The 57,671-nt window shown below is 45.6% G+C and carries 60 protein-coding genes and 2 tRNA genes (1 of these 62 running past the window's edge); 45 read left to right on the top strand and 17 right to left on the bottom strand.

Going from position 1 to position 57,671, the window contains the following annotated elements:
* Positions 1–93 precede the first annotated feature (93 nt).
* A complete protein-coding gene (locus HP548_RS24795; RefSeq protein ID WP_053784205.1) occupies positions 94–282 on the bottom strand; it encodes a DUF6199 family natural product biosynthesis protein in 189 nt (62 codons plus the stop codon).
* Between the two features lie 298 nt (positions 283–580).
* Between HP548_RS24795 and HP548_RS24790 the strand changes: the two genes are divergently transcribed.
* Together HP548_RS24790 and HP548_RS24785 are read left to right on the top strand one after the other, a co-directional pair.
* On the top strand, positions 581–1,729 hold the full coding sequence (locus HP548_RS24790; protein WP_163755264.1) for a sensor histidine kinase: 1,149 nt from the start codon (positions 581–583) through the stop codon (positions 1,727–1,729).
* Between the two features lie 107 nt (positions 1,730–1,836).
* Positions 1,837–2,319: a NucA/NucB deoxyribonuclease domain-containing protein gene (locus tag HP548_RS24785; protein WP_083678812.1), complete on the top strand. Its 483-nt coding sequence runs from the start codon at positions 1,837–1,839 to the stop codon at positions 2,317–2,319.
* A 177-nt stretch (positions 2,320–2,496) separates the two neighbouring features.
* Here the strand turns inward: HP548_RS24785 and HP548_RS24780 are convergent, their stop codons facing one another.
* Complete coding sequence (locus HP548_RS24780) at positions 2,497–2,733, bottom strand: hypothetical protein (protein ID WP_099858489.1); 237 nt, start codon at positions 2,731–2,733, stop codon at positions 2,497–2,499.
* A gap of 208 nt (positions 2,734–2,941) precedes the next feature.
* Between HP548_RS24780 and HP548_RS24775 the strand changes: the two genes are divergently transcribed.
* The 3 genes from HP548_RS24775 (at position 2,942) to HP548_RS24765 (ending at position 6,916) form a co-directional block, all read left to right on the top strand.
* Positions 2,942–3,391, top strand: a complete 450-nt coding sequence (locus tag HP548_RS24775; protein ID WP_163755261.1) for a general stress protein — start codon at positions 2,942–2,944, stop codon at positions 3,389–3,391.
* Between the two features lie 237 nt (positions 3,392–3,628).
* Positions 3,629–3,714 (top strand) — tRNA-Leu (locus HP548_RS24770).
* 280 nt (positions 3,715–3,994) lie between these two features.
* A complete protein-coding gene (locus tag HP548_RS24765) occupies positions 3,995–6,916 on the top strand; it encodes an insulinase family protein (protein ID WP_175383140.1) in 2,922 nt (973 codons plus the stop codon).
* A gap of 155 nt (positions 6,917–7,071) precedes the next feature.
* Here the strand turns inward: HP548_RS24765 and HP548_RS24760 are convergent, their stop codons facing one another.
* On the bottom strand, positions 7,072–7,779 hold the full coding sequence (locus HP548_RS24760; RefSeq protein WP_175383139.1) for a helix-turn-helix domain-containing protein: 708 nt from the start codon (positions 7,777–7,779) through the stop codon (positions 7,072–7,074).
* 247 nt (positions 7,780–8,026) lie between these two features.
* Between HP548_RS24760 and HP548_RS24755 the strand changes: the two genes are divergently transcribed.
* The 5 genes from HP548_RS24755 (at position 8,027) to HP548_RS33120 (ending at position 11,720) form a co-directional block, all read left to right on the top strand.
* Positions 8,027–9,247 (top strand): MalY/PatB family protein, encoded by a 1,221-nt coding sequence (locus tag HP548_RS24755; protein WP_175383417.1) that lies wholly within the window; start codon positions 8,027–8,029, stop codon positions 9,245–9,247.
* Positions 9,248–9,479: 232 nt separating this feature from the next.
* Positions 9,480–10,148: a uracil-DNA glycosylase gene (gene ung / locus HP548_RS24750; RefSeq protein WP_076288306.1), complete on the top strand. Its 669-nt coding sequence runs from the start codon at positions 9,480–9,482 to the stop codon at positions 10,146–10,148.
* Between the two features lie 14 nt (positions 10,149–10,162).
* The gene (locus HP548_RS24745) at positions 10,163–10,588 is read left to right on the top strand and encodes a hypothetical protein (RefSeq protein WP_125477324.1); all 426 of its coding nucleotides are present in this window, start codon (positions 10,163–10,165) and stop codon (positions 10,586–10,588) included.
* A gap of 317 nt (positions 10,589–10,905) precedes the next feature.
* Positions 10,906–11,490, top strand: coding sequence for an LOG family protein (locus HP548_RS24740; RefSeq protein ID WP_076288178.1), 585 nt, complete (start codon positions 10,906–10,908; stop codon positions 11,488–11,490).
* Between the two features lie 98 nt (positions 11,491–11,588).
* Entirely contained in the window at positions 11,589–11,720 is a 132-nt protein-coding gene (locus HP548_RS33120) for a YjcZ family sporulation protein (RefSeq protein ID WP_211754062.1), read from the top strand.
* A gap of 172 nt (positions 11,721–11,892) precedes the next feature.
* On the opposite strand, the gene HP548_RS24735 is transcribed toward HP548_RS33120, so the two are convergent.
* On the bottom strand, positions 11,893–12,087 hold the full coding sequence (locus HP548_RS24735) for a hypothetical protein (RefSeq protein WP_143764574.1): 195 nt from the start codon (positions 12,085–12,087) through the stop codon (positions 11,893–11,895).
* Between the two features lie 357 nt (positions 12,088–12,444).
* Here HP548_RS24735 and HP548_RS24730 point away from each other — a divergent pair, with 357 nt between their 5' ends.
* From HP548_RS24730 to HP548_RS24715, 4 genes are all read left to right on the top strand, one after another.
* Positions 12,445–13,182 (top strand): glycerophosphodiester phosphodiesterase, encoded by a 738-nt coding sequence (locus HP548_RS24730; RefSeq protein WP_175383138.1) that lies wholly within the window; start codon positions 12,445–12,447, stop codon positions 13,180–13,182.
* A gap of 239 nt (positions 13,183–13,421) precedes the next feature.
* A complete protein-coding gene (locus tag HP548_RS24725) occupies positions 13,422–14,477 on the top strand; it encodes a FecCD family ABC transporter permease (protein ID WP_063565538.1) in 1,056 nt (351 codons plus the stop codon).
* 2 nt (positions 14,478–14,479) lie between these two features.
* The gene (locus HP548_RS24720; RefSeq protein ID WP_024631187.1) at positions 14,480–15,511 is read left to right on the top strand and encodes a FecCD family ABC transporter permease; all 1,032 of its coding nucleotides are present in this window, start codon (positions 14,480–14,482) and stop codon (positions 15,509–15,511) included.
* A gap of 44 nt (positions 15,512–15,555) precedes the next feature.
* The gene (locus HP548_RS24715) at positions 15,556–17,271 is read left to right on the top strand and encodes an ABC transporter ATP-binding protein (protein WP_099858494.1); all 1,716 of its coding nucleotides are present in this window, start codon (positions 15,556–15,558) and stop codon (positions 17,269–17,271) included.
* 171 nt (positions 17,272–17,442) lie between these two features.
* Here the strand turns inward: HP548_RS24715 and HP548_RS24710 are convergent, their stop codons facing one another.
* The gene (locus HP548_RS24710) at positions 17,443–19,236 is read right to left on the bottom strand and encodes a helix-turn-helix domain-containing protein (RefSeq protein ID WP_175383137.1); all 1,794 of its coding nucleotides are present in this window, start codon (positions 19,234–19,236) and stop codon (positions 17,443–17,445) included.
* Between the two features lie 215 nt (positions 19,237–19,451).
* Complete coding sequence (locus tag HP548_RS24705; RefSeq protein WP_175383136.1) at positions 19,452–20,447, bottom strand: ABC transporter substrate-binding protein; 996 nt, start codon at positions 20,445–20,447, stop codon at positions 19,452–19,454.
* 166 nt (positions 20,448–20,613) lie between these two features.
* On the opposite strand from HP548_RS24705, the gene HP548_RS24700 reads away from it, so the two are divergent.
* The 4 genes from HP548_RS24700 to HP548_RS24685 all read left to right on the top strand — a co-directional run bounded on the left by HP548_RS24700 (position 20,614) and on the right by HP548_RS24685 (position 23,233).
* A complete protein-coding gene (locus tag HP548_RS24700) occupies positions 20,614–20,934 on the top strand; it encodes a hypothetical protein (RefSeq protein ID WP_175383135.1) in 321 nt (106 codons plus the stop codon).
* A 103-nt stretch (positions 20,935–21,037) separates the two neighbouring features.
* On the top strand, positions 21,038–21,616 hold the full coding sequence (locus tag HP548_RS24695) for a DUF3221 domain-containing protein (protein ID WP_175383134.1): 579 nt from the start codon (positions 21,038–21,040) through the stop codon (positions 21,614–21,616).
* Positions 21,617–21,651: 35 nt separating this feature from the next.
* Entirely contained in the window at positions 21,652–22,044 is a 393-nt protein-coding gene (locus tag HP548_RS24690; protein ID WP_343054939.1) for a DUF5071 domain-containing protein, read from the top strand.
* A 169-nt stretch (positions 22,045–22,213) separates the two neighbouring features.
* Complete coding sequence (locus tag HP548_RS24685) at positions 22,214–23,233, top strand: VanZ family protein (RefSeq protein ID WP_246318204.1); 1,020 nt, start codon at positions 22,214–22,216, stop codon at positions 23,231–23,233.
* A gap of 111 nt (positions 23,234–23,344) precedes the next feature.
* On the opposite strand, the gene HP548_RS24680 is transcribed toward HP548_RS24685, so the two are convergent.
* Entirely contained in the window at positions 23,345–24,247 is a 903-nt protein-coding gene (locus HP548_RS24680) for a manganese catalase family protein (RefSeq protein ID WP_076288188.1), read from the bottom strand.
* A gap of 229 nt (positions 24,248–24,476) precedes the next feature.
* Between HP548_RS24680 and HP548_RS24675 the strand changes: the two genes are divergently transcribed.
* From HP548_RS24675 to HP548_RS24660, 4 genes are all read left to right on the top strand, one after another.
* Positions 24,477–24,773, top strand: coding sequence for a hypothetical protein (locus tag HP548_RS24675; protein WP_175383132.1), 297 nt, complete (start codon positions 24,477–24,479; stop codon positions 24,771–24,773).
* Between the two features lie 54 nt (positions 24,774–24,827).
* Entirely contained in the window at positions 24,828–25,148 is a 321-nt protein-coding gene (locus tag HP548_RS24670; protein WP_076288190.1) for a DUF3889 domain-containing protein, read from the top strand.
* Between the two features lie 168 nt (positions 25,149–25,316).
* Positions 25,317–25,529 carry a hypothetical protein gene (locus HP548_RS24665; RefSeq protein WP_076288191.1) on the top strand — a complete coding sequence of 71 codons (213 nt, stop codon included), beginning with the start codon at positions 25,317–25,319 and terminating at the stop codon, positions 25,527–25,529.
* Positions 25,523–25,804, top strand: coding sequence for a hypothetical protein (locus HP548_RS24660; protein ID WP_076288192.1), 282 nt, complete (start codon positions 25,523–25,525; stop codon positions 25,802–25,804). The genes HP548_RS24665 and HP548_RS24660 overlap by 7 nt, the downstream gene beginning before the upstream one ends.
* 61 nt (positions 25,805–25,865) lie before the next feature.
* On the opposite strand, the gene HP548_RS24655 is transcribed toward HP548_RS24660, so the two are convergent.
* From HP548_RS24655 to HP548_RS24645, 3 genes are all read right to left on the bottom strand, one after another.
* On the bottom strand, positions 25,866–26,102 hold the full coding sequence (locus HP548_RS24655; protein WP_076288193.1) for a DUF3892 domain-containing protein: 237 nt from the start codon (positions 26,100–26,102) through the stop codon (positions 25,866–25,868).
* A gap of 110 nt (positions 26,103–26,212) precedes the next feature.
* A complete protein-coding gene (locus HP548_RS24650; RefSeq protein ID WP_076288307.1) occupies positions 26,213–26,656 on the bottom strand; it encodes a GNAT family N-acetyltransferase in 444 nt (147 codons plus the stop codon).
* A gap of 236 nt (positions 26,657–26,892) precedes the next feature.
* Entirely contained in the window at positions 26,893–27,147 is a 255-nt protein-coding gene (locus tag HP548_RS24645) for a hypothetical protein (protein ID WP_175383131.1), read from the bottom strand.
* A gap of 144 nt (positions 27,148–27,291) precedes the next feature.
* Here HP548_RS24645 and HP548_RS24640 point away from each other — a divergent pair.
* Positions 27,292–27,364 (top strand) — tRNA-Val (locus tag HP548_RS24640).
* A gap of 135 nt (positions 27,365–27,499) precedes the next feature.
* Here the strand turns inward: HP548_RS24640 and HP548_RS24635 are convergent.
* Positions 27,500–27,835 (bottom strand): winged helix-turn-helix transcriptional regulator, encoded by a 336-nt coding sequence (locus HP548_RS24635; protein WP_076288195.1) that lies wholly within the window; start codon positions 27,833–27,835, stop codon positions 27,500–27,502.
* Positions 27,836–27,962: 127 nt separating this feature from the next.
* On the opposite strand from HP548_RS24635, the gene HP548_RS24630 reads away from it, so the two are divergent.
* The 9 genes from HP548_RS24630 (at position 27,963) to HP548_RS24590 (ending at position 33,909) form a co-directional block, all read left to right on the top strand.
* On the top strand, positions 27,963–29,159 hold the full coding sequence (locus HP548_RS24630; RefSeq protein ID WP_175383130.1) for an NADH-dependent flavin oxidoreductase: 1,197 nt from the start codon (positions 27,963–27,965) through the stop codon (positions 29,157–29,159).
* A gap of 225 nt (positions 29,160–29,384) precedes the next feature.
* Positions 29,385–29,804: an organic hydroperoxide resistance protein gene (locus HP548_RS24625; RefSeq protein ID WP_064636540.1), complete on the top strand. Its 420-nt coding sequence runs from the start codon at positions 29,385–29,387 to the stop codon at positions 29,802–29,804.
* 237 nt (positions 29,805–30,041) lie between these two features.
* On the top strand, positions 30,042–30,602 hold the full coding sequence (locus HP548_RS24620) for a YdhK family protein (RefSeq protein ID WP_175383129.1): 561 nt from the start codon (positions 30,042–30,044) through the stop codon (positions 30,600–30,602).
* A gap of 89 nt (positions 30,603–30,691) precedes the next feature.
* Positions 30,692–30,868: a hypothetical protein gene (locus HP548_RS24615; RefSeq protein WP_175383128.1), complete on the top strand. Its 177-nt coding sequence runs from the start codon at positions 30,692–30,694 to the stop codon at positions 30,866–30,868.
* 183 nt (positions 30,869–31,051) lie between these two features.
* Positions 31,052–31,666, top strand: a complete 615-nt coding sequence (locus HP548_RS24610) for a TetR/AcrR family transcriptional regulator (protein WP_175383127.1) — start codon at positions 31,052–31,054, stop codon at positions 31,664–31,666.
* 6 nt (positions 31,667–31,672) lie between these two features.
* Positions 31,673–32,413, top strand: coding sequence for an SDR family oxidoreductase (locus HP548_RS24605; RefSeq protein ID WP_175383126.1), 741 nt, complete (start codon positions 31,673–31,675; stop codon positions 32,411–32,413).
* A gap of 100 nt (positions 32,414–32,513) precedes the next feature.
* Complete coding sequence (locus HP548_RS24600; RefSeq protein ID WP_072735367.1) at positions 32,514–32,711, top strand: hypothetical protein; 198 nt, start codon at positions 32,514–32,516, stop codon at positions 32,709–32,711.
* A gap of 228 nt (positions 32,712–32,939) precedes the next feature.
* Positions 32,940–33,494 carry a copper amine oxidase gene (locus tag HP548_RS24595; RefSeq protein WP_076288201.1) on the top strand — a complete coding sequence of 185 codons (555 nt, stop codon included), beginning with the start codon at positions 32,940–32,942 and terminating at the stop codon, positions 33,492–33,494.
* A 97-nt stretch (positions 33,495–33,591) separates the two neighbouring features.
* Complete coding sequence (locus HP548_RS24590; protein WP_063565566.1) at positions 33,592–33,909, top strand: DUF1292 domain-containing protein; 318 nt, start codon at positions 33,592–33,594, stop codon at positions 33,907–33,909.
* Positions 33,910–34,147: 238 nt separating this feature from the next.
* Here HP548_RS24590 and HP548_RS24585 read toward each other — a convergent pair whose 3' ends face one another.
* Positions 34,148–35,623 (bottom strand): aminotransferase class I/II-fold pyridoxal phosphate-dependent enzyme, encoded by a 1,476-nt coding sequence (locus HP548_RS24585; RefSeq protein ID WP_063565751.1) that lies wholly within the window; start codon positions 35,621–35,623, stop codon positions 34,148–34,150.
* 294 nt (positions 35,624–35,917) lie between these two features.
* On the opposite strand from HP548_RS24585, the gene HP548_RS24580 reads away from it, so the two are divergent.
* From HP548_RS24580 to HP548_RS24560, 4 genes are all read left to right on the top strand, one after another.
* Complete coding sequence (locus tag HP548_RS24580; RefSeq protein ID WP_175383125.1) at positions 35,918–37,210, top strand: MFS transporter; 1,293 nt, start codon at positions 35,918–35,920, stop codon at positions 37,208–37,210.
* Positions 37,211–37,732: 522 nt separating this feature from the next.
* Positions 37,733–38,332, top strand: a complete 600-nt coding sequence (locus HP548_RS24570; RefSeq protein WP_113053909.1) for a hypothetical protein — start codon at positions 37,733–37,735, stop codon at positions 38,330–38,332.
* Between the two features lie 170 nt (positions 38,333–38,502).
* A complete protein-coding gene (gene gndA / locus HP548_RS24565) occupies positions 38,503–39,912 on the top strand; it encodes an NADP-dependent phosphogluconate dehydrogenase (RefSeq protein ID WP_064636561.1) in 1,410 nt (469 codons plus the stop codon).
* Between the two features lie 390 nt (positions 39,913–40,302).
* Entirely contained in the window at positions 40,303–40,812 is a 510-nt protein-coding gene (locus HP548_RS24560; protein WP_246318202.1) for a shikimate kinase, read from the top strand.
* Between the two features lie 286 nt (positions 40,813–41,098).
* Here HP548_RS24560 and HP548_RS24555 read toward each other — a convergent pair whose 3' ends face one another.
* Positions 41,099–41,404, bottom strand: coding sequence for a rhodanese-like domain-containing protein (locus HP548_RS24555; protein WP_076288204.1), 306 nt, complete (start codon positions 41,402–41,404; stop codon positions 41,099–41,101).
* Positions 41,405–41,568: 164 nt separating this feature from the next.
* Here HP548_RS24555 and aroA point away from each other — a divergent pair, with 164 nt between their 5' ends.
* The 4 genes from aroA (at position 41,569) to ptsP (ending at position 47,125) form a co-directional block, all read left to right on the top strand.
* Positions 41,569–42,864, top strand: a complete 1,296-nt coding sequence (gene aroA / locus HP548_RS24550) for a 3-phosphoshikimate 1-carboxyvinyltransferase (protein WP_175383123.1) — start codon at positions 41,569–41,571, stop codon at positions 42,862–42,864.
* Between the two features lie 36 nt (positions 42,865–42,900).
* Positions 42,901–43,335: a CoA-binding protein gene (locus tag HP548_RS24545; protein ID WP_053784277.1), complete on the top strand. Its 435-nt coding sequence runs from the start codon at positions 42,901–42,903 to the stop codon at positions 43,333–43,335.
* 152 nt (positions 43,336–43,487) lie between these two features.
* On the top strand, positions 43,488–45,368 hold the full coding sequence (locus tag HP548_RS24540; RefSeq protein WP_063565571.1) for a glucose PTS transporter subunit IIA: 1,881 nt from the start codon (positions 43,488–43,490) through the stop codon (positions 45,366–45,368).
* Positions 45,365–47,125 carry a phosphoenolpyruvate--protein phosphotransferase gene (ptsP, locus tag HP548_RS24535; protein WP_076288206.1) on the top strand — a complete coding sequence of 587 codons (1,761 nt, stop codon included), beginning with the start codon at positions 45,365–45,367 and terminating at the stop codon, positions 47,123–47,125. The genes HP548_RS24540 and ptsP overlap by 4 nt, the downstream gene beginning before the upstream one ends.
* Positions 47,126–47,239: 114 nt before the next feature.
* Here ptsP and HP548_RS24530 read toward each other — a convergent pair whose 3' ends face one another.
* The gene (locus tag HP548_RS24530; RefSeq protein ID WP_076288207.1) at positions 47,240–47,767 is read right to left on the bottom strand and encodes a type 1 glutamine amidotransferase domain-containing protein; all 528 of its coding nucleotides are present in this window, start codon (positions 47,765–47,767) and stop codon (positions 47,240–47,242) included.
* A 271-nt stretch (positions 47,768–48,038) separates the two neighbouring features.
* Between HP548_RS24530 and HP548_RS24525 the strand changes: the two genes are divergently transcribed.
* The 4 genes from HP548_RS24525 to HP548_RS24510 all read left to right on the top strand — a co-directional run bounded on the left by HP548_RS24525 (position 48,039) and on the right by HP548_RS24510 (position 50,931).
* The gene (locus tag HP548_RS24525) at positions 48,039–48,452 is read left to right on the top strand and encodes a hypothetical protein (protein ID WP_083678798.1); all 414 of its coding nucleotides are present in this window, start codon (positions 48,039–48,041) and stop codon (positions 48,450–48,452) included.
* A 122-nt stretch (positions 48,453–48,574) separates the two neighbouring features.
* On the top strand, positions 48,575–48,922 hold the full coding sequence (ytxJ, locus tag HP548_RS24520; RefSeq protein WP_076288209.1) for a bacillithiol system redox-active protein YtxJ: 348 nt from the start codon (positions 48,575–48,577) through the stop codon (positions 48,920–48,922).
* 92 nt (positions 48,923–49,014) lie between these two features.
* Positions 49,015–50,028: a catabolite control protein A gene (ccpA, locus tag HP548_RS24515; protein WP_024631149.1), complete on the top strand. Its 1,014-nt coding sequence runs from the start codon at positions 49,015–49,017 to the stop codon at positions 50,026–50,028.
* Positions 50,029–50,235: 207 nt separating this feature from the next.
* The gene (locus HP548_RS24510; RefSeq protein WP_099858263.1) at positions 50,236–50,931 is read left to right on the top strand and encodes a 5'-methylthioadenosine/adenosylhomocysteine nucleosidase; all 696 of its coding nucleotides are present in this window, start codon (positions 50,236–50,238) and stop codon (positions 50,929–50,931) included.
* 150 nt (positions 50,932–51,081) lie between these two features.
* Here HP548_RS24510 and HP548_RS24505 read toward each other — a convergent pair whose 3' ends face one another.
* The gene (locus HP548_RS24505) at positions 51,082–51,714 is read right to left on the bottom strand and encodes a GNAT family N-acetyltransferase (RefSeq protein ID WP_076288211.1); all 633 of its coding nucleotides are present in this window, start codon (positions 51,712–51,714) and stop codon (positions 51,082–51,084) included.
* A 272-nt stretch (positions 51,715–51,986) separates the two neighbouring features.
* Between HP548_RS24505 and acsA the strand changes: the two genes are divergently transcribed.
* Entirely contained in the window at positions 51,987–53,711 is a 1,725-nt protein-coding gene (gene acsA / locus HP548_RS24500; RefSeq protein WP_175383122.1) for an acetate--CoA ligase, read from the top strand.
* A gap of 172 nt (positions 53,712–53,883) precedes the next feature.
* On the opposite strand, the gene HP548_RS24495 is transcribed toward acsA, so the two are convergent.
* Both HP548_RS24495 and rpsD read right to left on the bottom strand, forming a co-directional pair.
* Complete coding sequence (locus HP548_RS24495; RefSeq protein WP_175383121.1) at positions 53,884–57,000, bottom strand: transglycosylase domain-containing protein; 3,117 nt, start codon at positions 56,998–57,000, stop codon at positions 53,884–53,886.
* Positions 57,001–57,357: 357 nt separating this feature from the next.
* Positions 57,358–57,671, bottom strand: partial view of a 30S ribosomal protein S4 gene (rpsD, locus tag HP548_RS24490; protein WP_076288214.1) — the 3' portion only. The gene runs 286 nt beyond the window's last position; 314 of the gene's 600 nt are visible here — the last part of the coding sequence; its start codon lies off the right edge, out of view; it ends in the stop codon at positions 57,358–57,360.

Genomic DNA, 57,671 nt, shown 5'->3' with positions numbered 1-57,671 from the left:
ACGCACCACAAACAAAGTTGTCATTTTCCCGTCATTGAAACAGCAAAAAAAGCAGCTGTCCCAAGGGACAGCTGCCATTCTGGTTTCTATAATTCAAGCCACAACGAGCGTAAAAGCGATAAGCAGCATCAACAGACTGGTCATTCTGGTCATCGCCATATAAGGTCTGCTGGGCTCAGCTTCTCCCCGGGAAATCCAGCCATAACGCAAGTACCAGCCAAATTTCGGGAAGCACAGATTAATGATACAAAGTGTCATGAATATAAAAAAGAGGGTTCGCATACCCGATCTTCCTTCCTCATTTACATGACCGGATTAAAATTAACGTTTACGTCTTGTGAAAAAGAAAACAAGCAAAATAATAATAATGACGATTAATAAAAATTTCATAAGTGGCCCTCCTGATGACATGATAAGTATTTGTGAATGTATTTATCAGATATTACCCAAGGAACACATGACTTGAATAACTATGTTACAATTAATTATATTGTTTTTATATAATCACATACCATCGGGTTGTCGATAACTGAATAAGGAGTATGAATACAACAAAGTTTGGTGAGATGAAGGAGGAAGCATGACTAAATACAATCAACTCGCTATACAATGGGAATTTATTATCTCTAAAATTAAATCTTCCGTGACCGTAGTCGATGCCACCTTGCCTGATTTTCCGCTAATGTATGTAAATGAATATTTTAGTGAATTAACCGGATATAGTGCAGAAGAGTCGATTGGACAGAATTGTCGGTTCCTGCAAGGGCCGGATACGGACCCGGAAACCGTACAGCATATCCGCGAAGCGTTGAATAAGCAGCAGTCAATCAAGACGGAGATTCTGAACTATACGAAGCATGGACAGAAATTCTGGAATGAACTGAATATTGATCCTATTTTCGATGATTCAGGGGAATGTTTGTTTTTTGTAGGGATTCAATACGATATTTCAGAGCGGAAATATGCTGAGCAGCAGTTGCGGATGGCAGCTTCGCTGACAGAAATGAACAGTAGGGGACAGCTGGAGTTCATTGGGAAGTTGAACCATGAACTTCGCACACCGCTGAACGGGATTATGGGCATGATCGAACTTGTCGGCATGGGTGACAACAGTGAGGAGCAGAAAGAGTACCTGGAGCTTGCGCGTCAGTCAGGGGAGGCTCTTCTGAACATTGTCAACAATAGTCTTGATATGGCCAAGCTGGGCAGAGGGAAAATGAGAGTGGAACAAATTGAATTTCAGCCGCTGAAGCTGATTCAACAGATTATTAAAACGCATGAACCTGCGGCGCAGAATAAACAAATTCGTTTGCTCTGTCATGCGGATCTGACTACTCCTGATGTACTCACGGGTGATCCTCTGCGTCTCCGACAAGTGTTGGATAACCTGCTCAGTAACGCCATTAAATTCACGGAACAAGGTGAAGTGCAATTACAGATGGATGTTGAGGAGCGGCGAGGAGATACCGTTATTCTGGTATTCACTGTACAAGACACCGGAATTGGTATTGCGGACAATAAAATCAATCAATTGTTTGAAGCATTCACGCAGACAGACATCTCTCATGCACGCAAATTTGGCGGCAGCGGACTTGGACTCACCATCTGCAAAGAGTTGCTCGAATTGATGGACGGTCAAATTTCGGTGGAGAGTATCGAGGGAAAAGGAACGAAGTTTGAGGTAACCTTGCCTTTACTTCGACAACAGGCGATTCCTAACGTGGGATAGTCTATGCAGAACAGCCGTGAAGTGTCGGCTGTTTTTTTATGTTTTTTATATTGTTTAGCGAACTGGCGTTCTGGTATAATGCAAGTGTCGAATGGGGGAGAAACAGCATGAGTAAAAGACGCAGAAGCAGAAAGAGCAAGGGCAGGCAACGATTTAAAAAACAGATATTGACGCTGGTGGCCATGTTAATGGTAGCTCTCTATGCATGGGTTGGGGGAGAATGGTCTCTGGACATACCGTCCCAATTTGGGGGAAGCAAGGGGAGTGTAGATCATACTATCACATTCCCGGCCGAGCGCTATCCCGAAACGGCCAATCATATCAAGACAGCAATCAAGGCAGGACATTCGGATGTATGCACCATTGATCGCAGTGGAGCTGAAGGTAATCGGGATTTATCTCTCAAAGGTGTTCCGGTCAAGAAGGGGAAAGATCGGGATGAATGGCCTATGGCGATGTGTGCAGAAGGCGGAGCGGGTGCGGATATCCAATATATTAGTCCCAAAGATAATCGTGGTGCAGGCTCATGGGTGGGAAACCAACTAAGTACATATCCGGATGGAACTCGAGTAAAGTTTGTGGTGAAATAACGACACGCTGTGAATGTGAAAGTAATCGATACAGATATGCCCTGGGGCTTTGAAAGAGTGTGGCATACCGTAAAAGGCAAAATAAAACCAGACGTTGATGCGTCTGGTTTTATTTTATGAATGACGAAATAAACACGTCTAGTTCACGTATAAATACATGAAGTACTTGTTCTCTGTTTACAGATCAGCCGTACACAACTGCATTCCACTTAAATGATGAGAGCGGATAGTTAACAAACGAGTGACTTGTTCCACTTCGTCGAATGGAATCCACAGGCTTCCGTGGACGGTCCGTAAGGAAAGAATGGAAGCATCGGCTGTACGTTCCGGAAATCCAGTTACCGTTTGCCCACTTGTATTACGGACAATAATTTGTTGTTTGCGCCGAATGGCAATTTCTACCTCTTTTTTCATATGTCATTGCTCCTGGTTATGGAATAGTAATTCGATATGTCAATAATTTCAATGGTTAATTTGTCTTCTTTATCTAGTCTATCAGAACTAGGTATAGATTTCCAGATCAGAAATTATATTTTACATAGGTGTAAGGACTTATTACATGTTTTCCGTTTTTGAAGAAGCAGCCAGGGGTTATATAAGGGTAAAAGGAGGGGGACGCATAATGACACAATTGCTGATCGGACTTGTACGCACGGAGCACGAAGCCATTATCATGCTGAATAAATTGAAAGAGGAAGGCATAGCAGATAAATATTTGGGCGCGGTAGCCAAAGAACAGGTCAATCTCGAAATGGTAAGTGAGAAAACTGGTTTGCCGCTACCTCTGAAGGGTGCAGGAACAGATGGAGCATTAGGCGTGCTTAAAGGGGTACTGGCTGGTCTGGGCAAGCGGATGGATCAGACGATGTCTATTGGAAAAGCGGTACGCAAACTTGCAGGCAACGAGATTGGAAGTGAGACGGATGATCTGGTGCTTACCTTAACCGAAGCAGGTGTCTCCGAAGAGGATGCTAATTACTATGAAGATTGGCTGGTACAGGGGCATATCCTGGTAGTTGTGGAATGCAGCGAGGAAGAGGCGGCCCGAATTGCACCTATTCTTCTTTTTTAGTTTAATTTAAGCCTGATTTTAGGTTTCTTTAATGTTAGGGGGGTATTCTTATTTCACACCTCCCTTAATATAGATGGTTTAAAGAAAGTTCGGGACCGCAACTCGAACTTTCTAGGCACTGCTCGCTAACGCTGGCAGTGCCTGTTTCATTTTTTTTGGATTATTTTATGTTAAGGTATTGCAAAGCTATAAATTTCATGGTAAGATATTTCTTGTCGCCAAGAAATACATACCCATGCCGGGGTGGCGGAATTGGCAGACGCACAGGACTTAAAATCCTGCGGTAGGTGACTACCGTACCGGTTCGATCCCGGTCCTCGGCATCCTAAGAAAAGATCGCATGACACTTGTTAAACAAGTTGTTCATGCGATCTTTTTTTGTTTGAAAATTTTAATTTTTATCACTTTCTGCTGTACCATTCAGTTCATAAACATTAAAAAACGATAATACATATCAGATGACGCCTATGGGGCTGCCCATTATGAATTCCCAGGATCGATGGTGTATACTATCCGTAGGCATAAATTACCTTTAACTTTGAACTTGAATAACTCAAGGTTGCATAACAAACTAAACAATTTAATGGACGGAGGACTCGACCCATGTTGAAACAGCTTAAGCCCTATAAGGTGCTACAGGAACGTAGAATCGAAGAGTTGAAGTCAGATGCGTATCTCCTGGAACATCAGAAATCCGGAGCCAAAATTGTACTCTTATCCAATCAGGATGATAATAAAGTGTTCAGTATCGGTTTCCGTACTCCTCCGGAAGACAATACAGGTGTAGCTCACATTCTAGAGCATTCCGTACTTTGTGGCTCCAAGAAATTTCCGGCTAAGGATTCCTTTGTTGAATTGCTGAAGGGTTCTCTTAATACATTTCTGAATGCGATGACATATCCAGATAAAACGATTTATCCGATTGCAAGCCGGAATGATCATGACTTCCATAACCTGATGGATATTTATCTGGATGCGGTACTCCACACAAATATTTATGATAATGAAAAAATATTTCTGCAGGAGGGTTGGAATTACAACCTGACCTCAGCTGAAGATGAGCTAACCTATAACGGCGTTGTATATAACGAGATGAAGGGTGCGTTTTCTTCCCCGGAACGGATTGTGCGCAGAGAAGTCCTGAATTCACTTTTCCCGGATACTACATATTCCTGTGAATCAGGCGGATTTCCCGATGCCATTCCCGATCTGACGTATCAAGGCTTGCTGGATTTCCACTCCAGATACTATCATCCGTCCAATAGCTTCATTTATTTGTATGGGGATATGGATATGGAAGAGAAATTGCAGTGGTTAGATGAAAACTATCTGAGTGAGTATGATCGAATTGAGATTGATTCTGCCATTCAGCTCCAGCCTGCATTCGGACAAAGAGTGGACGCAGTTAAGACATATTCTGCCGGAAGTACCGAATCAGAAGTGGATAACAGCTTTTTGACCTATAATGCGGTTATTGGAACAAGTCTGGACAAGGAATTAAACATCTCGTTTCAAATTTTGCTGTATGCACTGCTTAACGCTCCAGGAGCGGTTTTAAAGCAGGCTTTGCTGGATAAGGGCATTGCAAAAGATGTGTATGGTACGTATGATGACAGCCTGTATCAGCCCGTGTTTACCGTTGGATTGAAGAAGAGTAATCTGGCAAGCAAAGAAGATTTTCTGGGGACGGTAAAAGAGGTGCTTGAGCGTGTGGTGAAGGAAGGTTTTGATCCAAAAGCGGTGCTCGCAGGTATCAATTCCTATGAGTTCAACCACCGCGAAGCGGATTATGGAAGAATGCCCAAAGGATTAATCTACGGTTTCTCCTCATTGCAAAGCTGGCTGTATGATGTCGATGCGCCATTTACTCATTTGGAAGCAAATGACGTATTCGCCGAGCTCAGAACGAAGATGACCGAGGGTTACTTTGAGAAGTTGATTGATACGTATTTATTGAAAAATACACATACTTCTTTCGTTGCTGTCACGCCGGATAAAGGATTGAACGCACGCAAAGAGGAAGCACTGAAAGCACATCTGAAATCAGTTCAGGCGGGACTGAGTCAGGAAGAGATTCAGCAGCTCATTCAGAGAACCGAGGCTCTCGCCGAGTACCAGAATGCACCGTCAACCAAGGAACAACAGCAGGTGATTCCGACGTTGTCGATAGAGGATATTGAACCGAAAGCATCCACGCTGTATCAGACGGTAAATCAGGTCGAAGGTACAACGGTACTGCACCATAACATCTATACGAATGGAATCGGTTATCTGAGACTGTTGTTCGATATTAAGGAAGTCCCACGGCGTTTGCTGCCGTATGTTGGATTGCTGAAAAGTGTGCTCGGTTACGTCGACACTCAGAATTTCTCATTTAATGAATTGTCGAATGAAATTCACATTCATTCCGGGGGCATTCATAGTGGCATCGGCACGTATGCAAACGCGCATGAACACCGTGATTTCAAGGCTACGTATGAATTCAACGCCAAAGTACTGTATGACAAACTTGGATTTGCTTTTGACATGATCAAAGAAATTGTGTTTACGTCCAAATTTGATGATTCGAAGCGTTTATATGAAATTATTGCCCAGTTGAAAGGCAACTTGCAGCGCAATCTGATCAGCGGAGGGCATTCAGCGGGAATTGGCCGTTCTACCTCTAAACATTCGGCTGTCGCAAACTTCAGGGAAGCGGTTAGCGGCATCGCTTTTTACCAGTGGCTTGAGGAGCTTCAAGCGAACTTTGAGGCAAGAAAAGAAGAACTGTCGATCAGCCTTCAATCGTTGACTAGCTTTATTTTCAGACCGGAAAACTTGCTTGTAAGTTACACTGCAGATGATCAGGGGTATGCGGGCTTGGAGAAACAGGTATCCGATTTGAAAGCGAAGCTGTTCACCCAGGACGTTGCCAAAGAAAAAGAGGCATTTACACCTGTGCATCACAAAGAAGGATTCAGATCTCCATCTGAAGTCCAATATGTCGTTCAAACAGGTAATTATATCGATAAAGGGTATTCGTACACCGGCTCGCTGCGTGTCTTGCAGGGGATTCTATCTCTGGATTACTTGTGGAACAATATCAGAGCCAAAGGCGGAGCATACGGCTGCATGTCAGGTTTCAGACGTAACGGAGACAGTTATGTAGCATCGTACCGCGACCCGAATCTCGAAAAAACATACAAGGTATATGAAGAGATGCCGCAATACCTGAAGGATTTCAAAGCAGATACACGGGAAATGACGAGATATATCATTGGCGCCATCCAGGACCTCGATACACCAAGAACGCCTTATGGCGAAGGATCATTCTCTCTGGAATGTTACCTGTCTAATGTCACCGAAGCCGATCTTCAGAAAGAACGGGATGAAGTGCTAAGCACAACAGAAAGTGACATTGTAGGTTTTGCGGAAGTGGTATCCGCCATATTAGAACAGCAGCAGCGCTGTGTTATCGGTAATGAAAACAAGATTGAAGACCAGAAGCAATTATTTGACGAAACTCTTGATTTGATCAAGAACTAATCGAATAATGCATCAAAGTCGAAGTGTGAAGTAATAAACATCTGATCCCAAAGGGCGCTTTTATGAGCTGTAATAGCTTATAACTGTCGCCCTTTTCTTGTTATACAGGCGGTTCTCTTCTAATCCACTCTGATGGATCAGCATCTGTTGAAAATTTAGGTGACGGCGAGCATATTATAGATCTTTAACGTGCGCAGATCTTCCTTAGACATTTTCAGTTCGTTATATAAGTCCTGATTCTCAGGCAGGGGTGTTCGAGAGAATAACATTTTCAAAGCGATGGGCATAAAGGGACGGAAGGAAACGCCTGCCATCAACCCCCACTTTTTCTCGGATTCCTGAAAAGATGCCAGGATGTTAATATACAGATTCTCCAGCGGTGTAGCCTGATTTTTTAGAATGAGCGTGGTGAGTGTGTCGTAATGCTCGGTGTGGCCCCAATACATATTTTCGCATTCCTGATAATTCTCAAAATTCTTGACGTTCATATACATCACGGTTCGATAACGATTCGCGTCCGACTGTGCCATCATGTCAATGACACAACGGATGAGGCTGTTATTGCGCCCGTCATAAAAATACGAATAAAACCGTGTGGAATTTTTGAAAAAGCTGGACGGTACGGTATTCATGAGGGGAGAGGCTTGCTTGGGCTCGATATACAGCAGCTGCTCCACCTGAATGTTCAATGAATCAGCAATTTGATGCAGCGTGACCACATCAAGTGTAATATCACCGCTCTCATATTTGGACAGAGTAGCTTTACTTTTGTGAATCTGATCCGCCAGCTGCTGAACCGTTAATCCTTTCCATTTGCGAAAATTACGGATTTTCTTGCCCACTTCTTTGTTGATGGTGTTCATATCGGATCTCCTTCTTTTAAGTTTCTTAAGAATATGAGAAAAGGTGAAACCCCTTGGTAAAATCAATCTATACGAAAAATATAACACTTTTTTCATGAAAATACCTATTCAGAAGAAACATTAAGATCAATTTGTTTCTTCTGAATAGATTGTATTATGTTTGATGTAACTTCTAAGCCATGAAATAATGTGACTACCAGAACCTCATCCCAGGATGGAGAACAGAGAGAAAGAGGCGCAGAAGGCTATGAAATATGATTTTGATGAGATTATTGATCGCACAGGAACCAATGCCATGAATACGGATGGTTTCCGTCAATATATTTTTAATGCAACAGAAGATATGAAATTTCCCTTTAAGGATGAAGAGTTTATTCGCATGTGGATTGCAGATATGGAGTTTGCCACACCTCCCGAAATACGGGAAGCAGTTAAAGAACGTTTGGACCGGAAAATTATGGGGTACTCCCAGGTGTTCGATCCGGCATACTACGAAGCTGTCTCCAACTGGATGAACAGATACTACGACTGGTCTTTTCCCAAGGAGTATCTGGAGACATCACATGGGATCATTCCTGCTCTATATGAATTAGTTGAATATATTTGCAAACCGAATGAAAAGGTGTTGATTGTGACACCCTCCTATGGTTATTTTAAATCGGCTGCAGAGCATAATCATCTTGAACTAGTTTGCTCAGATTTGATCAACGAGCAGGGACATTATTCAATAGACTTTGCAGATTTTGAAGCCAAAGCCAGTGATGAACAAGTCACGTTATGTATTTTTTGCAATCCGCATAATCCGTCTGGACGCGTATGGTCAACAGAAGAGTTACAACGTGTGGGTGAGATCTGTCTGAACCATAACGTGTGGGTAATATCGGATGAAATTCACTGTGATTTGCTGCGTACAGGTAAGAAGCATACACCTCTTGCCAAGCTGTTCCCGGATACGGATCGAATCATTACCTGTATGTCTCCAAGCAAAACGTTCAACATGGCGGGCCTAATGTTCTCCAACGTGATTATTGCAAATGAAGGACTTCGAACGATCTGGCAGAAACGGCATTATGGATTCAAAAATCCGTTGAGCATTGCAGCGACTCAAGCCGCTTACGAACATGGCGACGAATGGCTGAAGCAGTTGAAAACGTATCTCGATGACAATTTTGCCGTTGTGGATCAATATGTGAAGCGTTATCTGCCACAGGCAGTCTTTCATATTCCGGATGCTACGTATCTGGCATGGATTGATATTACGGCATACATCCCCTCAAATGTAAACCTGCCTTTATTTTTCGCTGAACAAGCGGGGGTATTACTTGAAGATGGGCATATGTTTGTAGCTAATGGAGGCGGGTGTATCCGTCTAAACTTGGCATGTCCGCGTTCGGTTCTTGAAGAGGGACTTAGAAGAATAAGCACTCTATTGGTCAATAAAGATGAAGGCGTACCCGTTCAAGTCTGAAAAGTACAGAATCAAAGCCCATCAATTTGCAGCGTTAGCTATTCCATTGTCACTCTGAGATAACGTTAGTTATACAGGTAACCTATCCCCTGATGTACACTTCTGGTCTGCTGTCCCCGGTTATGTTAAAATGGTGGATAGTCTATGAGTCGTAGGATGCGGCTCACGCAGGTGGCAGTTCGTTATGTGGACTGCACGGATATGTATTCATCAGGGAAAGGAGCCTTTACATATGTTTGAAAATGATTGGGACACGGTACTTCAGGAAGAGACTGAAGCCGAGTATTTCAACAACATTCGTTATGCACTCGCCGCCGAGTACAAAACACAGACCATTTTTCCACCCAAGGAAGATTTGTTCTCGGCTCTTAAACTGACCCCGTATCATAAGGTCAAGGCCGTTATAATCGGTCAGGACCCTTATCACGGAGCAGGTCAAGCTCAAGGATTAAGTTTCTCGGTCAGACCGGGGGTGCGCATTCCTCCTTCTTTGAAAAATATATATAAGGAGCTTCACGCGGATCTGGGTCTGCCGATTCCGAATCACGGATCGCTGGTTCATTGGGCAGAGCAGGGCGTGCTGCTGCTTAATGCGGTTCTGACGGTACGGGAAGGACAGCCAAACTCCCATCAGGGACTGGGATGGCAGACGTTTACAGACGCTGTTATCCGGGCATTGAATGAACGTTCAGAACCGATGGTATTTATGCTTTGGGGCAGTCATGCCCAGAAGAAAGGGGCATTCATTAACCGGGATAAACACCTGGTGTTGGAGTCTACGCATCCAAGTCCGCTTGCAGCACATCGTGGTTTCCTGGGCAGTCGTCCTTTTTCCAAAGCCAATGAATTTTTGACCTCCAAAGGTATTGAACCGATTGATTGGACGATACCGGAAAACTAGACAAACGGGGGGCGATGGCATTGCGACATTGGGTAGGACGGAAAGTAGCCGTATATCGTGCAACCGGCATACGAGAGCCACTGAAAGGAACGCTGGTCGAGTGGGATGAAGAAGCGGATTGTGTACGAATCGGACCCAAGCGGATCAAGGTATCGTTCGACAATATCGCAATGATCCGGCCTCTGCCTGAAGAGAGCCTTCCCTTGAAAAAAGCGCGATCCGAGGTGCATAAGGTTGGATATGTGATGAAAAAGGCCGTGCAATTTGAAAATGCCATCTATTTCAAATCACAGGTTATGATTTGGCGTCGGGCCAAAATTGTAGCATTATCCACAACGATTATACGTCATGATGATGATCAGGTTGAGCTTGCAGACGGCCGGATACTTCGCAAGGACAAGCATATGTTTGTGGTACGCTCACGGCGTGGAATACGATAAGTCCATTGATATTTAATATTCATTTCATGCAAAGATCATATGGATTTAATGTTCGACCTTTATAGTAAACATTAACAACCCCTTCTAAATGATGTGTACTAATTATGGGAGCCCGGCCGGCTGCAAACGGTCGGGTGTTTTTTTGTCTATTGGTTCTGTTAACCTGTTGTACATACCCATAACATTCATGTTATATATTATTAAAATAGATAAATTGAACTAAACATTTACACGAGAACGTAGAGCGTGTCATCGAAGTGGCAAGTGTAAATATTCTTAAGTTCAATCTAAAAGATCATGAGAAGGAGTGAAACCCATTGAAACGTATATGTGTTTTTGCAGGCTCCAACCCGGGAAATCACCCCGATTACACACAGCAGGCTATTAAATTGGGTAAACAGATCGCCGATAATGGGTACGCACTCGTCTATGGCGGTTCATGTATGGGATTAATGGGTGCAGTCGCGGATGCTGCTCTGGAGCAAGGTGGAGAAGTAATTGGTGTCATGCCAACTGGATTGTTCCGAGGAGAGGTCGTACATGGAGGTCTTACGCAGCTGATTGAAGTGGGAACGATGCATGAACGCAAGGCAACGATGGCTGAACTATCCGACGGATTTGTGGCTCTTCCTGGTGGTATGGGTACATTTGAAGAACTATTTGAGGTTCTTTGCTGGGCACAAATTGGCATTCATCGTAAACCCGTCGGTTTGTTAAATGTAAACGGATATTATGAGCCGTTGATGAAAATGGTTGAGCACAGCGTGCATGAAGGATTCTCCAATACTTCACATCTCAGTCTATGGAGTCTTGAATCTGATCCGGCTGAACTGTTGAACCGGATGTCCTCCTATATTCCGGCACAATTGACCCAGAAGTGGTCTCAGCTTCAGGATAAGTAACTACCCGCTCCAGTGGAAAACTTTCCGATGTGCCCAAGCAAGTTCCCTCTCCAAACATAGTCTATAGTGTACTTTCTTAAAAGAGGGGAGTGTCACTCATGAGCGAAATCAAAGGCACAGGTTACGGTTACGGATACGGCGGCTTTGGCGGTGGAGCATGGACATCAACAGGCGCGATTCTGGTGTTGTTCATCCTGCTCGTTATCATCTCTCGTACATTCGTACTGTAATTCGGTCAGCCATTCCGGGACAGTGACATAGTTGCTGAAGCAATGCCCGGTGAAGAAATGGCCTTTCCAAAGAGACGTCGGTACGGTCGGCGTCTCAGGGGAACGGTTTTTTTGTCTGCAAAAAAAGAACTCCGCCTCTAGGGAAAAGAGAGACAGAGCAGGGCAAGAGAGGTTAGACCGTTACCACAGTATCACCCGGCAAACTGAGTGTTCTCCAGGCAATGTATAGTCCAATAGCAGCCGCAATAAGAGCAAGGATGGCAGCGATAAAAGCCAACTTATCCAGTTGACTCTGTTCATTAATAACAGATGATTGATTACTTGTTTTGTCGGGAACAGACAGCCCTCGAACGGATGCCTTTTTCATGTATTGGCGTGGTCCGGGGGGCGTTCTTGTTTTGCTGCTGGGTTTGCCGGATCTGCTTTTGGCAGAAATTCTGGGTAAGGGAGCTTTTTTGGAGGAAGATTGGGAAGATACAGATCTATTCTTCGTTAGGGGTTTCAATGGGCGACCTCCTTACAGCGGAGTGCAGTTGTCTATGACTGATACTATATTATGTCTGCGTTACAGATTGAGTTCACAAAATGAGTGAATCCCCAGCCCCCAAGATGTTGCCCTATACACGGACAGAGCATACAATTAAACGCTCTGTTAATACAGGTATGACAAACTGCGTTTATAGTGATAATCATAGAGTTAATGTTGAACTCAGGAGGCGCTGGAATGAAAAAATTTGAAAATATTGCCCATAGGGGAGCATCCGCCGTATGTCCCGAGAATACGATGGTGGCCTTTGAACGCAGTTTGCAGCTTGGAGCAACAGGCATTGAAACAGATGTCCAGCTTTCCAGTGATGGTAGACTTGTACTGATACATGATGAGACGTTAAGTCGCACTGCTGGAGCAGAAGGCTGGGTCAAGGATAAATCAATTGAAGAATTGCGTACTCTTGACGCAGGAGCTTGGTTCCATGCCGATTTTGCTGGAGAACGCATTCCATCTTTGGAAGAATTATTTGATCTGGTTCGGGGAAAAGACATTTTACTTAACCTGGAATTGAAAAATGGTATTGTTAGTTATAAAGGAATGGAAGAAAAGTTGATACAAGCGATTCGGGATTGGGACATGGAACAACAGGTTATTCTGTCCAGCTTCAATCATGCTTCGCTAGTGAGATGCAAACGTCTTGCCCCGGAAATTCGCACAGCAATTCTATATATGGAAAAGCTGTACCGCCCATATGATTATGCGGCCAAACTGGAAGCTTCTGCTCTGCATCCCTACAAGCTGGCTGTAACACAAGAAGAAGTTGCTGCTGCACTGACTCAGGAAATTGCAACACATCCGTTCACGGTGAATGATCCTGCCCAGATGCAGGAACTGATCGACATGGGTGTAATGGGAATCATTACGGATGTGCCTGATGTACTGGCAGCATTGATTGCGGTGCATAGTCGTTAATTCATTTTAATAACCAAGGTGCTGCATTGGAGTTCTTATACTCCATGCAGCTTTTTTTAGTACAAAAATTCATTTATGCAATAAACATGTCCCATTTGTCCATTGCCAGCGACAGTTAGTTGACATACAATGGTCTATGGGAATGAGAATCAATATCAATATCAGTTTTGTATTAATAGAGAGGTGAATGTTATGTACATAGGATTTGTCTACACCACTCATAACAAGGGTGGGGGCATATGAGTTCGAAAGTTTCACCGGCAAGTCAACCTACGGAATCACCGACAGCCAAAATCCACACTCGTCCCTGGGCTGCCACATTGATCCTGACCGGGGGGATTCTGCTGCTCGCGCTGGGTATGGCGTTATCCATTTCGTTTGGTGCCGCAGATATTAAGCTGGGCGTTGTATGGGAGGCCATTTTTAACTTTAATCCTGAACTGACTCCGCATCAGATCATATGGGAGATTCGGTTACCTCGTATTCTTGGGGGAGCGATGGTGGGCGCCTGCTTCGCAGTAGCCGGTGCTATTATGCAGGGGATGACCCGTAACCCGCTGGCAGATTCCGGTTTACTCGGACTGAATGCTGGCGCGGGATTTGCGCTTGCTGTCTGCTTTGCCTTTTTCCCAGGCATGCCATATATGTATATCATTCTGTACTCCTTCGTTGGTGCAGGACTTGGGGTTCTGTTGGTCTACGGTTTCGGTGCAGCTTCCAAATCCGGACTTACACCTCTCCGGCTCGTTCTGGCGGGGGCGGCAGTGTCTGCGATGTTATCAGCACTCAGTGAAGGGATTGCACTGTATTTCAAAATTGGACAAGACCTCGCTTTCTGGACAGCTGGCGGCGTAGCCGGGACGAAGTGGTCCCAGTTAGAGGTCATGTTCCCTTGGGTTTTGGCGGCGCTTATTGCAGGGATTATTATCTCTCGTTCCATTACGCTGCTTAGCTTGGGAGAAGATATCGCCGTTGGATTGGGTCAACGTACTGGCTTGATCAAGCTGGTTGGTCTGATTGTTGTACTGATCCTCGCGGGTACAGCCGTGTCCGTGGTGGGTGCTGTTGGTTTTGTAGGTCTTATCATTCCCCATCTGACACGTAAATTGGTTGGGGTCGATTATCGCTGGATTATTCCATGTTCCGCAGTGATGGGCAGTCTGCTGCTCGTATTCGCGGATCTGGCTGCACGTATGATTAACCCGCCATATGAGACGCCAATTGGCGCCTTGGTTGCCCTAATTGGGGTACCTTTCTTCCTCTATCTGGCGCGTAAAGAAAGGAGGACTCTGTAACGATGGAATCCTCAACTCTGGTTGGAGCAGAACGCAAAAAGAGAACAAAAAGCACCATTGTCATGATTGTGCTTGGTGCGTTGATTATTACGGCTTTTATTATCAGTATGAATACAGGGTTCACTCGGCTTTCTCCGCTTGAGGTTATGCGGACCTTGTTTGGCGGTGGGACTGCTAAGCAGGAACTGATCTTGTTTGAATTCCGTTTGCCGCGTATCGTCATTTCAGTTCTGGTTGGTGCGGGACTTGCGCTATCCGGTTGTATTCTACAGGGGGTATCCCGAAATCCTCTGGCTGATCCAGGAATTCTCGGTATCAACGCTGGAGCCGGATTGGTTGTTATGTTGTTTGTTTCCTTCTTCCCGACAACAACGGCGGCTCCCGTATTTTTGCTGCCAATCCTGGCTCTGATCGGTGCAACGTTTGCTGCATTTTTGATTTATGTGCTCTCTTACAAAAAGGGAGAAGGTCTCATGCCTACGCGCATGTTGCTTACAGGGATTGGTGTAGCGGCAGGAATCAGCTCAGCCATGATCGTACTAACACTTCGGCTCAGTCCGGAGAAGTATCAATTTGTGGCCACCTGGATGGCAGGTAGCATCTGGGGTTCCAACTGGAAATTCGTAACGGCGTTGTTGCCGTTTCTCATTGTCCTTGTGCCGCTTGTTCTGTATAAAGCCCGTGTGCTCAATGTACTGAACCTGGGTGATCAAACAGCGAGTGGTCTCGGCGCACCAGTGGAGCGTGAAAGACTGATCCTGCTGGCTGCTGCCGTGGGACTGGCCGGATCATGTGTATCCGTCAGTGGCGGCATTGGTTTTGTGGGTCTAATCGGCCCACACCTGGCACGTCGTCTCGTGGGACCAAAACATCAGTTCCTTTTGCCTGCATCTGCATTAGTCGGATCATTGCTCGTGCTTGTTGCAGATACGCTGGGACGCGTAATTTTGCAGCCTTCAGAGATTCCAGCAGGTATTCTGGTTGCCATCATTGGTGCCCCGTACTTCCTGTATCTCTTGAGCAAAACGAAATAGAAAGCAATCATGTGGTATGGTTGCTATAAGGAGGACTTCAGTCCATGCTTCGCCGTTTCTTTGCCTATTACAGGCCTTACAAAAAGCTGTTCATTCTGGACTTTAGCTGCGCGATTTTCGTAGCTCTGCTGGAACTAGCCTTTCCGCTGGCAGTTAATAGAGTCGTGGATGACCTTTTGCCAGGGGGACGCTGGGACTGGATATTATGGGCATGTCTTGCCCTGCTCGCGATCTATCTTTTAAACTCGTTCCTCAACTTTGTTGTTACATACTGGGGACATAAACTTGGTATTAACATCGAGACCGATATGCGTAAAGCGCTCTTTAATCACGTACAGAAGTTATCATTCCGTTTCTTTGACAATACCAAAACCGGACACCTAGTCTCTCGTATGACCAATGACCTCATGGATATTGGCGAGATTGCCCATCATGGTCCGGAGGATGTATTTATCGCAGTAATGACGCTGATCGGTGCATTCAGCATCATGATGAGCATTAACGGAAATCTGGCCGTGTTAACATTTATCATCGTGCCGCTCATTATTTATCTATCCTTGTATTTTGGCAGCAAGATGTCCAAGGCATTTAGCCGAATGTTCGGGGATATAGCAGATTTCAATGCACGTGTAGAAAACAATGTAAGTGGTATTCGCGTGGTTCAGGCTTTTGCTAATGAAGAGCATGAAAAAGCACAATTCGCTGTAAACAACAGCCGTTTCCGTCAGACCAAACTGATCGCGTACAAAATCATGGCCTGGAACTCTTCCATCAGTTATATGCTGATGAAGCTGGTATCCCTCTTTGTGCTGGTATGTGGCACATGGTTTGTTATTAATGGCAGTATGAGCTACGGTCAGTTTATTGCATTTATTATGCTGTCCAATGTGTTTCTTACACCCATTCAGAAGATCAATTCCGTTATTGAGACGTATCCAAAAGGGATTGCAGGTTTCAAACGTTATACGGAATTGCTCGATATGGAGCCGGACGTTGAAGATCGACCGGGTGCCACTACAGTATCTCATCTGCGTGGAGATATCCGTTATGAGCAGGTGACCTTTGGCTATTCGGACCAGGAGCCTGTTCTTAAAGGGATTGATCTGAATATTCACGCCGGCGAAACCGTGGCCCTTGTAGGACCATCCGGTGCAGGGAAAACAACGCTGTGCAGTCTGCTGCCTCGTTTCTATGATGTGCTGGAAGGTCGCATCACGATCGATGGTCAGGAGATTCAAGACATGACGCTGGATTCATTGCGCAGTCAGATCGGAATTGTTCAGCAGGACGTGTTCCTGTTCGATGGAACAGTTCGTGAGAATATCGCGTATGGCAAGCTGGATGCAACAGAAGAAGAAATCTGGATGGCAGCTCGTCGTGCACAGATGGAAACACTGATCACTTCCATGCCGGAAGGAATGGATACGTTAATTGGTGAACGCGGTGTGAAACTGTCCGGCGGACAGAAACAGCGTTTGTCCATTGCGCGTATGTTCCTGAAAAATCCTCCGATTCTAATTTTGGACGAAGCTACATCTGCATTGGATACGGAGACAGAAGCGGCGATCCAGCAATCCCTTGCGGAATTGTCCGAAGGACGGACTACCCTGGTTATTGCCCACAGATTGGCTACGATCAAAAATGCGGATCGTATTATTGTTGTTGCCGAACAGGGGATCACGGAGCAGGGCAGACATGAAGAGTTGCTTCAAGCGGGTGGAGTATACAGCCGTCTGCATTATGCACAGTTTGGTGCCTGAACGTAACTGAGCGTTTGTGGAAGCAATATAAGAAAGCTGTATATAAATTAAAAATTAACGCCTTCATCTACTCATTATCCTGAGTAAGCGAAGGCGTTTTTTTTTTTTTTTTTGTATTTTTTTATATCACGTTATGCCTGTTGGCGGGAGCAGCAAATTACGTTTACGTATCTAAGTTAGTGGATGCTTTAAAATACGTGGCATGACTTTGAGCAAACGATCTCTGGTGATTGGGTCATCGAAGTTCCATTTTGCGTTTGTCGTATACGTGTGTGCACGGACTGAGGCAGGTAAATCAGCCCAGCTGGTCTGTTCGAGAAGTTGTCGCAGATGGGCGTCATGACGACGGGGGCTGGAGGTTAATACGAAAAGGCGGTCACCTGCATAATCAGCAAGTTCATGCTTCTGAATTTGGAGAAACCGAACCTGGTTCTTCATCAGTGAGGCCACTCTCTCGGGAGGGGTGAACCCAAGAGGATGATAGAGTGTTAGTGGAAATCCCTGAATCCCCATGACATACCATTCTCCTTCCAAATCAAGCAGTACAGTGGCTGATTCTTCCGTTCCGGTTTTTCTGCCCAGCCGTCTCCACATCTGTTCGTGTTTCTCTTCATAATGAGCAATCCATTGTTCCGCTCTCTGCTCTTCACCCACGTGCTTCGCAATACAGCGCAGCTGCTCGGCGGTATTACTTGCTGGATTAATCGTTAGTGTTGGCGCCACCTGTTCAAGCAATTCTTTCATCGCATCTGATCGATGCTCATAGATAATAAGGTCAGGCTCCAGACCTGCAATAACCGAAGCACTGTTGATCACACCGACATCTTCAATCAGCTGTAATTGATTCCGGTACACGACTTGATGACGGATAATGGTGAGCTCTGCGCCAACAGGTCGAATGCCCAGTGTCAGTATGTGTCCGACCATACTGCCCATTGTGACAATTTTGGGAGAGTGTGATGTCGATTTGGATGGCACAAGCACAAGGTGATCAGCAACGGGTTGAGTCGATGGAAAGGATGGAACAGCTGCATGCTCTGAGTCAGATAGTGCCTGTACGGGAGGAGCAGGCCATAGGTTTTCCGAGCGAGTGTCAGGAGAAGTTATAGATGCGTTCCAGGTGGATATAAAACTTCTGTCGCTGCGATGCTGACGAACATATTGTTTGGGTGAACATCCCGTCATCTGGCTGAATCGCCGATTGAAATAGTACTCATCGCTGAACCCTACACTGCGAGCGATCTCTCGTAAAGGATCATCTGTACGCATCAACAGGGTTTTGGCCTGTTCGATTCGTAACCGGGTAATATAGTCCAGCGGTTTATACCCCGTTATGCTCTGGAAGCGTGAACTATATTGTGAACGTGCCATACCGGCTTGTGTTGCAAGTTGTTCAACTGTAAGTGATTCGGTATAATGTTGCCCGATATATTGAATGGTGGCACGCACTGATTCATCCGGATGGGGATTTTTGCGAACGGTCTGGGCGTTTTCCAGCAAAAGCACGATCAATTCCTGTACAATAATCTGTTGTCTGAACTGTTGCAGCTCATCTGATGTGTACTCTTCCAATCCAGCATGTTGTTCAAGCAAATGAACATATTGAGCGAACGGCCGAATAGGAATCGGTTGCCCGTAAGGAAAAAGACTGTTCAAAGCAGTTGCTGGTTGATTGCAGCCTCTGGCAAATACGTCAAAAGAGATATGGATTCCGTCTAACTGTTCGTCGCCGGTTAATTGAATCCGAGTCCGGGGATGCAGGAGCAAGGTGGTTCCCTTTTTGACGGGCACAGGGATGTCCTGTATATATAAAGTTCCTTTTCCCGATGTAAACGAGAGCAGAGAATGCTTTTCAAAAACGGAGGAGTTGTTTGATGTCAGCAGATTGCTGAGCAAATGGGATCGAGAGTTGGCATAGGATAAAGACAGAAGTTCCGAAGTATTCTGGGCCGGTCGTCTCAACACGGAATCCTCTTTTCATGGCGTATTTATTGAGAATAGTTATCAATTATAGTTGATTGTATATAAAGAATCGTTTTTTTTCAATGGCAAATAACCGGAGGGCTCCTGTGTCCAGGGAATGCTCCGGTCATAAGTGGAGGGCAATAGTATTTCTGCAGTTCATGTTGCTGTGGAAAATGATTTATCCAGAGGAACATCACGCTTCGGGAATGGTTGTGTTATTTACCTAGTATTGAAGGCAGCTCGTCCATCAGTCGTTCTTTGGTAATTGGATCATCAAAGTTCCATTTGGTATTAAGATAGTAGACTTTATTTTTTTTGACAGCCGGGATGGACTTCCAGATATCGGTCGTCATGATGGAGTCACTGTTATTCCGCTCTTCCTCTGACAGATCCGTGAGCACAAACAAGTATTCTCCTGCAAATTCCGGCAGCAGCTCGCTGGAGATATTGGCAAATGGTTCATTTTTATCAATCAGGGATTCTTTTACTTTGGGAGCAGGGGTAAACTGCAATGTATCATACACCGTTTCGGCAAGTGCGCTGTTGCCCATTACGTACATGTCTTTGCCAAGCTGGAGAAAGACGGATGCGGTAACACCTGTGGGCAAATCAAGCTGATTGCGTACTTGCTCGAATTGCTCTGCATAGGTTTCGATCCAGTCCTCGGCGGCCTGCTCTTTCCCCAGAATGTCACCGAAGACTTTCACACGTTCATTGGTTGACAGACGGTCATAGGTTACTGTCGGAGCAATCTTCGACAACAAGGTATATTGGTTCTCTTCATAATAACTGCCGCCAGCATCCAACAGGATCAAATCAGGACTTAGTGAAGTGATTTTCTCCAAATCACCTTGCAAGTCGCCTACATCTTCAATGCCATCCAGTAATTCGGGATACGCGATCTGGTCACCAATGATCCCCAGGGCCGCTCCTACAGGTTTAACATCCAGGGCGAGCAAGTCTCCAAGATCACTGCCTGTGAAAATAATGCGTTTTGCGTTAACCGGAATCTCTACCGTGTGGCCCAGGGAGTCGGTGTAACTTTTGGTTTCACTTTGTCCGGACTCCGCTTGAGTTGAGGTGGTAGACTCACCTGATTTTGCTTCAGCGGTTGTAGTGGATGGTTCTGCTTGGCTACCACAGGCTGATAACAGTGCTCCAATCAGGGTAATCATGAGTGTAAGGGTACCGAGCTTACGTGTTGCTTTCATCGTTTGGGTTCCTCCCGTAACTGGTTACTTATTGGATAATGATAATCATTATCAATTTAGTTCGAATGTGATCAGTTTATCGAAAGCGGGATGGCAGTACAATGGACAAACAGGCGGAAAACCTTTGTACAAAAATAGAAGAAAGTGAAGAGAGGAGACAATCGCTATGTTCTATATTTTCATAACCTGGTTAGTATTGATTTTATTGCTGATTATCCTGGTTCAAGGCGTACAAAAGAATTCCAAAGATAGAGATAGAGGGGGATCTGTTTCCAAACGTTGGGGCGGGTGGTTCATCGGACTTTTTGTTGTAGGCAGTGTCCCATTGGGTTATGCGTTATATACGGAGTTACGTGGAGGCTATATAGGGGCTAATATCGGCTTGGGGCTCGCTCTGTTTTTTACCTGGGGATACTGTGCAATTTTGTTGTGTGTAGCATTAGTGATCTGGGGAAGGTATGGGTATAAGCAGTACAGAAAGAAGTGATTTTGTTGCCCTCATGTTTATGATAAACCTATGTTCGCATGCAACTATAAGCATATATTGAACGTTGAAATTAGAAATAGGTTTAAATAAGGGGGATTTACATATGTCCCATCTTCATCGAGTTCTGATATCGCTCTCAATCCTGATCGTATGCCTTACTGGATGTTCAAGACATATCGATTGTAATTCAGTGCAAACTCAAGCGAATACACCAAGTGAAGATGGATTCACTGGTTATGTGGTTGCCCGCGATGGCAATTCTATTCTAGTGGTTGATCCTGCATATGAAGACTTCGGTGCGAACAAAGGAGAAAGTCGGTATTATCCGGCAAAATGGTTCTCCAATGCGCCTAATCCGCAGATCGGCTCCTATGTTGAGATTTGGACGGATGGCAGCCCGGAAAATCAGCCCTATCCCGGGCAGGCCAGAGCGGAAACGATTGCTGTATCTTGCCCGGCCAATCCAGATGGAGCTCATATGAGTGAGGAGGATGCCATCCGGGCTGGATTGTACTCATCAGACGGAGAGCAAGTACGTATTCCTGTAATTGAGAATGTTGATTTCGATAAGCATATAGGAACATGGACCATTCGTATGCGAGATGCAATGTCAACGACGGATACTCAGGATCAGATTGAAGTAAAAGTAGAAGACATTGAGCCAGTATCGGAGCAGGAGTAAGGATCTAGGAATTCAATGTTGGATGAAAAGAGGAGATAGGTCTGAATGTTAGAGAATGGCTTCCCCGCGACAAACATGATTATGAAGCGGTGCGTAAGTTAAGTGAATTAAGTAATGAAGAGTTGAGAGATATCATTCCTGAGCTTATGGAGTGGTTGCAAGATGGGAATTGGCCCATTGCCAGATCCGTAGAAGATTTACTTTTAAGATTTGGAGAAGAACTTATTCCTCATATTCAAAATGTATTTAAAACAAAAGATCCACAGTGGGAATATTTTATGCTTACTGGTTTAATCAGTAGATTGCCTTCGCGATATCTAATAGTTTTGAAGGTTGATTTGGAAAGAATTTTGAAAAATCCTACAGAGGATGAGATGTTTGAGGAATTGGATGAGGTTATAGTATCATTGCTGAAAAAAATACAATAACAAGCCAATAAGAAGCGTATTTTTCATTTTGTGATTCAGAATAGTTCATACGAAGCAGCAGTGCAAACAACCTTGAACGGCACAACCTTTCAGGGTTACCAAGAAATCAAGGAGCAACGTGAGTCCTGCAGATTGTAGTGTAGGAATGATTTAATAGTGTGGAAGTTTATTGAAAAAAGAAGGTGTGATTTTTATTTTGTATCAAGGAAAGTCAAGAAAATTCATCATTGTATTGTTATCTCTGTATACTTGTTTAACATTGTATTTCTTATTCCTGGGCTTCGATAGAAGCTCGGCCAGTCCTGATCAGGGCTGGCGATACAGCTTAACCCCTGAAGGAATTCCTTTACATTTTCCAATGGGGAGAGATTTTAAGATATGGTTTTTTGAAATGGGGAACTTTGTAGCATTCATCCCCTTCGGGATGGTCATTCCGCTCCTCTTTCGCTGTGGGTTTATTCGCTTTATCAGCATATTCATTCTCTGTATTACGATGTTAGAGACATTGCAAATGATTTCCCGTTTAGGTGCGTTTGATATAGACGATATCCTGATTAATACTTTAGGGGCTGCCGTTGGATATGGAGCACAGCGGTTAGTAAAGCATCATCGGAATACATTAAAAGGACTCATTCGAATCTTCCTGACAGCGATTATTTTTTCAATAGGTACGATCACTGTTGTTGGCGGCCTCAATCATTATTTAGATAACGTTGACGGAAAAAGCGTTGCACTGAATGAAATTGTTTCGAGCGATGGGGCTGTAGTATGGGATGAAGAACTCTCTAGTTTTACAGTAGGCCAAACCAATGTCGAGCCTCAAATCAATCTGTACAGTAGAGAAAAACAAAAAACGAATGAGTTTTCATATCTCTTAAATCAAAAATACAAAAATATGAAAGGTTATTTCGCTATACCGGACGATGTTGTCCGAAGAGCAAGCCATGAGATTATAACAATAAGCTTTATCGCCGATGGCACAGAAATTTATTCTTTGGTTGTATCAGCAAACAGTGGGGAGAACCATCCTGACTCTTTTCAAACTCCGTTAAAGGGAGTTAATGAACTGACTATAAAAGTAATATCCGATGGTTCAAATCCGGTGACCAATATAGTGATGTGGGACATTACACTGACAGAGTCAAACACAGGGCAAAAGTTCATCAACAGCATTAAATCCATGTTTTAATATATCAATAATAGCCCTCGATCCTGCCACTGAAGCAGCAAGATCCGAGGGCTTAATCCATTTTCATGCCATATCAACAACAACTAATACATCCACTACAATAAAGCTTCCTTAATCCGCAATATTTCCTGCCATCTTCAGACGACGTGCAATTTCCTGAAAGTCTTCCTGCGAAATACCTGGTGCGAATTCTTCTTCCACTGCAGGAGCTTCCGGAATCGGGTATCCTTCAGGGACGCCTTGAATGACTTCCAGCGGTTGTCCATCTTCAGGGTGTGTCCCTTTCCAGATCTGACTGATCGCAGTAAAGTCTTTATCACTATAGGTATACAGCTTGGTGTGTAGGCCTTTTTCTTCGTATTTCCACGCTTCGTTAAAGGATTTGTTGCTCAGGGATGGAATCGGCACCAATTTGGTTACATTCACTCCGGTTGCGATTTCAAGCGCTTTAGCATAAGCGACCACATGCACACCACCACGTACCAGCAAATAGCCAACAACTGCCCGGGCTGCAGGGTGATCGGTCATTTCATAAACTTTCATTTTATGTGTACGTGCTCCGCATTCGAGGAAAAAGTTATGCAATAGATCTTCAACCAGATTACCGCTGTTGAAGACATTGGCTCCTGTCCAGGGATTGCCCATGGAGTCGAAAGGCATTGCTCCCTGTGCGCCAGCCAGGAAATGATAGGAGAGACGCGCATCCTTCACGGAACCAAGTGGTGTATCGTCAGGCTCTTTGTACTCAGTGGAACCTCTGAGGCATTTGTTAATGCCATGAGACACAAGCTCTACATGACCCAATTCTTCGGCGGTGATACTCATCACCAGATCGTAGAAGGGTTTCAATTTTTCTTTGGAACGAAAATTAAACGATTGATAGAGGTAATTGTTCAACGTTGACATCTCTCCGAATTTACCACCCAGCAATTCTTGTATCGCTGCTGCTGCATTCGGGTCCGGTCTCTCGACATTTGGGATTTCAATTGCGATTTCATCCATACGTTTGAACATTCGGGTGTAACCTCCTCGAAATGATTGCTCAGAATAATGAAGTGATGCTGTCATGGCCTATTACACGTTTATCGAATACGCTAAACCCATAATTTTGCAAATGAGGCTTAAGGCGTATGTAATTGAGTCTACATTTGTTATTTCCAATCCCGTGTTATTTATGTACAATCAGGACGAATGAAGTTAAGTATGGTAGTCATTATCTGAATTAATGAAGGAGAAACTGAGAGTGCGCAAAAGTTGGATTATGATGGGATGGGGTGTCCTCCTGCTTGTCGTTTTTGGATGTAGCGATGTGACGGCAGCATATGCAAATTATTCGAGTGAGTTGGATCAACAAAGAAAAGACAAGCTGATAGAAAAGTACGGTTTGGAAAAGCTGGAAGATCCACCACCGCGAAATCTTTTATTGGATGGTGACTGGGGGATAAGCTTCAAATCACCAATAAAACGGTATAAGATGGCGATCAGTACGATTCAATCGCTCCAGCAACCGATTACGTTTATCATTCGTCTACTGGTGTAAAATAAACTTCTACAGGGCAGGCTAACGTAAACATTGCCCCAAGGAGTGAATGAAATGAGAATGCTCATCGTAGCCCTAATGACAGTGGTACTAAGTTTAAGTGGACTAACAACCAGTTCAGCAACTGCGATTCCGGATTATGCGAAGTGGGGAATCATTGCAGTGAAAGAAACACAAACCAAGTACAACGTGGACATTTTGGATTACAAACATATTGGCCGCACTTCGTTAACAGCAGACCAGTCCCGTGAACAGTTCAAGTTATGGGTACGTAATAAAGACGGTAAACAATTTGCTGTATTTGTGAATGTTGATTTTAACCCGTCTACCCAGCAGCTGAAAAAAGTACAATTCACGGAATCGGATCGACGTTAAACTGAAGATGATCTGCATAGCAAGGCAAGATAGGAACCAGACTTCCCTATGAAAGGGAGTGAGTCTGGTTTTTTTATTTCAAAAAATCCTTTTTTTAGTTATTGAATAAAGAACTTATGTTCGCATATAATAATAAAACAAACACATGTTCTTATTGGAGGGATGATTATGCTAGGGAAATATATTGGTCAGATGGTGGAGCTCGTCTACATGGATCGTGCAGGGCATATTACACAGCGGCAGATTCGAATCAACAGTGTACGGGAAGGGAAGATTAGAGCATCCGCAGGAAAAGAGGGGTCACCCCGAACATTTCTGGAACAAGGTATTCTGGCATGGCGTCCCGTACTCCATAAGGAAGGGAAGGAAGAAATATGCTGAATGATTTTGAACGCAAAATTTTGCGTATAATTGTGAATTATGCAGGCCAGCGGCGCAGAGTGCCACGAATGGATGAGCTGGAGAATAAGACGGGAAGAAGCAAGGCGTTCATTCATGAGTCACTGCTGGAGCTTGAGCGCAGGCAGCATATTGTATGGGAGAACAAGTCTACGCTGGAAGGTATACTCATTTTGCAAGCATGGGAGCAGGCACCACAACCCATTCGCAAAAGCCAGCCTGCTGGCGATGCCGTGAAATATTTTACCGAATATTAAAACGTAAAAAACGCCAACCCGGAATGCCGGATTGGCGCCTTGTTAGGCATCGTAACATCTATTAGAAGATAGGAAGTTGATCAAGGTTATTGGTTGGGTCGCCGTCTGCGTCGCCGCGAATGTACATTTCGCCGTCTTTGCCTTTAAAGACGTTCACACCTGCAATTGCTCCTGCTTTTACTTCTGCCAGTGCCTGTTGGTAATCCAGCACACGTCCAGATGAAGTTTGGAACGCAGTCAGATCGCCGTCACCATTTTTTTGAACTGCTGTGAAGCTTTCGCGTGTCGTTTGATCCATGATGTCACACTCTCCTTATCTGACCAAATAGGAATCTGGTTACCTCTTTAGCCTGTCCGGATCAAAAAAAAGTATGCATAACATAACTTCATATCGCACGCAGAGGATATCTACAAGCTCTTTTGCATACGAACATGCAGAATGTCTGCATCATAAAAAGGCTCTTCCGAAATCACTTCATATCCGAGCTTTTCATAGAACTTCTGCGCCTGGCATTGCGCGTCCAAAACAGAGTAGGCTAATCCCAATTCACGTGCCCGTTCTTCCATGGCTAACAGCAACACACGTCCATAACCGAACGCACGATGAGATTTGAGTACAGCGATGCGCTGCATCTTGGCGGTATCCTTGGTGTAATAGATCAGGCGCCCCGTGGCTACAGCCTGTCCATCTTTACTCAACAATACGTGATGCACATCAGGACTGATAATATCATATTGATCGATCTCAATGTCAGCAGGCACCTGCTGCTCGATTACAAAAACATTATTACGAATATCCAGTGCTTTCTGGAGTTGTTCTTCAGTTGTTACATAACTAATCTCAGCTGCCAATTCCATACCTTCTTTCTGCTCTACGCTATCAGACTGAATTATACAAAAAAATGCTTTTCCTGTATAGTTAAGTCTGGAACATACTGGGAGAGGAGGTGCGAACCATGGGTATGGCGGGAGTGATGGCAATCACACTTTTGATGTCGGCCGGAATGATTGCTTTGTTATATTATGTGACCAAGAAGGCATATTCCAAAAAGTGGGACGAAGATGAGTGAAATGCGACTTAATGCTCCTCAGGGGAAGACTTCAACATTGCCTTGTGGGGAGTAAACGTCATGCACAACAGACTTGGAATACACATCCAGCCAAACGGGCAGGTCATCATTAACCTCATTGGGTACTTTCAACTGTTGGAATTGTACAGTGTGTTCATCCCGTTCTAAACTACAACCGACAGAAACGTATATTAATGCAACAAGCGCAATCAGACAGGCTAAGTTTTTGGCTATGATAAATAAACGCAGTTTACGTTCTTTCATGTTCCTCATATGGAAGTCACCTCGTCATCAAAATGGTAATCTTTCCTTTATTGTGCACCAATTCGAATAAAATATTACCAATATAACGATTGACAATGAACACGGTTACTTGGTATGATACTGTTACTTGATTGGAAAACAATTAGATATCATGATCTGTTAGCTCAGCTGGGAGAGCACTATCTTGACAGGGTAGGGGTCAGTGGTTCGAGCCCACTACAGATCATAACAAAAAGTCCTTGCGCAGCAAGGGCTTTTTTCTTTTGTTTAGTTTTTTTGAGATGACATGATGAAGTCTTGGGGGACAATTGGGAACGAAAATTAAAAGAAATAAGCTATATACTTCGCTGCGCTACGTTCACTAACTCTTCTGCAAATCAGCAAGATTCTGTTTACCCCAATCGCAGAGAATTTCCAGCACAGGCATCAGCGTTAATCCTTCACGAGACAAAGAGTATTCTACTTTTGGCGGTAATTGTGGATACTCTGTACGGATAATTAATTGGTCGGCCTCTAATTCTTTCAGCTGAGAGCTTAGCATTTTATGCGTAATGCCTTCCAAGGCTCTTTTCAATTCTCCATATCGCAATGTTTCTTTTTTCCATAACCAAAACAAGATATGCATTTTCCATTTTCCGCCGATCAAGGACATGGCATGTGAAAATGGTTTAACGTTTACTTCCTCAGCAGTTTCCATATTCCACTCTCCTTTTAGATAGTATCTACCTTTTAAGTGCATACTATACTCTTTTTTCACCCTACTATACAATAACTCATGAAACAGAGACAAGGGCGAACAAGCCTAATAAAGGGAGAGAATATATATGGAAAATAGTAATCGTAATTTCTTGCAGCCTTATACATTTGCGAATGGTTTTACGCTAAAAAATAGAGTGGTCATGGCACCGATGACAACGATGTCCAGTTTCTTCGACGGTTCAATTACCAATGATGAAGTCGATTATTATGCCGAACGGGCTGGTGGCCCTGGTATGATCATTACGGGTGTTGCATACGTAACTGAAGGGGGAAAAGGCTTCGAAGGTGAGCTATCCATCGCAAGTGATTCTACAATCAAAGGACTGTCCAAAATTGCAAGTGCCATTCAGAAAGACGGAACGAAAGCCATTGTGCAAATCTTTCATGCAGGGCGCAAAACGAACTCCAAAACGCTAAGAGGTGTTCAACCCACCAGTGCGAGTGCAATCGCTGCCGCACATCCAATCGGCTCGGAGACGCCGCGTGAATTAACACCTGAGGAAATCGAAAGCATTATTAAGGACTTCGGCAGGGCAACCTTGCGGGCCATACAAGCTGGTTTTGACGGAGTAGAGCTTCACGGGGCCAATACGTATCTGTTGCAGCAATTTTTCTCCGTCAATTCCAATCAACGATCCGATCAGTGGGGTGGCAGCTTTGAAAATCGTATGCGATTTCCGCTGGCAGTCATTCAGGAGGTTGCATCGGTTATCGATGCCCATGCGGATAAACCTTTCATCCTCGGTTATCGGATTTCACCGGAAGAAATTCATATGCCGGGCATCCAGCTCAAGGACTCCTTGGCGTTTGCCCAGGCTCTGACAGACACGCGAGTTGATTACATTCATCTGTCGATGGGAAGTTACAAACGAACATCATTAAATCACCCCGATGACAAAGAGCCGATCTTAACTAAATTCGTCCGGGTTTTGGATCACAAAAAACCTCTGATCGGTATCGGATCGATTGAGCGGCCGGAAGACGCAGAAGAAGTTATCAACGCCGGGGCAACTTTGGCTGCACTCGGACGGGAATTGATTCGCGAGCCGAAATGGGTACAGAAGGTAAAAGCAGGGGACCTTGGCAGCATTCGTTACCAAATTTCTCCGTCTGATATGGATGAACTGCGTATCCCTTTGGCAATGCAGACTTATCTGGAAGGTTCGTTTCGGGAGGTCATGCACTTTACTACCGACAGTCAGAAAGGGACTGACTACCAGAATTCACTTGCACCGATGGAGGGTTTTGAAAAGAAAATGTAAAAGTTAAACTAAACTAGATAGATTCAACTTTCGGATCATTAATAGTTATTTATTAATTCCGGAGCAACCATTTCCTGCTTTTACATGAGGGAATGGTTGTTTTTTTTATTTAATAATAATGATTTACAAACACAATTAAATTGTGTACAATCTAATTGTTAGCAAAATAAAAAGAGATATCATCTTTACAAAATAAAATTTAAACATACAGAGGAGACAATACTCATGAAAACATTATACGAAACTACAGTTATCAATACAGGTGGACGTCAAGGGATTGTGCAATCGCCGGATAACGTATTTATGCTTGATGTCGCTGCCCCGCCTGAACTGGGAGGCAAAGTAACGACAGCTACGAATCCCGAGCAATTGTTTGCAGCAGGATACAGTGCTTGCTTTAATTCAGCGCTGGAGTTTCAGTTGAAGAAACACAAAGTCGAAATTGAGAGAAGCACAGTATCGGCTACAGTTATGCTAGTAACGGACCCTACGGATAATGGTGTGAAGCTGGAAGTTGAACTTGAAGTTAAAATTGAGGGTCTGGATGAAGAGACAGCACAGAAATTTGTCAAACTTGCTCATGACTACTGCCCATATTCCAAAGGCATCAAAGGGAACGTTAATGTTACCGTGGGACTAGCCTAATCTTTGCCAGGGCGAATAAAACGGTTTTGTTCTGGACTTCACTATTGAAGTCTGAAGCATCTTTCTAAAATAATGTTCAACATACTGAAGGCCTCCGAGAAATCGGAGGTTTTTTGATATGTTTTTAATTCTTTTTGCGATATACAAAAATAGATAAAGAAATCGATCACGATTGAAATATACCCATATGGGGTATATTATAAGAGTAGAAAACGAAAGTTCAAAGGAGTGCAACTCATGAAAAAGTATGCAATGATATTGCTGACTACGGTGATCACGAGCAGTCTGATGTTAAGTGGATGTGGCAAAAATGCTGGGCAGGATAATAGCAGTAGTAACAGTCATACAGCGAGCACAGGAGAGATGCACCACTCGGATTCGGGAGAATTACCGGAAGGGCTTCATGAAAAGAAAAATCCAACATATCCTGTGGGCAGCCAGGCCGTGATGAGTACGGACCATATGGCTGGAATGAAGGGTGCAGAAGCGACCATTGTGGGAGCCTATGAGACAACAGCGTATACAGTCTCGTATACACCAACCACAGGAGGAGATACTGTGAAAAACCATAAATGGGTCATCCAGGAGGAAATTCAGGACCATACGGATCAACCGTATGCAGCAGGAACAGAGGTTGTGCTGAACGCTGACCACATGCCAGGAATGAAAGGGGCTAAGGCAACGATTGACTCCGTTGAGCAAACGACGGTATATATGGTTGATTACACCCCGACCACAGGCGGAGATCCGGTGAAGAATCATAAATGGGTCACAGAAGAAGAATTGTCTATTCAATAATACTTTTCAAAGTATAATCAAATTCTCACTCAATTATGGGTTATACTGGAACAATAAGATTAAAGTTGCTGGAAAGGGGAATGTATATGATGGACTTCAGCAAGCCGCCCCATGCCTCCGAATCACATACACACAAACAGCGTCATGAAGAAAATGAACAACAGCTATTAGCCGGAGGGAAAAGCATTTGGTGGGAAATCAGCAATTGGCTAATTCTCGGTGGGATACTTGCGGTGATCTTCGTATTGTTTAAATTCGTGTTCTAGAAAAAGAGAAACATTAAAACTTTGGATAAGGGCCATATTAAATGGGCTCTTTTTTTTACGCTCGTACATATAAAATTATCAAGAATAACAAATGACAAAAATAATTATTTGTCATTTGTTATTCGATATGTTAATCTAATTTCAACGGAGGTGACTTGAGGATGGTGTAACCATCTTGATCATATGGATAAGGACAAAACTTCTGAATTTTTAACCAAGGAACAAATTATCGCAGCAACGCAGGAAACTCTCCGGCGCTTCGGAGTTGGCAAAACATCTGTTACGGATGTCGCTAAATTGCTTGGCGTTAGTCACGGTACGATTTACAGGCACTATAAAAGCAAGAAAGAATTACTTGAAGGTGTGACCGCACAATGGCTCGAAGATGAGATTATCGCGCCTTTGACGGCAATAGCTAAGGATCAGAGTTACAACAGTGAGGGAACACGTCATTTGAAAGTATATATAGAAGTGTTAATCGCTCGCAAACGTCATTATGCCGAATCCGATGCAGAGTTGTTTGAAATGTACGCACGGGTAACCCAGGAATCCGCAGATATTATCGCTAAACATGTGAAACATCTTGTACGTCATCTGAGTGAGATTATCCAGCAGGAGAATCATTTCCAATTTAACAACCCAGATGTGGTTGCAACTGCTATCCTTCAAGCTACAGCTCGTTTTCATCATCCGGCACATGCCTATGAATGGCAAAGCCCTACAATTGATGCGGAACTTGCACAGGTGTGGTTGTTGATCGAAAAGGGATTATTACATTTGGAACAAGAGAGGGAGTAATTGTAAATGAAAAAGCTAACAGGTAAAGTGGCCGTTGTAACAGGCTCATCCCGGGGGATCGGACGTGCTATAGCTGAGCAACTCGCTGAAATGGGCGCGGATGTCGTCATTAACTACACGAGTAGCCCCGACAAAGCAGAGCAGGTTGCAGATATTGCTCGCCAAAAAGGAGTTCGTGCCATTACCGTTCAGGCTGACCTTGCCCGGAAGGAAGATGTGGAGCGTTTATTTTCCGAAACGATTAACCAGCTTGGAAAAATCGATATTCTGATCAACAATGCAGGCATCATGAAGACAACACCTTTGGCAGATGTGACTGAGGAAGAATTCGATCAGCAGTTTGCGATTAATGTAAAAGGTACATTTTTTGCTTGTCAGCAAGCATGGAAACACATGGAGAACCAGGGCCGAATCGTTAACTTCTCCACTTCTGTAACTGGACAGATGTTTCCGGGATACAGCGTGTACGCAGGTACCAAAGGAGCAGTTGAACAGATTACTCGTCAGCTTGCGAAGGAATTTGGCTCCAGACAAATCACTATTAATGCTGTTGCACCAGGTCCCGTGAATACCGAATTGTTTTCTGTTGGGAAGACGGAGCAGCAGCTCGAAGGAATGCGTAAAATGAATGCATTTGGTCGTCTGGGTGAACCGGAAGACATTGCAAATGTGATCTCATTCCTCGTCAGTGAAGAATCGCAATGGGTTACAGGACAGACGCTGCGTGCAAACGGCGGTTTCATTTAAGGATATCATGCACGAAGTTTCCCCCTTTTGACACACAACCGGGCGAATCCCCATATGATGCATTACATCAGCAAGCAATTGGGGAAATGGGGAATCCGGGATGGCAAAAGCAAAGGGAAAAAAAGCTCCCGCGTTAAAGAGTGACAAACTTCGTGTATCCATGAAATTGGTTACTTCGGATGTATGTGAGCGTTGCAAGACCCCCTGTACACGAGGAATGGATTATGCAGCACGGATGCGAACCGATGGAGCTGTGGGCAAGGGCGTACCTTGTATATTAACTCGTCATACTTCGTAGTTAGCAGCATAATAAAATTGACCCAGAAGAAGTTCGTATAATTACGTATTGCCAACAACTATACTATAGGGGCGTCCTTTAACAAGGAACGCCTCTTTTTGATCGTTCCAAGGGGTGGAAAATATTCTGGATAAAAAATGAAAAATGATGAAAAACAGCGCAACTTTGTGGATGAACCTGCAGTATAAATGTACAACAGCTAGCAGCAGGGGAGGGAATATTGACGGAATGAAATGGAAAAGAATTTTGCTGTGTGTCACAGTATTCTCCTTGCTCGGCGGGTCTTTATTGTTTGCAGATTCAGTGAACGAGAAGATTCGGGTTCTCATTAACGGCAAGGAAGCAGCTGACGGTGGTTATCTGATTGACGGAACGACCTATGTACCTGTAAGGGAAGCGGGCGGAATCGCCAGATGGGATAGCACAAACAAGAGAGTAACGGTTATCAAACCGAATGTACATATTTTTCTCTTCAAGGGAGATACCGTGTTTGGCAACGTGAACGTGGGTAAGTTGAAATTTAATGTGTTCTCACAAGTCGACAGTTTGACAACGGATATAGCTGCCGTGAAGGTGACGATTACCAATCCAAGTGGTGAGGTTAAGGATATTCAGTCTCAAGAGCTCAAGACTCAGAAGGATAACTTCTGGTTCCGAACGTACGATTTTACGTATGATTTCAGCCGGGCTGGCAAGTACCAAGTCGGTTTTTATATTAAAGAAAATGCAAATAGTAATTATGTGCTGGCAGCCGAGAAAATCATTACCGCGCTGAACGATTGAAGCAAAAATAACCTTGGCGGTTAAATTGACCTGGACCATTGAACATGTTACGATATGCAAGGTTACACAATTTCTATTTATAAAGCGAGGTATATCAATGAGCGATCACACACATGAACACGGCGATGCCTGCGGATGCGGTCAAGACCACGACCACGACCACGAGCATGAAGAAGTTCTTCTGACACTGACAGACGAGAACGGAAATGACGTGGAAATGGTTCTGGTGGAGACGTTTGACGTGGAGAAGCATGTTTATGCGCTCCTGCTGGAACGTAACAATCCTGAAGCTGACGGCATCATTCTGCGTATGGAAGAAGAAGACGAGGAAATGGTGCTCTACAATATTGAAGACGAAGAAGAGTGGACCCGTGTTGAAGCGGCGTACAACGAACTCGTTGCAAGCCAAGAATAGTCATCCTTTTGGAATAAAGCAAGAAGGCTCCTTGATCACAGGGGGCCTTTTGTTTGCTTTTTATTAGGTGTAAATGTTGTTTTTTCTTGCCATAGGGACAGTGGAATAGGTGGGAAAATGCAAATAAGACAGCGATCATAACACAAGACAGGACAAGTCTGTGTGGAGAAAAAAATAAAAAGGACCAAGCATCCCGCTTGGTCCTTAGATCGATCAACCTCATGAAGAGGTGGCTGTTCTAGAAAATCGCATCTGCTTCCACAATGACTTTTACATTGGTTACGCTACGATCTTCAGGTCCTTTTACAGGCAGTCCAACTTCAACATGATCAATGATGTAGTCGATGTTCTCCTGAGTGATAACCTCACCTGGCAGCAGAATCGGAATTCCTGGTGGATATACGTAGATGAATTCCGAAATAATCCGGCCAGCGGATTCCTTGAAAGGAATGACTTCGGTATCACCATAGAACGCATCACGCGGAGTCAGCATCAGCTGTGGTACATCTGGAACCTTAACCACCAGCTCGTGGGCTGGATTCACTTGATAATACGTACGGGATAGATCTTGCAGGGCGTTCAGCAAGATTTCTACGGAGTCATCCGTATCTCCCGGCGTGATGAGGCACAGAATATTATACATATCACTGAGCTCTACCTCGATTTTGTAATGCTCACGTAGCCAGTTCTCTGTTTCGTAACCTGTAATTCCAAGGTGACGAACATGAATGGTTACTTTGGTTGGGTCGTAATTAAAGGTAGCCTCTGTGCCCAGCAGCTCTCTGCCGAAGCAATACAGTCCGTCCATATCATTAATGGAGCGTCTTGCAAACTCAGCCAAATCAATGGCCTTCTGTGCCATCTGATGGCCATTCAGAGCCAGATTACGTCTCGACGTGTCGAGCGAAGCCAGAAGGATGTAGGAAGTCGACGTTGAAGTCAACATACTCAGAATAGTTTGTACACGTTGCGGATTCACATAACCATTCTTCGTGTTCAGATTGAGTACAGAACTCTGAGTCATCGAACCACCCAGCTTGTGTACACTCGTCGCAGCCATATCAGCCCCGGCGGCCATGGCTGAGAGCGGCAGATCTTCATGGAAATGAATGAGTACGCCATGCGCTTCATCCACAAGTACTGGGACCTGATAGCTATGCGCCAGTTCAACAATTTCTTTTAGATCGGTACATACACCGAAGTACGTTGGGTTAATGACGAGCAATGCCTTGGCATCGGGATGACGCTCAAGGGCACGTCGGATCGCGCCTGTAGTGACACCGTGATCGATTCCTAGATTGGCATCCTGCGCAGGAGAGACGAACACGGGTTTCGCTCCTGAGAAAATGATGGCAGACATGACCGATTTATGCACATTACGGGGCACAATAATCTTGTCACCCGGTTCACATACGGACAGAATCATGGTCATGATGGCACTGCTTGTGCCTTGTACACTAAAATAGGTATAATCGGCTCCGAAGGCATCGGCTGCCAGAATCTGCGCTTCCTCAATGACACCGGTTGGCTGATGCAAATCATCTAGCGGTGCGATGTTAATCAAATCTATGGAGAGGGCATTATCGCCGATAAATTCACGAAATTCGGTGTCCGTTCCCAATCCTTTTTTATGTCCCGGAATATGAAATTGCACCGGATTGAGTGCCGCGTGATTTTTTAAAGCGGTAAACAGCGGCGTACGGCGGTGATCCATCAGTGCTGTCACAACCTTTCCTAATTATAATTTGTAAGAAAAACGTCTTTCGACGTAAATTCTATGAAGACAGACCGCATGTAGCGGATGTTTTTCTTGCGATCACGGATTTAGTTCAGCTTTGCTGATAACTTATCATTTTGTAATCTCAAACAAATTTGAGTATAGCAAATTAAGAACCGAATGCAAGCAGTATTGCTTGACAATTTTTCGAATTGCTGAGATTTGGACACATCCCCGAGGGTTACAGTAAGGATAGGAGATGGGCAAGCAAGCATCGAAAGGGGAAAAAGAATGCAAACCAATACAAAACCAGCCAAAATCCTGCGATCACCTTTTTTTATAGCCATGTGGCTAACGCTTTTTCTAGTTGAAATCATCAAGGGTGCTCTGCTGGTCGCTATTTTGCCCGTGTATATGGACAATATTCTGGGCTTGTCCGCTGGCGTAATAGGTGTGGCCTTTGCCCTTCAATATTTGGGAGATAATCTGTTCAGGGCTCCCTCTGGCTGGGCAGCAGAACGGATCGGGTTCCGCGCGACAATGGTGACGGCCCTAATTTGTACATTAGTAGCTGTAATCATGATTATCTTTTTCAAAAGTGCTTTTGGCCTTGCTATGGCTTGTCTCATTCTTGGAGTTGGTACGTCACCCCTATGGCCTTGCGCCATGACGGGCGTGACCGCGATGTCGGGGCCGCAGAACAAGAACGGTACAGCCATGGGTGCGCTGGAGATGGCGGCACTTGGAGGAACTGGACTTGGGCCGATCGGAATGAACTGGCTATTGGAACGGACGCATCACGATTATCGCACCATTTTCCTGGTGTTGATGGGTGTTGCAATTCTGGTCATTCTGGTCGCTTTGATTCTACCCGGACGTGTCGTTGTTGAGGGTGAGCATGCGGAAAGTGAGACTAAGCGGGCAGACATGAAATATCCGGCTAAACCGAATATTCTTACGCCTTTCATCCGACTCAAAAACAGTGTCCAGGGCACATTGCAACGGGTACGCAGTACACTTAACGTGAATCCGCTCGTATATCCTGCACTGTTCATGCAGTCCTTTGTTATTGGTCTGCTCAGTCCCGTGATTACGTTATACACTCGCACAGACCTGCACATCTCGCCCAACCTGTATAGCTTGTTGCTAATAGCCGGTGGTGGCATCACGGTCATTGCACTGCTGCCTGTAGGGAAAATGGTAGACCGGTTTGGCACGGCACCGTTCCTGAACATCGGTTTTTTAATGGCAGCAGCAAGTCTGTTTGCTTTTTCTTCCATTACGTCTATTCCTGTTGTGTTCGGCATCGTCATGCTGGTTGGTGTCAGCTATGCGATGATTCTCCCGGCCTGGAATGCATTTGTAGCCACATTGATTCCCAAAGGAGAACGCGGAGCGATCTGGGGTTTCTTCCTGACCCTTCAGGGATCAGGCATGGTCGTAGGACCGATTGTATCCGGACTGCTGTGGGATCACATTAGTCATCCGGCTCCATTTATCGGAAGTGCTGTCGTTATGGCTGGACTTGCCATTGTGCATTATGTCTTATCCCGTAAACCGTATCGTACAGCTCCTGCTAAATGATGCGATGAAGCCTGGTAAGGTTGATCTAATAAGAAAAGGGAGTTCCAACAACCGTACAGGTTGTGGAACTCCCTTTTTATGTAGCATAGTCCATCTATTTAGCTAACGACGTGAAGATTATTCTGAACGCCGTAGTAGTCAACTTCGGGAGCTAACTGTTCACGGTACTCCATGTCTGCTTATGACATAGACATCTTGTAGAGCGGCAGCAGTGTTTTGAACCTTGAACGAACTGTTTCCAGGAACTTGTCCCGATCTGCAGCCAGCGGATCATCCCGATCAACTCGCAGTCCGCACATGACCTCTGCACACCTCCATTTCGCGTCCGTTATATCATGAAAAAACGGGGGCTTGCCCCTGTGCATCTGCGGAAAGCTGCGATCCTCCGGATCAATCGGTGAAAAATAGTCAAATAACCAAGTACCCTTACATAAAATGAAGTATAAAATAGGGTAAGCCGATTGAGTAGAAGCGATTGAAGAAGATGGCCGGAGCATCTCCGGTACAGATGGAGGGAGTGCCGTGAATAAGAGTTATGAAGTTGAATATTGCAATCTGGAGCTGCGGTTCAACCGTCGGCATATCCAAAATTTGATCAAAGACCTTATTCGTGAGGGGTATTCACTATATTGGAGCGAGGACGAATCCTTTTTTATTCTGTCAGTCCGCACCGGACGCAAGCTGGTAAAGCTCCGTTTTCAACAGACGCGCAGTGGGAATTACAAAATGACGGGAGATTATATTATTAAGGATGCAAAACTTGCGGAATGGTTAGAGAAGCTGATTGGGGATACACGTGGGCATGCCGTTGTGAAACGCTTTAAGGATCAGCAGATGACCGTGGAAAATATTTTGTTCGGTGAAGTCATTCGTCTCGTTGAAGTATCCGGGTTCAAACAGCGTGTTATTTTTCAAAAGGAACCTGCGCCGACGGCGGAAGAGATGGAAGAAATGTTTCTCTCGCGCGAAGGTGAGGAGCGACTCATGCTGCTGCGCATGGAAGTAGACGATGAACTGGAGCGTCTGCATGCCGCCATTCAGACGGATAATATCGAAAAAGCAGATGCCTGTCGTAAAGTCTTAAAGCAGTTGTCAGGGCACATGTTGATGCTGGAAGGCTGAAATATAACGCTGTATTTATGAAAATACGATGAACACCTCAGGTAATTGGGGTGTTTTCTCGCTGTGCGACCATGGTCCGGGGTTCACTTCTATGCGTAAAACCGTTAAAATGGGGGTATTGTTGAGAATTCATTCAATAAAATTAATTGGAGCAAAGGATGGAGGACCAGATGGCGAAACAACAGATCGGTGTCATTGGACTTGCAGTAATGGGCAAAAATTTGGCCCTTAACATTGAAAGCAGAGGTTTCACGGTATCGGTATTTAACCGTTCCCCGGAGAAAACCAACGATCTTCTGAAAGAAGCCGAAGGTAAAAACCTGACAGGCACATTCTCTATTGAAGAGTTTGTGGCATCCCTGGAATCCCCGCGCAAAATCCTGATCATGGTACAAGCTGGTTATGCAACCGACGCTACCATTGAACAACTGCTTCCTCATTTGGATGAGGGCGACATCATCATTGATGGCGGTAACGCATACTTCCCTGACACACAACGTCGCAGCAAAGAGCTGGAAGACAAAGGCATTCGCTTCATCGGTACAGGTGTATCCGGTGGGGAAGAAGGCGCTCTGAAAGGCCCTGCAATTATGCCTGGTGGACAAGAGAGTGCGTACAAGCTGGTTGAACCGATCCTGACAGCCATTTCGGCCAAAGTCGGTGACGATCCTTGTTGTACATATATCGGACCAGATGGTGCCGGACACTATGTAAAAATGGTGCATAACGGTATCGAATACGGAGATATGCAGCTGATTGGTGAAGCTTACCACCTGCTCAAATCCGTGTTGAATGTGTCCGTTGAGGAGCTTCACGCTATCTTTACAGAATGGAATCAAGGAGAGCTGGACAGCTACTTGATTGAAATCACGGCAGACATCTTCTCCAAATACGATCCAGAAACGGGCAAACCAATGGTTGATGTCATTCTGGATGCAGCTGGACAAAAAGGAACAGGAAAATGGACAAGCCAAAGCGCGCTGGATCTCGGCGTACCATTGTCCATGATTACGGAATCCGTATTCTCCCGCTTCTTGTCTGCGATGAAAGACGAGCGTGTGGCAGCGAGTAAAATCCTGAACGGACCTGCGGTTGAAGCATTCTCTGGTGACAAAAAAGCATTCATCGAAAATGTTCGCAAAGCACTGTTTGCAAGTAAAATCGTATCCTACGCACAAGGTTTTGCCCAAATGCGTGCAGCTTCCGATGAGTACGGTTGGGATCTGAAATACGGCAACATCGCTATGATCTTCCGTGGTGGCTGCATCATCCGTTCGCAGTTCCTGCAAAACATTAAAGAAGCGTATGACAAAGATGCAGCACTGAAAAACCTGCTTCTGGATCCATACTTCCAAAACATCGTAGAATCCTACCAAGGTGCGTGGCGTGAAGTGGTAGCTGCTGCGGTAACTCAAGGCGTTCCGGTTCCTGGGTTCTCCAGTGCCTTGTCCTACTACGATAGCTACCGTACAGAGCGTTTGCCTGCGAACCTGCTGCAAGCACAACGTGACTACTTTGGTGCTCATACGTTCAAACGTCTGGACAAAGAAGGCAGCTTCCACCACAACTGGATGGAATAGTAGTGTATAACGCAAGTCCGTGAGATTTGGCTAAATTGTCCTGAATCAAGGACCTTGGTTGGAAGAACGGCATGGACAGAAGCTTGGAAAGGGGACTTGGAGAGTCGGTACATATACCGATGAGCTCCAGGTCTCTTTTTTTTACGTATACTTAAGCTGGTCCTACATCGAGATTCGTTAGAATTTTAAAATCGCCTATATTTCCAAAATAGGCTGATTTGAGTTCTTTAAAATCGTTTGAAGTACATGGACGTGCTTCGATATGATCTGGAAGTGTTTGCGGATGTTTGGAGGGAAGCCAGTCATACTATGGCCTTCCCCCGTCCGCAGGGCTGTGTTATGATAGGACAAAAGTGCTCACGAATTGCTTGAATTAAAGGAGTGTACACCTTGAGCAAGTCTAACAATATTATTCTCATCGGCATGATGGGAACTGGCAAATCAACCGTCGCTGACATGCTCGCGCGCGAGTTAGGTTACCGACTGATTGATGTGGACGCCGCGGTGGAAAAAGAGGAAGGCTGTACGATTCCTGAGTTGTTCACAGGCAAGGGAGAAGCGTATTTCCGCGATGCCGAGAGTCGCATGTTGTGCTCGGTGTTAGAGAAAAAGGCGCAGGTGATTGCGACCGGAGGCGGTGTGGTACTACGTTCGGACAACTGTGATGTCATGTCGAAGAACGGCTGGGTGGTTGCCCTGACAGCTGATCCTGCAGTGATAGTAGAACGCGTCAGCGGCTGTGATAACCGTCCGCTCTTGGCAGGCAATGCGGAGGAGCGCATTCAGACCATTATGCAGGAACGGAAGGACGCATATCGGTTTGCGCATTACACGGTGGATACAACCGAGTTATCCGCTTCTGAAGTGACTCGTTTAATTTTAGCGCATTACCGCGTCTAAGCTTGTAATTATTTCATTTTCTCGTCAGTGAGAGTAGGGATAGAACGTACAAATGAGTGTAGGGTCGATGCCTGGAGAGGGATACATTCCGTATGTGGAAGAAGATATGTTGAAGGATTTAAAGTGGTGAATGGGGATGTATGATCGTGAGAGATCGATGTGAAAAACGGGCCGATTGGCCCGTTTGACTGATGGTAAGAATCAGGGTGCATGATGCATGGTGGTTATGGAGAACTGCTGATTGCAGCTAGCTATCCTGACCATATAACCTCGATCCTGATGTTACTTAGTTTTCCTCTTGCCATTGCAGCATGCCGCCAACCATATTGGTGCAGCCATCATATCCGAGCTGCTGTAAGTACTCACAGGCACGTTCGCTACGGTATCCACTGCGGCAGATCAAAACAATTTCACCGGACTTTTGAATTTCGGACAGTCTGTCCGGAATCTGTCCAAGCGGGATGTGTTTCGCTCCCTCGATCATGCCTTGTGCGACTTCATCGTCCTCACGGACGTCTATCATCTGCAGCTTCTCTCCCGCCAGTAAACGGCGGCGTAGCTCAGAAGTTTCAATTTCTGCAATTTGTGTCATATTCAGGTCCTCTTTTCTGTATGGACTTAACGCCTATAATGATACCCAAGCGATGTATGGAATGTCAATTTGGCAGTACAGCATTACCGCATGTATCCTGAGCCAAATACGTAACAGGATCATCTAACGAAGCACATTATAATCAATGAAGGAGAATTTCATCCATGGACGTTATCGTTAAACCGACCCCATCCCTGAAAGGGGAAATTGGAGCTTTGTCTTCCAAAAACTACACCACACGCTACTTGCTAGCTGCTGCTCTGGCAGAAGGCACGAGTACGATCCATTACCCGGCTCACAGTGAAGATAGTGACGCTATGCGCAGATGTATTCGCGATCTTGGAGCAGTGCTTGAAGAAGATGACAGCAAAATTGTTATCCAGGGCTTTGGCAGCCATCCACATGATGTGCGTGAATTAAATGTAGGAAATGCAGGTGCAGTGCTGCGTTTCCTAATGGGGGTAACGGCACTTTGTCCTGAGGTGACGTTTGTAAACACGTACCCGGATTCTCTTGGCAAACGCCCACATGATGACCTGATCGATGCGCTTGGTCAGCTCGGTGTTGAGGTACAGCACGAACAAGGACGCTTGCCAATCACGATTAAAGGTGGTCAGGCTAAGGGTGGACATATCCGTGTATCCGGTTCTGTCAGCTCCCAGTATTTGAGCGCGTTGCTGTTTGTAACTCCGCTTCTGGCCGAAGACAGCACAATTGAAGTATTGAATGACTTGAAATCCAAAGTGGTTATTGGTCAGACGCTGGAAGTACTGGAGCAAGCGGGTATCGTCATTCATGCGAGTGATGATTACATGTCCTTCCGCGTACCTGGCGGCCAAGCCTATAAACCGCAAACATATACGGTTCAAGGAGACTATCCGGGTTCAGCAGCTGTCCTCGCGGCTGCGGCGGTCACTCAATCCGATGTTAAAATTTTGCGATTGATGGAACAGAGCAAACAAGGTGAGCGTGCTATTGTTGACGTTCTGCGCATGATGGAAGTGCCGTTGACGCATGAGAACGATGTGGTTCACGTGCAAGGTAACGGTACTTTGAAAGCCGTGGAATTCGATGGAGATGCCGCGACAGACGCGGTTTTGGCCATGGTAGCGGCAGCAGTGTTTGCGGATGGCACCTCACGGTTCTATAATGTAGAGAACTTACGTTACAAGGAATGTGACCGAATTACGGATTATTTAAACGAACTGCGGAAGGCAGGAGCCAACGTAGAAGAACGTCAGGCCGAGATTATCGTACATGGTCGTCCGGAAGGCGTTGAAGGCGGCGTTGAGATTAACGCTCACTACGATCATCGCGTAATTATGGCACTGACCGTTGTCGGTCTGCGTTCCAAAGAACCGCTTCGTATTCGGGATGCACACCATGTAGCCAAGTCTTATCCGCAATATTTCGATCATTTGCAGGCGCTTGGCGCCTCGGTTCAATGGGTAAAAGAGTAAAATAACACGTTAAGCAGAAAAGGATGGTGCTTGAACATGGAATTTAACAATCCTACTCGTGAAGAAATTGGACAACTTTTGCGCAAGGCAGGCAACATCGCAGTCGTCGGCTTATCGGACAAATCAGATCGCACTTCCTATATGGTAGCGGAAGCCATGCAAAGCAGAGGTTATCGCATCATCCCGGTAAATCCGCAGGTACAAGGTGAGATTCTCGGGGAGACGGTATATGCGACTCTTGCAGATATCCCTGAGCCGGTAGATATCGTGAATGTATTCCGCCGTGATGAATATTGTGCCGATGTGGCTCGTGAAGCTGCGGCGATCAAAGCGAATGTATTGTGGCTTCAGCTTGGTATCCATAGTGATGAAGCCGTACAGATTGCTGCTGAGAACGGCATGACAGCGGTAACGAATCGTTGTATCAAGGTAGAGGATTCCATCGTTCTGCGCGGTGCTGGACGCGGTTAAATCTCAATCACTAAAAATCCCGTTAACCTCGAGTTGACGGGATTTTTCTGTTACATACTTGGAATATAGAATAAATTACCAACAGGTTACTGTTTTGCTTTGACAAAACGTTGCGTAAAGCTTACCATCTAGGATAGAAAGGAGAGGTCGCCATGAATTGGCTCGGATCCTTGCAGCAGCTCGGACGAGCGGTAATGCTGCCTACAATGGTCCTGCCCGCCGCCGCAATTTTGCTGAGTGTTGGCAGTTTGCCCTGGGACGCCTGGGGATTGAAAGTTGTTGGTGAAGTGTCTACCGTGGCCGGACACGGTATTTTTTATTTTTTGCCGTATTTGTTCGCTGTCGGTGTAGCGCTGGGACTCTCCAACCAGGCCGGACAAGCGGGACTCGCTGCTCTGGCTGGTATTGTGATATATGATCAGGTGACTCGCAATTTCGGGGATGGCACCGTTCAACCTGCTTCCTTAATCGGAATTATTCTCGGTGCACTTGCCGGGGTGACGCATAATCGCTTCAAAAGTATTAAATTGCCCGAAATTTTACAATTTTTCGGTGGTTCAAGGTTTGTTTTGCTCATCGTAGGGCTGTGCTCGGCACTGTTCTCTTTCTTTATGTTATGGATCGCACCCATTCTACAACATGCATTGAACGCCATCGCTACCTGGGAATACAGTCTCGGCGGTTTTGGGCTGTTTATATATGGGGTCTTGTACAGGGTGCTGGTGGCATTCGGCCTGCATCATCTGCTTAACAATGTGTTCTGGTTCCAACTGGGGACGTATGAAACAGCAGACGGCAATATTGTGCAAGGGGATTTGCCGCGATTTTTTGCGGGTGATCCGACAGCAGGGTATTTTATGGCCGGGTTATTCCCGATCATGATGTTTGCGATTCCAGCGATTGCCTTTGCGATTATTCAGGAGGCAAGGGAAGACCTGAAGCCGAAAATCAAAAAAACATTTCTCACTTCCGCACTTGTTTGTTTTCTGACAGGGGTATCGGAGCAGATTGAGTTTGCCTTTTTGTTTGCGGCACCTTATCTGTTCATCGTGCATGCAGTCATGTCAGGACTTGCGATGTGGATCAGTTATTGGCTTGATATACGTCATGGATTCTCCTACTCGGCTGGCATTATTGACTACATACTCAATTTCCATCTATCGGAAAATGCTTGGAAGCTCATACCGATTGGCATACTATATGGGTTGGTCTATTATTTCCTGTTTAGGTGGGCGATTCGTACGTTCAAGATTCCAACTCCAGGACGCGAAGAGGGGTCCATGCTGGAAGATTGGGTAGGTAACATTCCTTATCAAGCTCCTCTCATTTTGGAAGCATTGGGCGGGAAAGAAAACATTGTACAGGTAGAGGCCTGTATTACACGACTTCGACTCACCGTGCATAATGATCGGTTAATCGATACAGGTGCAATGAAGAGTATGGGGTCGGCAGGGCTCATTAAGCTGGGTGGCGGTAACGTACAAGTGGTATTCGGCACCTATTCGGAATTAATCCGGGAAGAGATTGCGAAGCTGCTCGAACGGGATCTGCAACAAGTTCTGTTCTGTGCTCCTGTGCAGGGCAAAATGCTGCCAATTGAAGAGGTGCCGGATCAGATATTTGCAGCCAAGCTTGTGGGTGATGGAGTAGCCTTTGTTCCGGAAAAAGGAGAGCTGGTCTCACCCGTATATGGAACGATTATGCACATGTATCCGACGATGCACGCACTGGGCATATCAACCCGGGAGGGACTTGAGGTTCTGTTGCATATCGGTATTGACACATCCCAACTGAAAGGCCACTTTGAAGCCTTTGTTCAGGAAGGGGATACGGTGGAGCCGGGTCAGTTGTTAATCAAGTTTGACCTGGCTGTATTGCGAGCGGAGGCGGCATCGCTGACGACACCGATGGTTATCACGAATCCCGATCGTGTCAAATCATGGAGCTTTGCTCCATTTAAGCAAGTTAAGAAAGGTCAGGCATCCGTTATGTCCGTGGTGCTCTATGACAGGAACGTTGGAGGGGTAGAATGAAGATACAAGGCATCAACGGCGCTGCAGGCATAGCCATCGGCAAAGCATTTGTCCTGCCCAGTTGGGAATGGGATCTGCCGGATCAGAAGATGGATTCGGTGGATCTCGCCCAAGAGTTCGAACGGCTGTACGAGGGCATACGGACATCCAAGGATGAGATTGAATATATCAAGAACGAGTTCAAGGAAGTGGTCGGTCCTGAAGAGTCCAGCATCTTTGATGCGCATCTGGCCATTCTGGAAGATCCGGTATTCATGAACGAAATTCGAGGCATTATTGAACGGCAGTACAAAGCGGCAGAAGTAGCCGTCAAAGAGGCTATTGATCATTTTGTCACCATGTTTGATCTGCTCGAAGACGAGTATATGAAGGAGCGGGCCATTGACATCAAGGACGTGGGGAACCGTCTATTAAAGCATCTGCTGGGTGCACCGGAAATTACGCTTCCATCGGATACCCAGCCTTATATACTCGTGGCCAAAGAGCTGTCTCCCTCTCAATTGGCGCATTTGAATCCAAGCCACGTGCTGGGCATTGTGACACTTATCGGAGGCAAAACATCACATTCGGCAATTATGGCTCGTGCTCTTGGCATTCCTCTCGTTTCCGGTTTGGAAGCGAGTCTTGGCATGCCGGTGGAGACCGGAGATATGCTGGTTGTCGACGGAGATAATGGCCTCGTATTTACGGAGCCGGATCGGAAGACAATTGAACGGTACACGATGATTCGTAGCAAACAATTGAAGAAAAAAGAACAGCTGCAGGTACTTGCAACAGTGGATGCCGTAACCAAAGATGGTTCCGTGCTGCATCTGGCTTCTAACATCAGTTCCGTCAAGGAATTGGATATGGCGCTGAAACATGGGGCAAAAGGTGTGGGGTTGTTCCGGACAGAGTTCCTATACATGGACCGTGCTACGTTCCCGGGTGAGCAGGAACAGTATGAGGTCTATCGTCTTGTTGCTGAGAAAACTGCTGGTCAGTCTGTCGTTATTCGTACGCTCGATATCGGTGGTGACAAGCAGCTGGACTATTTTGAACTGCCAGAAGAAGATAATCCATTTTTGGGATATCGTGCGATTCGGATCAGTCTGGACCGTAAAGATCTGTTCAAAACACAGCTCACAGCCATTCTTCGGGCCAGTGCTGCGTGCAATGTCAAAATTATGTATCCGATGATCTCTTCGGTAGAAGAACTTCAGGAGGCCAATGAAATCCTGCGTGAAGCGATGTCTGATCTGGACGAGCGCAAATTGCCGTATGATCCGCATATTCAGGTGGGCATCATGATTGAGGTTCCGGCAGCGGTGATGATCGCCGATTTGCTTGCCGAAGAAGCTGATTTCTTCAGCATAGGTACCAATGATCTAGTACAATATGTACTGGCTGTCGATCGAATGAATGAGCAGATCGCACATATGTACCATCCGTATCACCCGGCTGTACTTCGCATGCTTCGCGCAACAGTCGATGCGGCACATACGGCAGGCATTGATGTCAGTGTTTGCGGAGAGATGGCAGGAGATGAGCGTTCGATTCCCCTATGGCTGGAGCTGGGGATTAGCAATCTGAGTATGTCTCCACAATCCTTGCTGCGTGTGAAGCACAGGGTATTGAATACGACGGCTGCGGCTGCCAAAGAGGCAGCCCATGATTGCTTCACTCTGCGGACAAGTGCAGACATCGAAGAGCGCCTACAGGTCTTCAATGATTCGATGGGCAGTCCAGATGAACAGAGTGGATCGAATGCATCTTGAATGGGATATTTTCAAATAAATACCTTTAAGTGAAAATATTAACTTTTGTACAATTTTGGAAAATAGTCTTATTTTAACGATAAAACCCCCACGCCATTGGCGCGGGGGTTTGTTTTATTTTTCAGCAAGTGCATCGCAGAATGCTTTGCCATATGGCGGAAGGTCAGGTGGACGACGAGCTGAAATGATGTGTCCATCCACAACAACGGCTTCATCTTTCCAGATGGCTCCCGCATTTTCCATGTCATCCCGGATACCCGGTGTAGATGTGACTGTAACCCCGTCCAGTATTTTGGCGGATATCAGTACCCAGCCTGCGTGACAGATCTGTCCAATCGGCTTACGATCCGCATGCATTTCCTTGACGAGCTCAAGTACTTTGGGGTAGCGACGAAGCTTGTCTGGTGCCCAGCCCCCGGGTACAAGAATACCATCATAGTTTGAACTATCCAATTCATCAAAACTGTATTCCGCTTCGGCGGGAACACCATATTTACCAATGTAGGTTTTGCCTTTTTTCTCTCCGGCGAGATGCACCTCAGCACCTTCTTCACGGACACGATGCACCGGATACCACAGTTCTAGATCTTCGAATTCTTCATCGACCAGGGCGATGACTTTTTTGCCTGTTAATCTCATCATCATCTCTCCTTTTGCGGTAATTAGCACATAGCGTCTTTATTGTAACAGATTCTCATGGTGACTTCATCGTCATGCAATCTCGCCAGAAGGGAAGCGATTACAACTCAATGAATGCCTACATTCGACAACCTTCTTCTGGAGACGGTGGTAATTTGTGCAACCTATGGTTTATAGCAGGATTTGAGCGGAAATAGGTCGAATGGTATCTATATAAGAGTATAGAACGAATGAGGTGATGACTGTGCGTAAGACGTGCAGATGCGGACATGTAATGGAATTGGAATTAAGAACGGTGGTATATGCCAAAAAGGTGGAGATTCGTAACGTACCTGTATTTGCTTGTACAGACTGTGTTTCCTATGAGGTACTTCAGCCGGTCAAGCCGGATTTGAAAGAGTGCATCAGTACACTCGGCGAACAGCCAGCGAAACAGGATGTATCGTTTGGAGCGCGTAATGAACTTGCGGACCTCTTCCATGAACAATTGTTGGCCTGGCCGGACGCTTCGGATCGTGAGATGGAGCATCGGATGCAACGTGCTGTGGAGGAGAGAATTAACCTTCTGCTGGATATTATGGGCTATGCTCAGAAATCTAATGATCAAGAATGGATCGAGACAACACAGCGTAGATTAGGTCAATTATCCGGCTTTGTATGGCAGGCGCACTTCTCGAATGCTGTCTAATTTTGACGTGCAAAATGCTTGTTTTCATGAAAATTGGCTTTTTCGCCCGCTTTTTGTTAAGATATCGTAGAGTGAAAACGCTCAACATAGCGGTAATCCTGGTAAAGGGGGATGTATATCAAATGGCTGACATGACTAAAATGACAAGTATTGAACAGCTAAACTCCGCAGTGGAGGCTACCGAGGATCAACCCTTGCTTCTGTTTAAGCACAGTACACGCTGCCCGATCAGCGCGAATGCTTATCAGGAGATGAACGATTATTTGCAAAATAGTCCAAGTGAACAAGTGAAATACGGTATCATTTATGTAGTGGAAGATCGCCCTGTGTCCAATGAAGCAGCGGACAAGCTGGGTGTTAAGCACGAATCTCCGCAGGCGATTCTAGTCAAAAAGGGAATTCCTGTATGGCATACTTCCCACTCGAATATTACTTCAACCACAATCACGAATGCACTGCGTGAGTCCTAAAGCCTATTTTAATTGATTAATGCATAAATTTGTCGTAATATAAATCTTAATGAAAATGGTATGAAAATTTACTGGTAATGGAGAGAAGTACTGTGACGGTAACCATTTATGATGTGGCACGTGAGGCCGGTGTCTCTATGGCAACGGTATCACGGGTTGTTAATAATAACCCTAATGTTAAGCCACAGACACGCAAAAAAGTATATGAAGCCATCGATCGGTTGGGATATCGTCCGAATGCGGTAGCCAGAGGCTTGGCGAGCAAGAAGACAACCACGGTCGGGGTCGTTATTCCGGACATTTCGAACTCAACCTTTGCAGAGATTGCCCGCGGAATTGAAGATATTGCGAATATGTATCACTACAACATTATTTTGTGTAACGCGGATAAGAAGAAAGAAAAAGAAATTCGTGTAATTAACACGTTGCTCGAGAAACAAGTGGACGGTCTGCTCTTCATGGGTGGAACTGTGACGGACGAGCATATTCAGGCGTTCCAATCAGCGGCTGTGCCGATTGTTCTCTGTGCAACAAGTGACGAGAAGGGCACGTACCCTTCTGTAGATATCGATCATGAAGCAGCGGCATTTGACGCTGTAAATACGTTGATCCGTCATGGACACAAGGAAATCGCAATGATCAGTGGTACACTGCAAGATCCTGCCAACGGTTATGCTCGTTTCCAAGGGTACAAGAAAGCGCTTGAAGCAGCAGGTATGGAATATCAGGAGGATCTCGTACGCATTGGTAACTATCGTTATGAGTCTGGTGTGGAAGCGATGAAGTATTTCCTCGGTTTGAAGAAAAAACCATCGGCAATCTTTGCTGCAACAGATGAGATGGCAATTGGTGCTATTCACAGCATTCAGGATGAAGGTCTGAAGGTACCGGATGACTTCTCCATCATCAGTGTGGATAACATTCGTATGGCTTCCATGGTCCGCCCTCAGTTGACTACTGTAGCTCAACCGATGTATGACCTGGGCGCTGTAGCAATGCGTTTGCTGACCAAGCTTATGAAGAAAGAAAATGTGGAAAACCCACGGGTTATTTTGCCGCATGAAACGATTCTTCGTCTGTCTGTAAGCCATGCAGACGTAGTTTAAATACAGGCTTGGATGATTCATCGTCATTTCCGATTGAAATGGAAATGGTTTAAGAAAGGGAGAAGGCATTCTCTCTACATAGTGGAATGACGGAAGCTCCGGAAACGGAGCTTTTGTGCTGAATGGGTTTTGGACGTAGACTAAAAACATACTTGGAGGGAAACGAGTCCAGGTTTGCATGCAGAATGCTATATAGGAGGTCATAACATGCGTGAAACGATCGGTATCATTGGTGCAATGGATGAGGAAGTAGAACTTCTCTTAGCTGGTATGAAGCAACTAGAGACTGTAAAACAAACCGGTATTACCTATGTCGCAGGTGAATGGCTGGGTAAACAGATTGTGGTCTGCAAATCAGGCGTGGGTAAAGTAAATGCAGCTGTGACGACACAGATTTTAATTGATCGTTTTCAGGTTAACCGTATTATTTTCACGGGTGTTGCGGGTGCAGTTAATCCGGAGTTGAACATTGGAGATATGGTCATCTCGTCCGAATGTGTACAGCATGATATGGATGTGACTCCACTTGGATTTGAGCGCGGGGTTATTCCTTACCAGGAGACGTCCGCCTTTCCGGCGGAAGCATCCCTTATTGCGTTAGCTGAAGAAGCCTGCAAAGCGCAAGGAGCGAACTATCTGATCGGCAAAGTGCTGTCAGGAGATCAATTCATTGCAAACAAGGATACGGTGAAAATGCTGTATACCGAAATGAATGGGGCATGTGCGGAGATGGAGGGAGCTGCCGTAGCGCAAGTAAGCTTCATGAACCGTGTTCCGTTCGTTATACTTCGCGCAATGTCTGACAAAGCAGATGGATCAGCACATGTGAACTTTGCCGAGTTTACTGTGGAGTCTTCCCAGCGCTCTCACCGTATTGTGGAACATATGCTGGAACATATGTAACCCCATAAGGTATACGCGTGTTGAGCATGGTATAGGCTCAAAAACAACAAAAACCGCTTCCTCCTTTCAGATCATCCATGATGAACCTGTTCGCGAAGAGGCGGTTTTTCTATGTATACGCATTCGGAAATCATCCATGTGAGTTCGTGATTAGTACATAAACCGATGGCGGAATCGAACGCGGTCGAACTGTTCTTCCGATTCCAAGGGTACTTGGCTGCCAATGCGGACCATGAGGCAGTTCGCTGGATGTGAACAAATCTCGGGATCATCGGTGGCGTACCAAGTCATGTCTACGGTTTGCATCAATTTTTCCATCATCTTGCGGTAATCCCATACGGAAAGGGCACTGCCCTTCAAATCCCAATGCCAGTAATATTCCGTTGTGAATATGATATATTTCTCCATCTGTCCATTTTCAAACGCGGTGAGCAGCATTTCGCGCCCGATCCCGAGAGAGCGATAGGAATCCGCAACCTCAATGGCGCCCAGCTCAATTAGATCGGTCATATTGCCTTCCGACCAACGTTCGCATTCATCTGCATAATGGAAAGTCACATAACCGACAATGGTTTCATTCTCCCGTGCAATGATGATTCGACCTTCAGGCAAAGCGGCAATTTCGGCCAATGCCTCCTGTTGTTCCGAAGGGCGCCGGAAGGCATCCAGATCGGAATGAAATTCAAGCTGCGTAATCGTCTCGGCCTGAACTGGTCCCTCAATGATGATTCGGTGGCCGGACTTGAAGATGGAACGCATATGATGCTCCTTAATATGCTCCATAGTTCATGCTCCTCTCTCCCCCTACTTATAGCAAAAAACCAAAAATTTGAAAAGCCATAGACGATGATTGAAAAGATTTGCTATAATTGCGTAGACAAAAAATGTTCACAATTCAACTGCAGTTTGGGTTCATCGGTTTGGCCTGGGCAAGTACATGATGAGAAGTTCTCTCTACTAATGTAAGCGCTAACTGGAAGTTCAGTCAACACAAAGGCAATCAGAAGTGACCCATATTGGGAATCGAAATGTCGAGTTGAAGGAGGCTGGCAAGCATGAGTCAAGCACATGGTGAGATGCTGCAAACGGTTGTGTCTGAATCTAATCTGGGCGATTACACGGAGGCCCGAAGCCGGTTTGATTGGGAATCGGTTGAAAAGCACTTTACGTGGCACGCCAGCGGGAAAGTCAACATGGCGCATGAAGCGATAGATCGTCATGTGCTGGAAGGAAGAGGCGGGAGAACGGCGCTATTATACAGTGATGCTTCGCGTGAAGAGGCATACACGTTTGCTGACTTGAGTGAGCAGTCGAGTCGCTTCGGTAACGTCCTGCGTAAATATGGCATTGCTAAAAGTGATCGGGTATTTATTTTTATGCCACGCAGTCCTGAGCTCTATTTTAGTCTGTTGGGCATATTGAAGGTTGGGGCTGTTGCAGGTCCGCTATTTGAAGCCTTTATGGAAACTGCGGTGAAAGACCGACTGGAGGATAGCGGAGCTGTAGCCCTGGTGACGACCCCTCAATTGCTGGGACGAATCAAACGTTCCGAGTTGCCGGAACTGAAGCATATCTTTGTTGTGGGTGGTGGTCCACAGACGGAAGAAGGACTCATCGACTTTGATGCAGAGATGTCGGCAGCTTCGGATGATATGGAAGTGGAGTGGCTGACTCGCGAAGACGGTCTGCTGATTCACTATACATCCGGCTCTACAGGTAAACCGAAAGGTGTATATCATGTGCAGAATGCGATGATTCAGCATTATTACACCGGCAAAGTTGTTCTGGATTTGCGCGAGGATGACGTATACTGGTGCACAGCTGATCCGGGTTGGGTCACAGGTACATCCTACGGGATCTTTGCACCCTGGTTGAATGGGGTGACCAACGTTATTCGCGGGGGACGATTTAGTCCAGGAGACTGGTACAGCACCATTGAGAAAAATAAAGTTAGCGTATGGTACAGTGCGCCGACGGCTTTCCGTATGTTGATGGGAGCGGGCGAAGAGACCATTGCCCAGCATGATCTGAGCAGTCTCCGTCACGTCATGTCTGTTGGCGAACCGCTTAATCCCGAGGTGGTCCGTTGGGGCTGGAAAGCCTATGGACAGCGAATTCACGATACATGGTGGATGACGGAGACGGGTGCCCAGCTTATCTGTAACTACCCGGGCATGCCAATCAAACCAGGTTCCATGGGTCGTCCATTACCGGGAATTGAAGCCGCCATTATTGACGATCGAGGACAGGAACTGCCGCCATACAGTATGGGTAACCTGGCTATTCGTACTTCCTGGCCGTCCATGATGGCGAAGATCTGGAATAATCCGGCCAAATACGAAGAGTACTTCCGACTTTCTGGCTGGTATGTATCCGGTGATTCCGCTTATATGGACGAAGATGGCTACTTTTGGTTCCAGGGCCGGATTGATGATGTCATTAACTCTTCAGGCGAACGCATTGGCCCCTTTGAAGTGGAGAGCAAGCTCGTAGAGCACCCTGCGGTAGCAGAGGCGGGCGTTATCGGCAAACCGGATGTAACTCGCGGAGAGATCATTAAGGCCTTTGTGGCACTGCGTGAGGGGTATGAGCCGACACCGGAGCTGAAGGAAGAGATCTATCGATTTGTAAAAGAAGGCTTGTCTGCTCATGCCGCTCCGCGTGAGATTGAGTTCAAGGATAAACTGCCCAAGACCCGCTCCGGCAAGATTATGCGCCGTGTGTTGAAAGCTTGGGAGTTGGATCTGCCGACAGGCGATCTATCGACCATTGAAGACTAAAGTATAAACCAGCAGATGCTACGTGTCTGCTTGCCCCATGATTCCAATAAAAAGCCTGATCCGTGTCTCACTTACGGATCAGGCTTTTTTACTTTGGATTATGCACGAATAACAAAACCCCATCCTCATGATGCGAGAATGGGGTTAAGAGTGGAGCTATGGTAACTCTGTATTACGGTTGGAAATGCACGGCTCCGGACGGCTCGGATTCGCCTATGCTGTTGCTGGCGGATACCTTGAACCATCCACTGGTGGATGCAGGCACTCCGTAGTCCATGGAGGTACCTGAAGTTGTGCCAATTTTGGTGTAAGGGGCTGCCCCTGTTTCACTAAAATATACAGCATAACTTTGAACGCCATCCGATTCCGGATTGGAGGCCCACTGAATGCGCAGTCCTTGGGAAAGCGCCGACACGGTCACTTGGCCCGGCGTAGCCGGAGCCGTAGATTCTGGATTCTCATTCTGAGAGTCTTCCGGTGTAACGACTGTTCCCGGAACATTAATCGGTTCATTTATTTCTTCATCTGCAGGAGGCTCTACCATTCCCGCACTGCTAACTGCTGCGCTAGGAGCGGACTCACGCCCCGCTACATCTACTGCTGTGACGTAGAACGCAAAGTTTCCACCTTGTGCATATGCGGTAAATGATCTGGACTCACCTGTCAGGACAACCTGCCCCTGATTCTGGAATCCGGCGCCATTTACTGAGCGATACAGGCGATAACCAACCACATCACTTTCCGGTGTTGCATTAAACGTAATCACGGCGTTTCCATTGGCAACGGAAATTCTCACATTGCCTGGTGCATCCGGTGCTTTGCCGTTATCGGTTCTTGGATCGATCTGTGTCGGCATGTCTGCATCGGCATCTTCCGGCAGGTAATATGCAAGTGATTCGTGACGACTCATGCGTGAGAATGCACTTTGCAGTTCCTTGATGAGATCAGAGATCGGTTTCTTGCGCTTAACGACCGTTTTCTCTTTTGTCATATCTCCAGGTGTTTCATCACGCGGAATGTAGTTGACACCATTGTAAGTGATATATTTGGCTTTTGCGACGCCATCATCGCTATCCTTCGGCACAAACTTGCTATTGAAAATATCAGTGACAAATCTGTCAGTCAGAGATGTTGGCAATTTGCCGCTATAAGCGGATACGGTTCGTGTCTCGATCCCAGATGGTTTCTTGAACGAATCGGTTACGAACATCTCTTTGTCAGTAGCGATGACTTGATTCATGATTTGCGTCCACAGCTGCTGTGCACGTTTCTTCTGTGATCTTGTCTCCAGCGTGTTTACCGGCTGTTTGTATCCAACCCATACACCCAACGTGACATCCGGCGTATAGCCTTCAAACCAAACATCGGCGTAGTTTTGAGTTGAACCCGTTTTGCCTACGATAGGCACACTCTTGGAGTACTTGTAATTTTCACGAACTTTATCAGCTGTACCTTCTGTAATAACGGTGCGAAGCATATCTGTCATCAGGTATGCCGTCTGTTCTGAGAAAGCTTGAACAGGTTCTGCATCGTGTTTATATACGATATTTCCTTTTGAGTCTACAATTTTGCTAATCATATAGGAATCATTGTACACACCATTGTTGGCAATGGCTCCATAGGCATTGGTGAGCTCTTCAACGGTAACACCGTACTGAAGTCCTCCAAGTACACCAGTCTGGGCTTGGTAGTCAATCGGTTGGATGGTGGTAATCCCAAGCTTCTTGGCGAAGGCCCATGATTTGTCGATACCAACATCTTCGTTGAACAGCTTCAGCGCAGGAACATTCAGCGAGTAGTTGAGTGCTCTACGGGCAGTCACAAGTCCTTGGTAGCGATTGTTGGCATTTTTCGGAATATGGAATCCGGTCTGGCCGTCCTTCAGAATTATCGGTGAATCATCAATAATGGAAGCTGGTTGAACAAGCCCTTCATCCAGTGCAGGCAGATAAGCAGCAATAGGTTTCATAGTTGAACCTGGCTGACGCACCATCTGGGTTGCATAGTTCATCTGTTCATCCTGGAAATCACGGCCTTCAATCATGCCGAGAATCGCACCTGTTTTGTGATTGATCAACATGGCAGCAGTCTGTTCTTTTCCCTTCACGGGATCGTCAGCAGCGAAATTACTGTCATCTTCGGCAATAGTACGCATCGTTTTGTAGATACTCTTGTTGATCGTCGTGTAGATACGATATCCACCTGTACGCAATTGCTGCTGAGCTTCTTCCAGCAGGACACTGCTTTCTTTTTGCGGTGTATCTGTATCCGCTTTGGCTGTATCCGCTTTGGCATCCGTGCCTTCAGCTTTATCCGAATTGAGTTGCATTAGAATCTGTGCAGCTTGACGCTCTGTTTCCATCATAAGGTATGGATAAGTATTGTAAGCTTTGATGGTTTTGGGTGCGAGTGAACTCTTGATGTCAAAAGCAAGAGCTTCGTCATACTCGGATTGATTAATTTTGCCCAGTTCCAGCATACGGCGCAAGACCAGATGCTGACGATTGATTGCACGCTCAAAATTGTCCTCAACAAAGTCGCCTTTTCCATTAAAGGCAGAATAAGAGGAGGGGAGCTGAGGCAATCCTGCCAGATAAGCAGCCTGAGCTGTGTTTAATGTGCTCAAATCATTAATATTGAACAGTCCTTTGGCAGCTGCCTTGACTCCATATACATTATATCCACTGGAGCCGTTACCAAAAGGAACCTTGTTCAGGTACGCTGTCATAATTTCGTCTTTGGTCAGGAAACGTTCGAGTCGGAGCGAAAGTAATATTTCTTTCACTTTCCGGTCCTCGGTTCGATCCAGATTGAGGAATACACGCCGGGCCAATTGCTGAGTCAGTGTGCTACCGCCAGTTTGAACAGATTCTTTTAGCACTTTCTGTTTCACGGCACGGAGCGTTCCGCTCATGTCTACACCTTTATGTTCGTAAAAATGATTGTCTTCAATCGAAATGACTGCATCAATAACGTTCTGCGGAATCTGGTCAAAGGTGACCGGACGCCTGTCTTCTTCTGTTCGTAATTGACCGATCGGGCTGCCGTCGGCAAAGTAAGCAAAGCCTGTGATGGAGTTTTCGCTGACTTTTTGTTCAATCAGCGCCCTTGAACGGACGGGTTCGTCTTTCACAATGGAACTGACGTATCCCATCAGAGCACCGCCTACAAATAGTACCCCCATGAATCCCAGGACAACCATCCATTTGACGAAACTACCCAGTCTGCGGGCGAAGCTGCGCTTGCGGGCAGGCTGTTCATCGGGCTTTTTCTTATTAACATCAACCATTCAGTGTCTTCCTCCTTTTAACAGCACTTATTATAGCATAAAAAGGCTGGTTTGCATGCCTGAGAAATACAAGCAATGGTCGAAAATTGCCATTCTTTCTTGGTTTATGATATATATCATGCGGAATTGAATTACATATCATGAGAAGTCATGGAGAATTTCAGTAAAACGTGGAAGTCTTGAGAATCGAGTTTGGATGAAAATAGACTATTTATAGGAAGGAGGCCATTCCATACATTTGATACAGGGGCATGAACTCCATTTTTTTGTTCTTTGTTTCTCTTAAAATAAAAAAAAACAGCTGCCGAGAAAATCTCGGACAGCTGTTTGGTGTGAAGCTTAATGAAATTCCAACGATTAACGGTTGTAGAACTCGACGATTTGTTTTTCGTCGATGTCTTGGGACAATTCCGAACGCTCAGGCAAACGAATAAATTTACCTTCCAGAGCAGTATCGTTGAATTCTACGTATGCCGGAAGATGCGAACGGTTTTCCAAAGCTTCCTTAACGGAAGAAAGACCGCGGCTTCTTTCACGCAGGCTGATAACGTCGCCAGTGCTTACTTGGTAAGAAGCGATGTCAACTTTTTTGCCGTTTACAGTTACGTGACCGTGGGATACCAACTGACGCGAACCAGCGCGGGAGTTAGCGAATCCAAGGCGATATACGA

Origin of the sequence: Paenibacillus taichungensis (assembly GCF_013359905.1) — a bacterium.
In the GTDB taxonomy this organism is placed as follows: Bacteria; Bacillota; Bacilli; order Paenibacillales; family Paenibacillaceae; genus Paenibacillus; species Paenibacillus taichungensis.
Note: the sequence above shows the minus strand (reverse complement) of the source record. Positions and strands in the feature narration are given on the sequence as shown.

Coding starts and splice junctions, on each gene's coding strand:
- HP548_RS24795 (WP_053784205.1), bottom strand. CDS start 282: ATGCGAACCCTCTTTTTTATATTCATGACACTTTGTATCATTAATCTG.
- HP548_RS24790 (WP_163755264.1), top strand. CDS start 581: ATGACTAAATACAATCAACTCGCTATACAATGGGAATTTATTATCTCT.
- HP548_RS24785 (WP_083678812.1), top strand. CDS start 1,837: ATGAGTAAAAGACGCAGAAGCAGAAAGAGCAAGGGCAGGCAACGATTT.
- HP548_RS24780 (WP_099858489.1), bottom strand. CDS start 2,733: ATGAAAAAAGAGGTAGAAATTGCCATTCGGCGCAAACAACAAATTATT.
- HP548_RS24775 (WP_163755261.1), top strand. CDS start 2,942: ATGACACAATTGCTGATCGGACTTGTACGCACGGAGCACGAAGCCATT.
- HP548_RS24765 (WP_175383140.1), top strand. CDS start 3,995: ATGTTGAAACAGCTTAAGCCCTATAAGGTGCTACAGGAACGTAGAATC.
- HP548_RS24760 (WP_175383139.1), bottom strand. CDS start 7,779: ATGAACACCATCAACAAAGAAGTGGGCAAGAAAATCCGTAATTTTCGC.
- HP548_RS24755 (WP_175383417.1), top strand. CDS start 8,027: ATGAAATATGATTTTGATGAGATTATTGATCGCACAGGAACCAATGCC.
- ung (WP_076288306.1), top strand. CDS start 9,480: ATGTTTGAAAATGATTGGGACACGGTACTTCAGGAAGAGACTGAAGCC.
- HP548_RS24745 (WP_125477324.1), top strand. CDS start 10,163: ATGGCATTGCGACATTGGGTAGGACGGAAAGTAGCCGTATATCGTGCA.
- HP548_RS33120 (WP_211754062.1), top strand. CDS start 11,589: ATGAGCGAAATCAAAGGCACAGGTTACGGTTACGGATACGGCGGCTTT.
- HP548_RS24735 (WP_143764574.1), bottom strand. CDS start 12,087: ATGAAAAAGGCATCCGTTCGAGGGCTGTCTGTTCCCGACAAAACAAGT.
- HP548_RS24730 (WP_175383138.1), top strand. CDS start 12,445: ATGAAAAAATTTGAAAATATTGCCCATAGGGGAGCATCCGCCGTATGT.
- HP548_RS24725 (WP_063565538.1), top strand. CDS start 13,422: ATGAGTTCGAAAGTTTCACCGGCAAGTCAACCTACGGAATCACCGACA.
- HP548_RS24720 (WP_024631187.1), top strand. CDS start 14,480: ATGGAATCCTCAACTCTGGTTGGAGCAGAACGCAAAAAGAGAACAAAA.
- HP548_RS24715 (WP_099858494.1), top strand. CDS start 15,556: ATGCTTCGCCGTTTCTTTGCCTATTACAGGCCTTACAAAAAGCTGTTC.
- HP548_RS24705 (WP_175383136.1), bottom strand. CDS start 20,447: ATGAAAGCAACACGTAAGCTCGGTACCCTTACACTCATGATTACCCTG.
- HP548_RS24700 (WP_175383135.1), top strand. CDS start 20,614: ATGTTCTATATTTTCATAACCTGGTTAGTATTGATTTTATTGCTGATT.
- HP548_RS24695 (WP_175383134.1), top strand. CDS start 21,038: ATGTCCCATCTTCATCGAGTTCTGATATCGCTCTCAATCCTGATCGTA.
- HP548_RS24680 (WP_076288188.1), bottom strand. CDS start 24,247: ATGTTCAAACGTATGGATGAAATCGCAATTGAAATCCCAAATGTCGAG.
- HP548_RS24670 (WP_076288190.1), top strand. CDS start 24,828: ATGAGAATGCTCATCGTAGCCCTAATGACAGTGGTACTAAGTTTAAGT.
- HP548_RS24665 (WP_076288191.1), top strand. CDS start 25,317: ATGCTAGGGAAATATATTGGTCAGATGGTGGAGCTCGTCTACATGGAT.
- HP548_RS24660 (WP_076288192.1), top strand. CDS start 25,523: ATGCTGAATGATTTTGAACGCAAAATTTTGCGTATAATTGTGAATTAT.
- HP548_RS24655 (WP_076288193.1), bottom strand. CDS start 26,102: ATGGATCAAACGACACGCGAAAGCTTCACAGCAGTTCAAAAAAATGGT.
- HP548_RS24645 (WP_175383131.1), bottom strand. CDS start 27,147: ATGAGGAACATGAAAGAACGTAAACTGCGTTTATTTATCATAGCCAAA.
- HP548_RS24635 (WP_076288195.1), bottom strand. CDS start 27,835: ATGGAAACTGCTGAGGAAGTAAACGTTAAACCATTTTCACATGCCATG.
- HP548_RS24630 (WP_175383130.1), top strand. CDS start 27,963: ATGGAAAATAGTAATCGTAATTTCTTGCAGCCTTATACATTTGCGAAT.
- HP548_RS24625 (WP_064636540.1), top strand. CDS start 29,385: ATGAAAACATTATACGAAACTACAGTTATCAATACAGGTGGACGTCAA.
- HP548_RS24620 (WP_175383129.1), top strand. CDS start 30,042: ATGAAAAAGTATGCAATGATATTGCTGACTACGGTGATCACGAGCAGT.
- HP548_RS24615 (WP_175383128.1), top strand. CDS start 30,692: ATGGACTTCAGCAAGCCGCCCCATGCCTCCGAATCACATACACACAAA.
- HP548_RS24610 (WP_175383127.1), top strand. CDS start 31,052: ATGGATAAGGACAAAACTTCTGAATTTTTAACCAAGGAACAAATTATC.
- HP548_RS24605 (WP_175383126.1), top strand. CDS start 31,673: ATGAAAAAGCTAACAGGTAAAGTGGCCGTTGTAACAGGCTCATCCCGG.
- HP548_RS24600 (WP_072735367.1), top strand. CDS start 32,514: ATGGCAAAAGCAAAGGGAAAAAAAGCTCCCGCGTTAAAGAGTGACAAA.
- HP548_RS24595 (WP_076288201.1), top strand. CDS start 32,940: ATGAAATGGAAAAGAATTTTGCTGTGTGTCACAGTATTCTCCTTGCTC.
- HP548_RS24590 (WP_063565566.1), top strand. CDS start 33,592: ATGAGCGATCACACACATGAACACGGCGATGCCTGCGGATGCGGTCAA.
- HP548_RS24585 (WP_063565751.1), bottom strand. CDS start 35,623: ATGGATCACCGCCGTACGCCGCTGTTTACCGCTTTAAAAAATCACGCG.
- HP548_RS24580 (WP_175383125.1), top strand. CDS start 35,918: ATGCAAACCAATACAAAACCAGCCAAAATCCTGCGATCACCTTTTTTT.
- gndA (WP_064636561.1), top strand. CDS start 38,503: ATGGCGAAACAACAGATCGGTGTCATTGGACTTGCAGTAATGGGCAAA.
- HP548_RS24555 (WP_076288204.1), bottom strand. CDS start 41,404: ATGACACAAATTGCAGAAATTGAAACTTCTGAGCTACGCCGCCGTTTA.
- aroA (WP_175383123.1), top strand. CDS start 41,569: ATGGACGTTATCGTTAAACCGACCCCATCCCTGAAAGGGGAAATTGGA.
- HP548_RS24545 (WP_053784277.1), top strand. CDS start 42,901: ATGGAATTTAACAATCCTACTCGTGAAGAAATTGGACAACTTTTGCGC.
- HP548_RS24540 (WP_063565571.1), top strand. CDS start 43,488: ATGAATTGGCTCGGATCCTTGCAGCAGCTCGGACGAGCGGTAATGCTG.
- ptsP (WP_076288206.1), top strand. CDS start 45,365: ATGAAGATACAAGGCATCAACGGCGCTGCAGGCATAGCCATCGGCAAA.
- HP548_RS24530 (WP_076288207.1), bottom strand. CDS start 47,767: ATGATGAGATTAACAGGCAAAAAAGTCATCGCCCTGGTCGATGAAGAA.
- HP548_RS24525 (WP_083678798.1), top strand. CDS start 48,039: ATGGAATTGGAATTAAGAACGGTGGTATATGCCAAAAAGGTGGAGATT.
- ytxJ (WP_076288209.1), top strand. CDS start 48,575: ATGGCTGACATGACTAAAATGACAAGTATTGAACAGCTAAACTCCGCA.
- HP548_RS24510 (WP_099858263.1), top strand. CDS start 50,236: ATGCGTGAAACGATCGGTATCATTGGTGCAATGGATGAGGAAGTAGAA.
- HP548_RS24505 (WP_076288211.1), bottom strand. CDS start 51,714: ATGGAGCATATTAAGGAGCATCATATGCGTTCCATCTTCAAGTCCGGC.
- acsA (WP_175383122.1), top strand. CDS start 51,987: ATGAGTCAAGCACATGGTGAGATGCTGCAAACGGTTGTGTCTGAATCT.
- HP548_RS24495 (WP_175383121.1), bottom strand. CDS start 57,000: ATGGTTGATGTTAATAAGAAAAAGCCCGATGAACAGCCTGCCCGCAAG.